The organism is Kitasatospora sp. NPDC091276 (assembly GCF_040684355.1).
GTDB lineage: Bacteria > Actinomycetota > Actinomycetes > Streptomycetales > Streptomycetaceae > Kitasatospora.
Window position 1 is genome coordinate 57,118 of the sequence record NZ_JBFBFU010000026.1, and the last position, 57,037, is coordinate 114,154.

Consider the following 57,037-nt stretch of genomic DNA (forward strand, 5'->3'; position numbering starts at 1 on the left):
TCCGGGAGCTGAGCCGGGACGGCCTCGGCGTCGACGTCGCGATCGAGGCGGTCGGCGTCCCCGAGACCTTCGAACTGTGCACCCGCCTGGTGCGCCCCGGCGGCCGGGTCGCCAACGTGGGCGTGCACGGCCGGCCGGCGGTGCTCCACCTGGAGGACCTCTGGATCCGCGACGTCACCATCACCACCGGCCTGGTCGACACGTACAGCACCCCGATGCTGCTCGGCATGCTGGCCGTCGGACGCCTGGATGTCGCGGGGCTGGTCACCCACCGTTTCGGCCTCGACGAGATGCAGGACGCCTACGACGTCTTCGCCGACGCGGCCGACACCGGGGCCCTCAAGGTCGCGCTCTTCCGGACGTGACCCCTGCCCTACGGAGGCGCCGCCACCATGACCGACCGTCCTGACACCACCGACACCACCGACATCGCCCGCCGGATCGTCGAGCGCCGCGACCAACTCGGCTTGAGCGAGCAGATGCTGGCCCACGAAGCGGCCATGGCGCCGACCTATCTGCGGTACCTGCTGAAGGCCGGCCCGGAGTTCGACCCGCCCGGGTTCGTCCGGATCGCCGCCGCGCTCGGGCTGACCTGGCCGGAGCTGCTGGAGGGCCATCGCGTGGACGCCCCGCCGGGGTGGTCGAGGCCCGCCGCGCGCCCGCTGCCGCTGCACCTCACCGAACCGCAGTGCTGGGAGCTCGTCGGCACCCACGGTATCGGCCGGATCGGACTGCCCGGCCCGTCCGCACCGGCCGTTTTCCCGGTCAACTTCGCGGTGGACGCCGCAACGATCGTCTACCGTACGGCTCCCGGTGGCGCCGCCGCCCCGCCCGACGGTTCACCGGTCTCCTTCCAGGTGGACCACATCGACGACCGCCGGAGCCGGGGCTGGAGCGTCCTCGTCCTCGGCGAGGCCCGGCACGTCCACGAACCGGACGAGGAGCGACGGCTCTCGGCCCTGCCCGGCGCCACCCCGTGGGCCGGCGGTTCCCGGCCACTGTGGGTACGCGTCCGCCCGGACAAGATCACCGGCCGCCGGATCGGTAGCTGGTGAGCATTGACGCCAGATGGCCTGGAGGAGCTTCTTGCGCCGGCCGTCAGCGGCCGGGGCGCTCGACCGCCCTCGCCTTCGAAATCAGACCGTCAACGCTACCGGCATCCGGGCAGCAGTAGTGAGGTGGCCGTCGGGGTCTGCTTGACGGGCTTTCAGGTCCGTTCGTTCGGCTGTCTCCTGCTCGGCGTGGTGCTCGTCCCCGAAGTGCTGCTCGTCCCCGAACTCGACGGGGCCGAGGAGGTCGAGGCGTTCGTGGCTGCGCCGGGTGTTCCGGACCGCGCCGACGCCCTCCTCGGGGTGGCCGGGAGGATCGTGGCCAGGGTGAGGGCGGCAGCCAGCCAGGTGGTGGAGTGGAAGGCGTCGGTGAAGGCCCGGGCGGTTTCCGGGGAGGCGCCCGCGTCCAGCGGGGACGATGACGTGCCCGGGGGGAGGAGCAGTCGGTAGGCCACCGTGGTGACCGTGCCGAAGACGGCGATCCCCAGGCCGGCGCCGGCCTCGTAGGCGACGGACTCGATGCCCGCCGCCGCGCCTGCCAGGGAGGACGGCGCGGTGGTCATGATCAGGTTCGAGGCGACCATCTGGACCAGGCCGTGGCCGAACCCGATCAGGGCCAGCCCGAGCGGGGCCACCGTGCCGGAGGCGACCAGGACGTATCCGGTCGCCGCGAGCAGCAGGCCGGCGGGCACGCCCGCGCGCGGTTGTCCCAGGCGGGAGAGGAGCAGTCCGCCCACCGGCCCCGCCACCGTCGCGGCCAACGGCATCGGGATCAGGTACAGCGCGGCGGCCTCCGCCGACAGTCCCTCGGCGATCTGCAGGTACTGCACCAGTTGGAGTTCGAAGCCGACCATCACCAGCACCGGCAGTACCGAGGCCACCACTCCGGCGCGCAGCCCGGGCAGCCGGAACAGGGACAGGTCCAGCATCGGGTGCGGCATCCGCTGCTGCCGTCGCACGAACAGCACCAGCGCGGTCAGGCCCGCCGCCGCCGGCAGCACCACCTCCGGGATGCCGACGCCGTCGTGGGTGAAGGCGATGATGGCGTAGGCGCAGCCCAGGAACCCCACCATCGAGAGCAGGGGCGAGGTGGCCTCCCACGGTTGCCGCTCGGACTCGACCTCGTTGCGCAGCAGCAGTGCCACGGCGGGCACGGCCAGTGCCACGATCGGCAGGTTGACCAGGAAGATCGAGCCCCACCAGAAGTGCTGGAGCAGGAAGCCGCCAGCCACCGGTCCCAGCGCCGAGGCGCCGGCGGCGACCGCGCTCCACGCCCCGATGGCCACCGCGTGGTCGCGGCCGTCGCCGAAGGTCTGCCGGATCAGCGCCAGCGTGGCCGGGATGATCATCGACGCGCCGATCGCCAGCAGTGCCCGGGCGCCGATCAGGGCCGGCGGGTTCGGTGCCGCCGCGCACAGCGCCGAGGCCGCGCTGAAGACGGCCAGTCCGGCCAGCAGCAGCCGTTTGTGCCCGATCCGGTCGCCCAACGGCCCGCTGACCAGCACCAGTCCGACCATCAGGAGCGAGTACACGTCGACCGCCCACAGGAGTTCGGTCGGGGACGCCCGCAGTTCGTGGGCGAGGGTCGGGACGGTGATGGTGAGGATGGTGACGTCCACGGCGGCGGGCAGGAAGCACAGCAGCACCACGGTCAGCACCAGCCAGCGCCGGGCCGTCCCGACCACGGGCAGCGGGCTGCTCACCGGCCGAGGTCCAGAGCCGTCCTGGCTCGGTCGATCAGGTCGTGCAGCTCGGCGAGGCTGGGGGCGTAGAACATGCAGCTCAGTCTGCCAGTTTGAAGGTCCGTCAGCTCGGTCGGGACCACACCCCGGTCGGCGTGTCGGGGCGAGGCCACGAGCGGTCCGAGCAGGCGCAGCACTTCCGGCAGGTACAGCCCGGTCGGAAGGCCGTAGAAGTCGTAGTTGCCGACCGCGTGGGTGTCGAGGTAGCCGGGGCCGATGAGGTGCTCGCCGAATTCGTGCACGTGGCTCGACCCGGTGCGGCGGGCGTTGAGGTCGTGCAGGTAGACGACGCCGTCGCGGGCGATCGCGTCGATGCCGAAGCGCCCGCGGTAGCCGCGCCGTTGCATCTCCTCGGCCAGCCGGAGCCCGCCCTCGGTCAGCGGGCGGTACCACCAGGCGCGGCGCAGCTCGCGCGCGGTGACGTTGCCGCGCAGGTGCGTGGCGCCCTCGAACAGCATGTCGGTCGTGTAGCAGAGGTGGGGCGGGGCGTCCGCGGGCACCATGTACTCCACTGACGGGAAGGTGATGTCGCCGTCGAGGAACTCCTCGACGACCACCGGGTCCTCGTCGTAGAAGGTGCTCCCGGCCAGGCGTTCGGCGATGTCGTCGTCGCCGGGCCGGAAGATCAGCAGGCCGAGGCTCGCCTCGCCGCGGTCCGCCTTGACGATGCACGGTGTGCCGGTCGCGAGCATGTCCCGGACCGCGGCCGGCACGTCCTGTTTCCCGGCGCAGTGCGTACCGGGCGGGATGCGGCAGGGTCCGTCGGTCATGCCGAGGTCGGCGGCCAGGTCGCGCAGGCCGGTCTTGGTGTCCAGCAGGTCCCGGAGGGCCTGCTGCGGCGGGCTCTCCGGCAGTTCGGTCAGCACGTCGTACCGGGTGCGCAGGGCCTCGGTGAACAGCCACAGGTCGGCGGTGGTGGTGTGCGGGATCAGCCGGAGTCTGCGGCCCGGTCCGGCGTGGGCGGCCACGTCGGCCATCAGCTCGGGATCGGCGAGCATGTCGGCGAACAGCGAGCCGGTGCGGCCCGCCGGGCTGAGGTTCACCACACCGTCGATCTCCAGGAACTTCCGCTGCCAGTCCAGGTCTCCGATCGGCTCGTAGGTGATGAGCATCTTGTCCAGCGGCCCCCAGAACAGCGCCTGGTCCTGCTGGGCGTAGCACTCCGAGAGCAGCTCGTCGACGTCGTCGGCGCGGACGGCGAAGTCGCGCAGGGTGTCGACGGCGTTGCTCACGCAGAGGGTGGGTACGGTCAAGGCTTCTCCTCGTGCAGATCGTGCAGAAGTCCGTCGCCCCGGGACACCAGGTCGACCGCGGCCGCGACCACGTGCCAGAAGAGTTCCTTGCCCAGGGCGACGGTGGCGCCCGAAGTACTGGACAGGACGCCTTGGTTGGTCGTGCGGTTCACGTCGGCGGGGTGCAGGTAGATCCCCGGGCGGGGTGGGTCGGCGTGGTCGGGCCGGGCGGCCGAGACCAGGTCCGGGCGGAGGTAGAGCATCAGGCTGGTCTCGGTGATCCCCGCGTGCTCGGCGTGCCACCCCGGAAAGAGCGGCACCCGCCCGGCCAGCCAGTCCTGGTCGACCAGGCTCCACCAGCTCAGCGCGATGAACTCCTTGCCCGCGGCCGCCGGCCGTCGGCCCACCTCGTCGAGGGCCTCGAAGAGGAACGGCTCGTTCTCGAAGTGGCCGTTGACGACCAGCAGTCGGCGCCAGGGCAGGGCGCACAACGACTCCAGCACGTCCTCCAGGAAGGCCAGCAGGGACCGACCGCGCACGTAGACGGTGCCGGGGAAGGCCAGGCCGCCGCCGCTCTGCGGCAGCGACCGCGCCGCGATGGACTGCGCCGGCAGGGTCAGGGCGTTCAGCTCGTAGGCGATCTGCCGGGCGAACGCGTCGGCGAGCACGGTGTCCACGGACAGCGGCAGGTGCGGACCGTGCTGTTCGGTGGCCCCCACCGGCCACACCACGGTCCGCCCGGCGGTGGCCGCCAGGACGTCGGCGCTGCTCAGGTCGCACAGTTGCGGCCCGGAGCTGCGGGGGGTCACGGCTGCACCTGCTCGGACCGGTCCGCTCCGGTGACGGGTGTGAGGCCGTGGCCGGTGTTCCCCGTTCCGGTGTTCCCCGTCCCGGTGGTCTCGGTCACGATCCGGGCGAGCGTGTGGTACATGTCGGTGTGCAGCGCGGTGTACACCTGGGCCGCCACCGCGCCGACCGCCAGGTAGTCGTGCACGTCCCGGCCCGACTGCACGCCGCCGGAGGCCAGCACGGGAAGGGTGAACCCGGCTCGGCGCAGCTTCCACAGGGAGGCCAGTACGAGCGGCTTGATGCCCGGTCCGGAGTAGCCGAAGACGCCGCCGAGTTGGAGGTCGCCGGTCTCCGGGTGCACGGCGGCGGCGGGCAGGGTGTCGCTGATGGTCACCGCGTCGGCGCCGGCGCGGGCGGCGGCGAACGCCCGGGCGTGCAGGCCTTCGCCGCTGGCCAGCTTGACGGAGAAGGGCACCCGCGTCGCGGCGCGGGTGGCCGCGGTGTAGGCGTGCACCCGCTCGGGAGTGTCGTCGAGGCCGTCCTCCTCGTTGAGGCAGGAGATGCCCAGTTCCAGCGCCCGGCAGCCCGTCGCCTCCACCCGGGCCGCCAACTCGGCGAGTTCCGCCGGGCTGTCGGCGTGCAGCGACGCGATGACCGGCAGCCCGTCCCGGGTCAGGTCGCGCAGGATGCGCACCCAGTGATCGACGGACCGTTTGGAGTAGGTGGTGCTGTTGATCATTCCGGTGGGCAGTCTGACGAGGCGTTCGTCCAGGCCGATCGGCGGGTTGGGGTGGATGGTCTTGGTGACCACCGCGCCCGCGCCGGCGTCCAGCAGCCTGCGGATGTTGCGCTCCTGGTCGGTGAGCAGGCCGGAGCCGACCACGACAGGGTTGGCCAGGTGCATTCCCAGCAGGTGGGTCGGGGCCGCCATGTCAGGCCGCCGCCCTGGTCCGGCCCAGCGCCGCGAGCACGCCGTCGACCAGCAGCGCCGGGTCCTTGGCGATCTCCTTGGCGGACAGGAACGTCGCGGACGCGACCTGGGCGAGCCCCTTGAGCAGGTGGCTGGCCGACTCGGCGAAGGGCTGGTCGGTGATGCCCACGATGGGGCGGCCCAGCGCGCTGGCCCACCCCAGTTCGATGTGCGTGCCGTCCGTGCGCAGCAAGGTGCCGTCGAGCACCGGCAGTACCGGCACGAACACATCGCATTCGCGCATCCACGCGTAGTCGCGCACGGACACCTCCTCGGGGGTGAACGAAGCGGTGTCGGCACCGAATCGTTCGGCCACGTGCGCGGACAGCACGGTGGCGCCGGCCTGCTGCGACTGGTCGATGGTCAGTCTCAGGAAATCGTGGATCGGCGCCGCCATCCCGCCGGGCACCAAGGCGTGCTGGATCGGGCCGCCAACGAACACGGTGACGCCGCGCAGGGCGTCCGGGGTGACACTCATGACTTTCGAAGCTCCTTCGAAGGAGTCTGCCGACGGCCGTGCAAGGGGGTGGACTTCGGTCGGCAGGAAGCAGAAGTAGTCAGCGTCATCAGATGGTGCGCTTGCAGTGAACTGGGAGGGAGCCGGGTGCGAGGCCTGACGCCGCCGCCGGGGGCCCGATGGCGTACCCGTTCCCGCGCTGTGCGTCCATCCAGACAAATGGACGACCTCAGGCTAGTTCGGGACGATTCACCAGGACAAGAAGCATATGCGCCAGGCGGAGATGTGTCTCAAATAGTGTAAAAGGTGCATAACTGTCGCCTGCCCATCGATCCCGGCCCGCCCGGGAGGCGCGCTGCGGGCTGGTTTTCGCAGGTAAAGGGACCGTGTGCTCGTGAATGGCCGAATCGCCGTCGAACTAACGTGCAAAAGAATCGTCGATTCCGGCGTTCCAAGTCGCATGGCGGGTAAATCGGGGACCATTGACAGGCGATAAAGCCTCGGCTAGCTTCGATAAAGCGTGAATGGCTGACACCGCCTTAATTTCGATCAGCGTCGGCCCACTTTCGGCCCGACCGTTTCCGCGATCTCGCTCGCCTTTCCGCACGCCGGACGTCCGGTCGCAGCCTGTTCGAATGAACCCACCCAGAGGGGAAGTTCTGGTGAATCCTTTGCAGACCATCAAGCGAATTCTGCACTCCGAGGTGTTGGTGGAGGTGCCGATCGACCGGATGCGACTCGACGACAGGCTGCGCGAGAATTACGGCATGGACTCGCTCGGTTTCGTGGAACTGCGCGTGCAGTGTGAAGAGGCGTTCGACATCAGCATCCCCGACGAGGCCATCGCGGCGGGGGAGTTGTCCACCCTCGGTGATGTGCTGACGCTGGTCGAGCGGCTGTCGGGGGCCGACCGCCCCTCGGCCACCGCGTGAGCACGGCCCCGGTCGGCGCCGACGACCACGCCGGGGACCGGACCGGTGTGCTGTCGCGCGGCACGGACCTGCACCTCAACCACTACGGGGCGGCCCGGCTCCCGTTCGCCTGCGTGGGCGGCAGCGGTCTGCACCTCGACGTGGTCGATCTGAGCCCGGAACGCCGGGGCAGGCGGCTGCGGTTGCTGGACGCCAGCGGCGGCTACGCCAGCGCCACCCTGGGCGGCGACCACCCCGTCGTACGAGCGGCGCTGGCGCGCGGCACCGGAGTCGGCAACGTCACCGACGAACTGGGCTCGCTGGAACGGGCGGAGCTCCTCGACCGGCTCCTCGGCCCCGGCGGGTTGTGGACCGACCACTTCCCCGCGGGGCGGTACCACGTCAGCGGACGCAACTCCGGCTCGGAGGGCAACGAGTTGGCGCTGCGGCTCGTGCTGGAATCCCGCTTCGACGGCCGGCGGCTGTGCCACCGCCCGGGCAAGGAGCGGCGCGACACCATCCTCGCCTTCCACGGCGCCTGGCACGGCTGGACCGGCGGGCTGGTGCAACTGCTCAACCGCAGGTACTACCGGGCCGGGCTGCCCGGCACGGACACCGCCGGCCCGTACGGAGTCCGGGTCCACCACATCCCGTTCGGCGACCTCGACGCCCTGACGGAGTACTTCGCCGAGTCCGCCGACCGGCTGCTGGCCGTCGTCGTCGAACCGATCCAGGGCGACGCGGGCATCCTCCCGCCTCCGCCCGGATACCTGCGCGAACTCGCGCGGCGGTGCGCGGCCGACGACGTGCTGCTGGTGGCCGACGAGGTGCTGACGTTCGCCAAGACCGGCGGCTGGTTCGCCATGCGCGACGCGGACGGACCGGTGCCCACCGACATCACCGTCATCGGCAAGTTCCTGGGCATGGGCGCGGTGTCCACCTCGATGGTGATCGCCCGCAAGGAGCTGGCCGTCCGCTCCTCCGGCGCCGTGACCACCTCCGACCTGCGACCACCGAACTGCGCGGTGATCCGCGACGGCATCGAGCACATCGAGACCGAAGGGCTGCTGCGAGGCTCGGCCGACGTCGGCGTGAACCTGGCCAAGCATCTCGACGACGCCCTGGTGGGCCGCCACCCGGACGTGTTCACCGAGGTCCGCGGGAGCGGGGTCATGTTCGGCGTGGAACTGACCGCGGCGGCGGCCGACCGGATCGGCGCGCTGCGCCGGGAGTTGATCGAAGCGGGCGTGTACGCGGAGTTCATGGCGGGCGCGGGCAAACGCCCCGGCGGCCGGCGCTACGTCCACCCCACCCTGCGGATCGTGCTGCCGCTGATCACCACCGGGACGCAGGCCGACGAGATCGTGGACCGGGTGGCGGCGGGCGCCCGGGCCCTGTGGTGAGCGAGGGGTTCCGCACCCGGGTCGAGCACGTCGACACCGACGCGACCGGGATCGTGCACTTCTCCCGCTACACCTCGTTGATGGAGACTGCGGGCACCGAACACCTCGAAGCGCACGACGCGGGTCTGACCGCCTTCAGCGCGGCGAACGTCGACCTGGTGGTCGCCGACCTGCGGGTGGCCTACCTCAACAGCGCCGTGTACCGCGACGTGATCATCGGGGACACCCGGGTCGACCACGTCGGCGCGGCCTGGTTCGCCCTCGCGGTACGTCTGCTGCGGGAGGAGGAGGACGGCACCCGCACCCCGCTGGTGACCGGCGACCTCGTCTTCGCCGCCGTCGCCCCCGACACCCGGCGCGCGGTGCCCCTGCCGGCACCGCTGCGACAGGCCCTGAGAGGAATCGTCCCGGATGCGACACCCGAACGAATCGGCACCCCCTCCCGTCACGGTCCGCGAGGCACGTCCGCTGGGCACCTCGGCCATCGCGGCCCTGGTGCGCGGACGCCACCCCCGCCTGTTCATCGACCGGGTTCTGGACCATGAGCCCGGCGTGTTCCTGCGCAGCATGTTCGCCGTCTCGGCGGAGATGGGCGCGCTGTCCGGGCACCTGCCCGAGCGCGGCCTGACCCCGGGGCTGATCCTGCCCGGCAGCCACACCATGCAGGCCTTCGCCCAGTCCGGCGTCCTGCTCTACCAGTTGAGCAGCGATCCGCTCGCCGACGACGAGGTCACCCTGGTCGGCACGGTCAAGTCCCGGTTCCTCGCCCCGGTCGTGCCCGGCGACCAGGTCGTGCTCGACGTCCGCGCGGACCGGCTGTCCGGCCCCACCTTCGCCTTCTCCGCCGTGGTGACCGTGGAGGGCCGGTCGGTCGCCGGGTTCCGCGGCGCGATGAGCCGGACGAAGGTCGATCCCGCGGCGGCCCGGCCGTGGTGACCCCGGTGATCACCGGACTGGCCTGGGACACTCCGCTGGGCCGGGACCAGGAGGCGGTGTGGGAACGGCTGTGCGCGGGCGATTCGGCGCTGGCGCCCGTCCACTCGCCGCACTCCTTGCGCAACACCGCCGCCGCCGTCATCGCGTCGGTGCCGTACGGGACCCGGGCGGGCGAGCGCCAGCGCGCGCTCGCCGGGCGGACGCTGTCCGCCGCGTTCGCGGACGCGCGGCTGTCCACCACCGACCCCGAGGTCGGCCTCGTCCTGGGCACCAGCTTCGGCGCCTGCCTGGACGAGGCGGAGCCGACGCTGCACGCCTGGGCCGACGACGCGGCGGCGGGCATCGGGCACCCGGGTACGCCGGTCTGCGTCATGACCGCCTGTTCCGCGGGGTCGGACGCGATCGCCGTCGCGCACGCCCTGGTGCGCTCGGGCGAGCGGCGGGTCTGCGTGGCGGGCGGGGTGGACGTGGTCACCGAGGCCAAGCGGCTCGGGCACTCCGCGCTGGGCACGATGAGCCCCACCGGACTGCGGGCCTTCGACCGGACGCGCGACGGGATGCTGCTCGGCGAGGGCGCGGCCTTCGTGGTGGTCGAACACCCCGACTCCGCCCGGGAACGCGGCGCCCGGGTGCACGCCCGGCTGCGCGGGGCCGGCGCGGCCAACGACGCCGCCGGGCTCACCGCACCGGACCCGTCCGGACGCGCGGTGCTGCGCGCCGTCGAACGCTGCCTGGCCTCCGCGGGCCTGGCACCCGCGGACATCGCGGTGGTCAACGCCCACGGCACCGGCACACCGTTCAACGACGAGGTCGAGGCACGCAGCCTGCTGGAACTGTTCGGAGCCGACGGCCCGTTGGTGTTCGCCACCAAAGGGGCGCTCGGGCACAGCCTGGGCGCGACCGGGGCCATCGAGGCCGTGGCGACGGTCCTGGCACTGCGCCACCGACAGGCTCCACCGGTCCTCGGGCTGCGCGATCCGGCGGCCCCGCTGCGGCTGGCCGCGGAATCGGCGCAACCCGTCGGCCCCGGCGCCGGACTGAGCCTGACGCTGGGGTTCGGCGGGTTCAACACGTGCCTGCTGTTCGAAGGGGTGAGGGCGTGACACACGTGCCGACGGGCACCCGGATGCTGGGTTCGGCGACGGTCGTCGCCGACGACCCGGACGAGTACGCGGTGAACAAACCGTCCTTCTACGCCGACCCGGCGGCCTGGCTGGTCGCCGAGACCGTGGACCGGGCACTGGCGGACTGCGCCGAACCCGTGCTCGACGACGCCGCCGACACCGGGATCCTGGTCATGAGCGCGACCGGGAGCGAGCGGACGATGCGCCGCATCGCCGACTCGGTGCCGAGGTCCCGGGTGTCGCCACTGCGCTTCGCCGGAGCGAACCCGGGCGTCCTGGCCGGGCTGCCCGCCCTGCGCCACGGGTTGCGCGGGCCGTCCCTGCTGCTGGCGGCGCACCCCGACCGGGCCACCCCCGTCGCGTTCACGGTGCTCGGCGGCTGGCTCGCGGACGGCCACGCCCGGCACGTGCTCCTGGTCGGCCTGCAACCCGCGGCGGGAGAGGGGCAGTTGTGTCGCTGCCTGGTCCTGACCAGCGCCCGGGACGACCGGTGAACAGCCTCACCCGGTCCGAGGTGGCCGACTTCCTGACCCGGGTCGAGGCAACCCCGGCCAGTACGGGCGGCGGCGCCCCGGCCGGGGTGGACGACGTGCTGGCGGACCTGGCCGGGCTGGGCCTGGCACCGGGCGACGCGGTCGTGCTCTGCCTCACCAACGGAGTCGAACTGCTGCGCGTGCTGCTCTCGTCGCTGCTGCTGGGCCTGGTGCCGCTGGCCGTGCCGCCGAGCACGCCGTGGCAGCGGGTGCGCGCGCTGGCCGGGCACGTCGGGGCCGGCGTCGTGGTGACCACCCGGCTGGCCGGCGCGGGGCCGCAGCTGCCGGTGGGCGGCGCGTTGGCCGTGCCGACCGGGCACCCCACCACCCCGTACCGGCCGGGCGAGATCCTGCTGTCCACCTCCGGCACCTCCGGGATGTTCAGCGCGTGCGTGCACCGGGTGGCCTCGCTCCTGCACAACGCCCGCCTGCACGCCGGGGCCACGGGCATCACCCCGGCCGACACCCTGCTGGTGAACCTGCCGCTGTACTACTCCTACGCCCTCGTGGCGCAGGCGTTCGCCGCGTACGTGACCAAGGCGCGGCTGGTGCTCGACGGGCCGCCGTTCTCGCCGGCCGCGTACCGCGACGCGGTCACCGCGCGCGGGGTCACCCACTCGGCGGTGACCCCGACGATCGCCCGCCAACTCCTGGCCGACCCCGGGTTCGTGCCACGGGGCCTGCGGGCACTGGCGGTCGGCGGGGACCGGCTCGCACCCGCGGAGGTGGCCCGCCTGCTGGCCGCGCGGCCCTCCGCGGAGCTGTACCTGACCTACGGGCTCACCGAGGCCGGACCACGCGTGTCGACCCTGGCCGCGCACGCCGAGCCCGCGCACCGGTACGGCTCGGTCGGCCGCCCGCTGCCGGGAGTGCGCGCGTCACTGCGCGGGGTGCAGGACGACGTCGGCGAACTGCTGGTCGAATCCGGCACCGTCCTGCTGCGACGGGTCGGGCAGCACAGCGGCAGAGTCCTGCTGGGGCCGCGGACCATCGCCACCGGGGACGCCTTCTCGATCGACGACGGCTATCTGACCTTCCACGGACGGCTGTCGGACTTCGTGGTGCTGCGCGGCGAGAAGGTCTCACTGAACACCGTCCGGCAGGCCGCGCACGCCATCCCGGGGGTCGTGCACTGCGTGCCCGAGGTGGTGAACGAGGACGGCACGCAGGTCCTCCACGTCCACCTGTCGGTCACCGGCACCCTCCCCGGCGGCGAGAAAGCGCTACGCCACCTCCTCAACTCCCAGCTGCTGCCCGCCGAACGCCCGCGCGCGGTGTTCGTCTCCACCGCCGACCCGGAGGCCTTCCGCAAATGACCCTCCGCCTCGGCTGGACCGTCCCGACGACCCTCTCGCCCGCCGGACTCCGCGCGTTCGCGGCGACCGCGGAGAGCCTCGGGTACGACCACCTGTCCGTCCCCGAACACCTGGTGTCCGGCGTTCCCGCCTACGAGAGCCTGACGCTGGTGGCGTTCCTGGCAGCCGTCACCACCCGGATCGAGCTGGCCACCGCGATGACGATCCTGCCGCACCGCCCGGTGGTGCTCGCCGCCAAGCAGGCCGCGCAACTGGCCCACCTCAGCGGCGACCGGCTGCGGCTGGGCGTCGCCATCGGATCCGACCCCGCCGAGTCCGCCGCCCTCGGCGTCGCCCCGGGAGCCCGTGCGGCGCTGTTCGAGGAACAGGTCCAGGCGCTGCGCCTGCTGTGGACGCGGCCGGACGCGGACTTCGCCGGCGAGCACGTCGCGTTCTCCGGCGTCACCCTCACCCCCCGGCCGGGTGCCGTACCCCTCTGGATGGGCGGCGGCACCCTGCGCACCGGAGGAAGACCGGGCTCACTGCGCCGGATCGCCACCCTCGCCGACGGCTTCACCATGTCCGGCCTGCTCGCCAACCGGGTCGACCGCGGTGCCGCACTCATCGCCGAACTGCGGACGGCGGTGACCGAAGCCGGCCGCGACTGGAGCGCCTTCGGCGTCGAGGCCCGCCTGCGCCCCGCCCCCGGCCGGCCGGACACCTGGCGCTCCCTCGCCGACGCCTGGCGGTCCGCCGGCGCCACCCACCTCACCGTCACCACCGACGACCTCTCCCTGCTGGGCCCCCTGCACGCGGCGCTGACCGGGTAGCACACCGGCTCAGGACACGGAACCGCCGATCAGGCCATCGCGCGACCTCCAGAGGCCCGCGTACGGCCCGGCGGCCGTTGCCGGCGGGGACATGCGCTCAGTCGCCGAGGATCCGCTCCGCCTGGCCCTCCGGGGTGAAGAACCGCTCGTGCGGTGCTTCACCCGGGTTCGGGGGATGTCCCGGCCTTCAGCCCGGGGAGGAATCCGGTTTTCCGCGTGGCGGGTCAGGGGCGGCCGTTCTGCCGCCAGGTGGACCGGTGTCCACCAACTCGATCGCGAACACTTTTCGTCAGACCGTCAGGCTATGGTGCCGGGCACGGCGATCACAGCGCAGAACAACGGCCCGGTATCCGGCCGGCGTACCGCGACCGACAGCCGCCTGCCGTACTCTGCGCAGTGATCGACAAGTACTCACACGCGAGATCTAGGGGCGAGAACATGTCACGGACCGAATTCCACCGACGACGTGTCGTCATCGGGCTCATAACCGGTGCGACGCTGATATCCCTCGCCGGATGCGGATCGTCGAGCACGGCGAAGAGCGCCACCGCATCTGGGGCCGCGGTCTCGACGTCCGCGGGTGCGGCGGCGGCTGACGCGGCGGCGCCCCCGGCGGCGGGCGCCCCCACCGGCGCGCCGGGGAAGGCCGGCAAGGGCAGCGCCGACGTGACCTTCAGCGGCGTGGAGTCGGGCTCCATCAAGGCCGCCGACAGCACCTGCACCGTCATCAAGGGCGAGCTGGAGTCCTTCCAGGCGCCGTCGGACCAGAACGCCGGCGGCCCGAGCGTCGCCGGCGTCCAGTCGGGCACCGGCTGGATGATGCCGGTCAGCACCGCCGCCCACGTCGGCGGCTACGTGAAGAACAACGCGACCGGCATCAAGGCGACGAAGACCGGCGACAGTTGGACGGTCACGCTGACGAACACGGAGGTGGCCGCCACCTACGACCTCGGTCAAACGGTCACGCTCAACGGAACGATCGTCTGCGGCCAGGTCGTCAGCGCCGGCTGACCGGCCGGAGAACGGGGCCTTGTGCCGACGCCGGTGGGAGCCACCAGACCAGAGGCTCCCCCCGGCCACAACTCACCGGGCGTGCGGGCGCATCCCCGGATGCGACCGCCGGACGACCCCTCGCGTACCTCTCTGGTGTCCTAAGGTGTCGATTTCGTAAGCCTGTTGAAGGATGGACGGGTCCTCATCCGGAGTGATGCTCCCTCGGTGGCGGCGCTGACAGGCTGACTCGTGGCGAACTCCTGTTCGCCCGAGTGAAGGGAAGCCCCATGTCTCGTCGTCTGACCAGTGCCCTGATCGCAGCCTTCTGTCTGGCGGTGTCCGCGTCACCCGCCTCCGCTGCTGTGGCGGGAGCCGAGGACTCCGCAGCTTCGTCGGCCCGCCTGCGTGGCGGTCCGCTGCAACTCGCCCTCAACGGGCTGACCGACGCCAAGGCGGTGTCCGCGATCGCCGAGGTGCGTGACGGTGACCAGCGGTGGCGCGGCACCACGGGGGTGACCGACCTGGTCGGTCAGGCGCCCGTCCGTGGTGACGGCCGGTTCCGGATCGGCAGCGTCACCAAGACGTTCGTCGCCACCACGGTGCTGCAACTGGTCGGCGAGCACCGGCTCGGCCTGGAGGACTCGGTGTCGAGCCACCTGCCGGGGCTGGTCCCCAACGGGCAGAACATCACCGTCCGCCAGCTGCTCAACCAGCGTACGGGCCTGTTCGACGCCACCAACGACGGCACCGACGTCTTTCCCGACCTCAACGACCCGGCCGTCTTCCGGACATGGCTGGCCCAGGGCGGTTTGAACCGTACGTTCACCGCGCGCCAGTTGGTGACCTCATCCGTCTCCCACGCGCCGTACTTCGCGCCCGGCACCCAATGGGGCTACTCCAACACCAACTTCGACGTCCTCGGCCTGATCATCGAGCAGGTCACCGGGCACCCCTACGGACAGGAGGTCGCTCAGCGCATCCTGCGCCCGCTCGGGATGACGAAGACCACGGTCCCCGGCCGCTCCACCACGATCCCCGGCCCGCACGCCCACAGTTACTGGACCACCGTGGACGGCGCCGGTACCGGAAACGTCAAGAAGACCGACATCGACGTCACCGACCAGAACCCCTCCTGGGCGGGCGCCGCCGGAGAGATCATCTCCACCACCGATGACCTGACCCGGTTCCAGCAGGCCCTGTTGAACGGGAAGTTGCTGCGTCCGGCGGAGCAGCGCGAGATGACCACGATGCTCGAGACCGTGCCGGGCTCGCACGAGATCGACTACGGGATGGGGCTGGCGCGGGCGCAGCTCTCCTGCACCACCGTGCTGGGCCACAACGGCGGCACCTTCGGCTTCGCCACCCAGCTGTGGGGCACCGCCGACCGCCAGGTCGCCGTCTCCTACACCCCGCGGGGCGATGACGCCGAGCAGACGGCGCAGAACGAGGCGGGCATCAAGTTCCTCGACGCCGTCTTCTGCGGCGCCCGCTGAACGTCCGCCGGGGGCGGGCTGGGCGTGTCGACGATCAGTGTTGCTGATTCTACGTCAATTGTCGTTACAGTAAGCATATTTGGATGCCATAAGCGCCGGTAGCATGCGCTGACGGATGGTCGTGGTGAACGGAGGAAGAGATGGACTGGTCGGCGGACGAACGGCTGGGGCGTCGCCACCTGCTCGCTCGGGCCGGTGCGGTGGCGGTCGGCGGTGCGGTCGCCGGCCTGGCCGTCGGGCCCGCCGAGGCGGCGGGCCGCCAAGGCCCGGGGCCGGCGGGAGCGGGAGGTGGTCCGGCGGGAGGTGGGGGCGGGCCGGAGGGTCGGCCGTTCGGGCCGGTGACGGTCCGCCCCGATGACTCCCGCTACGACAGCCTGCTGCGGGGCGACAACTACCGTTTCGTCGGCCGGCCGGAGGAGATCCGCCTGGCCGGCTCCACCGAGCAGGTGGTGCGGGCCGTCGCCGACGCCGTCCGCTCCGGGCGTCGGATCGCCGTGCGCAGCGGCGGCCACTGTTTCGAGAACTTCACCGGCGACCCGGCGGTGCAGCTCCTGCTGGACCTCTCTCCCATGGACGCCGTCGGCTTCGACCCCGCGATGGGCGCCTTCGCGGTGCAGCCGGGAGCGACCCTCGGGCGCGTGTACCGGGTCTTGTTCAAGGGCTGGGGCGTGACGATCCCGGCCGGCGGCTGCCCCGAGGTGGGCGTGGGCGGGCATCTGGCCGGCGGCGGGTACGGTCCGCTGTCCCGCGCCTACGGCTCGGTCGTGGACTACCTGCACGCCGTGGAGGTGGTGGTGGCCGACCGGGACGGGACCGTCCGGGCGGTGGTCGCCACCCGGGACCCGGACGATCCGAACCACGACCTGTGGTGGGCCCACACCGGTGGCGGTGGTGGCAACTTCGGCGTCGTGACCCGCTACTGGCTCCGCTCCCACGACACCCCCGACGCCCCCGACCCCGACACTCCCGACCCCGACGCCTCCGGCACCCGCTCCCACGGCGACCCCGCGGCACTCCTGCCGCGCGCCCCGGGCGAGCTGCGGAGGTGCCTGGTCGCCTGGACCTGGGACGAGAAGATGACGGAACGGGCGTTCACCACCCTGCTGCGCAACTACGGCGCCTGGCACGAGCGCAACAGCGAACCGGGCACCCCCGCGGCGAACCTGTACGCGGTCCTCATCGCCGGACACCGCAAGTCCGGCACCCTTGAGCTGGTCGTGCAGATCGACGCGGGCGTTCCGGGTTCCGACGCGGTGCTCACCGACTTCGTGCGCGCGGTGACCGCCGACGTCGGTGCCACCGAACCCGCCACCCTCCGGGGCACCATGCCCTGGCTGCCCACCAGCACCTGGCCGGGGACCGGCGAGGCCGGCAACTCGATCACCCGGCGCTACAAGGACAAGGCCGGCTACCTGCGCCGCTCCCTCACCGACACCCAACTCGCCACCGCCTACCGGCACCTGACGGACGGCACGGGCGGTGCGGAGTGCGGCCTGCTCCTCGTCGGCTACGGCGGCCAGGTCAACGCGGTGCCCCCGTACGCGACCGCCGTCGCCCAGCGCGACTCGGTCATGAAGGCCGTCTACTACACCGTCTGGGCCGACGAGTCGGACGACGCCGCCCACCTGGCCTGGGTCCGCGACTTCTACCGCGATGTGTACCGCGACACCGGAGGCGTCCCCGTCCCCGGCGAGGTCAGTGACGGCTCCTACATCAACTACGCGGACACCGACCTCGCCGACCCGGAGTGGAACACCTCCGGCACCCCGTGGCACGCCCTGTACTACAAGGACAACTACCCCCGCCTGCAACAGGTCAAGGCCCGCTGGGACCCGTGCAACATCTTCCGGCACGCCCTCGCCATCGAACCGCCCGACCGGAGGCCGTAGAAAAGCCCCGGGGGAGGCGCGCCGGAGGTTCACTCGCACGAGTGATTGTTGCACTGTGTGCATTACTGGACACTCTAAGTATCGGGGGGCTCATGGGGGCTCTCCCGGCGCGAGGGGAGCCGTCATGGCCGCAGCCGAATCTTCCTCCATCGAGGTGCCGCGGATCGCGAGCAGTTCGCAGCCCGCCGACCGGGACCAGGGCCTCGCGGCGATCGGCGGCAACGTCGGCGCCGTGTGGCGGGGGTGGTGGACGTGGACCCCGGGGAACGGGACGTTCAACCTCCAGATCGCCTGGAACGTCATCGGGATCGACTCGACGGTCGTCATCACGGCCTCCGAGATCGACGGCAACGGGAACCGGTTCGTCGGCGCGGCGCCCTTCCAGGTGTCGAGCATCGCCCCCGGCAACGGACTGGTGACGTTCAAGATCAACATCGGCTGGGGCAGCGCGCTGCCGATGCGCACCGACGTCCTGGTCTTCAACTGAGCACGCCTCTCCTGAGCACACCTCTCCGGCCGCCCGGGTCGCCCCGGGCGCGTAGGCCGGGGACCGTGCCGGTCCGGTGACGACCGGCACGGCCCGCCCCGTGGCGGTTCCGGGTTCGCCCGGACCGCCGCGGGGCGCCCGTTTTCCCGGGAGGGGCCTGTTCCATCGCAGCCGCACCGGGTTTCGACGTCCCCGCCGGTAGCGCAGGCGCTGTGCACTGTGAATCACCGTGAACTCATATGAACGGTCGGATAATTCGCCACCCGCCGCGTTGACGGCCCCCATGTCGCGGATAGCACACTGAGCACATAGGTGATTCCGCACATAGGGGGCTCGATGCAGTTCGAGTACGTCCTGCTCGCCCTGCTGGCCGGCCGGCCGTTCAGTGGGTACGACCTGCGCAAGTGGGTCGAGACGGAGGGCCAGTTCCTCCGTTCGCGGGCCCACCACAGCCAGATCTACCGCCTGTTGGGGCGGATGGTGGCGGACGGCTGGGTGGCGTTCGAGGTCGATCCGCGCGAGGGGCGTCCCGACGCGAAGGTGTACCGGCTCACGCCGGTGGGGCGGGAAGCGCTGATGGAGTGGGTGCGCTCCCCGTACGAGCCGCCCAGCCGGTTCCAGGACGCGGACTTCCTCTCCCGCTTCGCCTTCGCCGCGGTCCTGGACCGCGAGGCGGCGATCCGGCTGATCCGCACCGAACTGGACCACCGGCGCGAGCAGATCGCCCGCAACCGGCCCCGCGACCGCACGGTCCGCTTCGAGGACCCGCTGCCCGAGCTGGACCAGGAACTGGCACGCGAGGTCTACGAGGAACTGCACCAGTACGGCGCCGGCGCGATGGACGCGTGGGTGGCCTGGCTGGAGCGCATGCTCCGGCGTCTCGAACAGTGGCAGCCGGGGCGCAAGACGCCGCCGGCCGGAGAGGGGAGCGCCGCATGAAGGCGATCATGGTGATGTTCGACAGCCTCAACCGGCACATGCTGCCGCCCTACGGCGGGGACTGGACGCACGCGCCGAACTTCGCGCGGCTGGCCGAGCGGTCGGTCACCTTCGACAGCGCCTACGCGGGGTCGATGCCGTGCATGCCGGCCCGCCGCGAGATCCACACCGGCCGGTACAACTTCCTGCACCGCAGCTGGGGCCCGCTGGAGCCGTTCGACGACTCCATGCCCGAACTGCTCAAGCAGAACGGGGTGTACACCCACCTGGTCAGCGACCACCCGCACTACTGGGAGGACGGTGGCGCCACCTACCACGGCCGGTACAACACCTGGGAGTTCTTCCGCGGCCAGGAGGGCGACCCGTGGAAGGGCCAGGTGGCCGACCCGGAGATCCCCGAGGACCTGAAGAAGCTCCGGTTCGAGTCCTACCGGCAGGACTGGGTGAACCGCCCGCACCTGGCGACCGAGGACCGCCACCCGCAGACGCTGACCTTCGACGCGGGCCTGGAGTTCGTCCGCACCAACCGGGAGGCGGACCGGTGGTTCGTGCAGATCGAGACCTTCGACCCGCACGAGCCGTTCTTCAGCCACCAGCGGTTCAAGGACCTCTACCCGCACGACTACGAAGGCCCGCACTTCGACTGGCCCGACTACAAGCGCGTGGTGGAGACCCCCGGCCAGGTCGAGCACGCCCGCCTGGAGTACGCGGCGCTGCTGTCGATGTGCGACCACTCCCTCGGGCGGGTGCTGGACCTGATGGACGAGCAGAACCTCTGGGACGACACCCTGCTGATCGTCAACACCGACCACGGCCTGCTGCTGGGAGAGAAGGGCTGGTGGGGCAAGACCGTCCAGCCCTGGTACAACGAACTGGTCCACCTGCCGCTGTTCGTGTGGGACCCGCGGTCCGGCAAGGCCGGGGAACGGCGCCGGGCCCTGGTGCAGACGATCGACCTCGCACCGACGCTGCTGGAGTACTTCGGCATCGAGCGCCCCGCGGACGTGCAAGGCCGCCCGCTGCCGGTGGCCGAGGACACCCCGGTGCGGGAGGCGGCCCTGTTCGGAATCCACGGCGGCCACGTCAACGTCACCGACGGCCGGTACGTCTACATGCGCGCCCCCGCCACGGCGCAGAACGCGCCGCTGCTGGAACACACGCTGATGCCCACCCACATGCGCGGGCGGTTCTCCCCGGCCGAGCTGGCGAACCTCCAACTGGCGGAGCCGTTCACCTTCACCAAGGGCGTGCGCACCCTGCGCGTCCCCGGCCGCACCTTCGTCAACCCCTACCAGCACGGCACCCTGCTGTTCGACCTGGAGGGCGACCCAGACCAGCGCACCCCCCTCGTCGACGACGCGGCCGAGCTGCGGATGGCGACCCTGCTGGTGGAGCTGATGCGCGCGGGCGACGCACCACCGAGCCAGTACGAGCGCCTCGGCCTGCCGGCCGAGGGACCGGTCGGCGCGGAGCACCTGCTGGTCCGGGCCCAGCGCGAGCAGGCCGACCGGGCCGCCGAGCCGCTGCCCCACCCGGAGGACTACCCCCCAGGACGCTTCTCGCTGCGGACCCCCGTGTTCGCCCTGATCTCCGACCCGGTCGCCGTGGAGGTGATGCGCAGGCACCTGCCCGGCATCGTCGACTCCGAATTCCTGCAGTTCCTCGGCCCGACGCCGCTGATCGACGTCGCCGCCCTGGCCGGCGGCCTCACCGACGTGTCGGCCCTGCGCCGGGTGGCCGAGGAACTCGCCGCTCTCTGACCAGCCGGCGCACGACGTACCGGTGACGGGGTTGCAGCCCCGTCACCGGTGAGCACGCCGCCTTTCCCCCGCACTGCCCCTGTGACGAACGATGCGAAGAGCGGAGTCGCGCATGTCCGACCTTATCGAGGGCACTCCCGGGCCCGCCACGAGGACCGGCCCGCCCCCGGTCAAAGGCCGATGGGCCCAGCTCTCGGTCCTCGGCGGCGCCATGCTGGTCGACGGCACCGAGGCCGGCCTGGTCACCGGCCTGTTCCCGGTCATCAGGAACGCCCTCGGACTGACCCTCGGCTCGCTCGGCGTCCTGACCGCTGCCGGCAAGCTGATCGGCGTGCTCGCGGCCCCCCTGTGGGTGTGGGCGGCACGCCGCTGGTCGCGCAAGAGCGTCCTGGTCCTGTCCACCGGCCTGTGGGGGGTGTGGGGCGTGGCCGCCGGCTTCTCCAGGGACTTCACCGAGCTGCTGGTCTTCGTCACGGTCCTCGCGGCCGGCTACGCGGCCGCCCAGCCGCTGGTCTCCGAGATCATCGGCGACCTGTTCGACCCGGCGTCGCGCGGTCGCGCCGTCGGTGCCCTCTACGGTGCGCTGTCGCTGGTCGGCTCGGTGCTCGGCCCGCTCATCGGGCAACTGGCGGGAGTCCACGACGGCTGGCGCTGGGGCTTGTGGGGCGTCGGCGTCCTGAACATCCTCTTCGGCGGGGTGCTGCTGCTCTGCTTCCGCGACCCCGGCCGCGGCGCGGCCGAGCGGCAACTCGCGGACCTCGACCGGGCCGCCCGCGAGCCCCGGACGAAGATCGACCTGGCCGCCGTCGTCTCGCTGTTCAAGATCCCCAGCTTCGCGATCCTCCTGGTGTCGCGGCTGCTCTCGGGACACCTGCTGCTCTCCTCGTTCGCCGTCGTCTACCTGGTGGACGTGTTCGGCTTCACCACCCAGCGAGCCGCCGTCGTCCTGATGCCGCTGGGCATCGGATACCTGCTGGGCACCCTGCTGGGCGGCTTCCTCGCCGACTGGGCCACCCGCCGCAGCCCCCGCCACGGGCTTCCCGGCGCGCTCCAGGGCGCCCAGGTCGCCTTCGCCGTCCTCGCCTTCCTGGGCACCCAGGTCCACTACCGCGGCATCGGCGCCTACGCCCTGCTCTTCTGCCTGATGGGTGTCGCCCAGGGCGTCAACCCCAGCCTCAACCGCCCGATGGTCATGGCGGTCACCCCGCCCGAGCTGCGGGCCACCGCCTTCACGATCTACGTCTCGGTCTTCGAAGCCCTCGCGTGGGCCGCCTTCGGCCTGGGCGCCGGCTTCCTCGGCCAGGCGGTCGGACTCCGCCCGGTGTTCCTGGCGGTCCTGGTGGTCCTCATGCTCGTCAACGGCGCCTTCCTGACGCTGCTCCACCTGCCCTACGCCAACGACGTTCAGCGGGTGCAGCGGGAGCTCGACCTCAGGCGCCGGGCAGCCCTGGCCTGACCCGGCCCGCCTTGCACGGCCCGCCTTGCGCGGCCGGCCTCACACGGCCGGCTGAACCCACTCCCGGAGGAACCCGTGAACCTGCCCTCGGCGCCCTGCTGCACGCCCTCGCGAGGCCCCGGCGCGCTCCGCCCGCTCCACCTCGCGGCCCCGCGTCCCGCCGGCCCGACGGACGGCATGGTCCTCCTGCCCGGCGGCGGGTTCCTGATGGGCACCGACGACTCCGAAGGCTTCCCCGACGACGGCGAAGGCCCCGTGCGGCAGGTCCGGCTGGACCCGTTCCTCATCGACGCCCGCGCGGTCACCAACGAGCAGTTCACCGCGTTCGCCGCCGACACCGGCTACCGCACCGACGCCGAGCGCCTGGGCTGGTCCTACGTCTTCGCCGGCTTCCTCCCGGCCGCCGTGCGGCGCACCGCCGTGCGGGTGGAGCGAACCCCCTGGTGGTGCGCGGTCACCGGAGCCGCCTGGGACCGTCCCGAGGGCGCGGGCAGCACGGTCGCCGACCGCGGCGACCACCCCGTCGTCCACGTCTCCTGGAACGACGCGCACGCCTACGCCTCCTGGGCCGGCAAGCGCCTGCCCACCGAAGCGGAGTGGGAGTACGCGGCCCGCGGCGGACTCGAACAGGCCCGGTACCCGTGGGGCGACGAACTCGATCCCGACGGCACCCACCGCTGCAACATCTGGCGCGGCACCTTCCCGGCGAAGAACACGGCCGCGGACGGCCACCGCGCCACCGCCCCCGCCGGCTCCTTCGCACCGAACGGCTTCGGCCTGTACAACATGTCCGGCAACGTGTGGGAGTGGTGCGCCGACTGGTGGACCACCGACCACCCCGCATCCCCCACCCCGGCCAACCCCACCGGCCCCGCCACCGGAACCGCCAAGGTCATCCGCGGCGGCTCCCACCTGTGCCACGAGTCCTACTGCAACCGCTACCGCGTCGCCGCCCGCAGCTCCAACACCCCCGACAGCTCCAGCGGCCACGCCGGCTTCCGCTGCGCCCGCAACGCCGAACAGCCCGACTGACGCGCCGACCCGTCCGCGACGGGCCACGCCGTTCAGCCGGGCTCGCAGATCACCGACCCGCTGTCCTGACCTCGTCCCGACCTCCGGGCGGGCCGTCAGCCCTCCGGTGCGGGTGGCAGGTGGAAGCCGACCTCGGCGCCGCCGGAGGGGGCGGCGGTGGCGAAGACGGTGCCGTGGTCGGCGGCGACGAGGTCGTGGACGATGGCCAGGCCCAGCCCCGAGCCCGGGGTCGACTGGGTGCCGGCGGCGCGGTAGAAGCGCTCGAAGACGGCCTGCCGGTCGCCGGGGGCGATGCCGGGCCCGTGGTCGCGCACGGCCAGCCGGGTGCCGGTGACGTGGACCTCCACCGGGGTGCCGTCCGGGCTGAACTTGACGGCGTTGCCGACCAGGTTGTCCACGCAGCGCTGCAGCGCGCGCGGGCGGGCCCGCACCGGAACGGGCCGTTCGGCGGTGACGGTGATCTCGCGGCCGGTGCGGCGCCGGAAGCGCCGGGCGCAGTCCTCGGCGGCGGCCGTCAGGTCCACCGGCTCCGGGTCCTCCACGGTCTGCTGGTCGGTGGCCAACTCGACCAGTTCGCGCACGAGTTCGTCGAGGGCGACGGTTTCGGTGACCAGGGTGGCGAGGATCTGCTCCTCGTCCGCGGGGGCGAGCCGGCCGCGGGCGCGCTGGAGGAGCTCGGCGCAGCCGCGTACCGAGGTCAGCGGGGTGCGCAGCTCGTGGCTGGCGTCCTGGACCAGGCGCTGCTGCTGGTCGCGGGAGCGGCGCAGGGCGCCGACCATCGCCTCGAAGGCGCGGGTGAGGCGGCCGACTTCGTCGCGTCCGGCGGCGGGCAGCGGGGTGGCCAGGTCGCGGGTGGTGGTGATGTGTTCGGCGGCGCGGGCCAGGCGTCGCACCGGGCGCAGGATCCGGCCGAGGACGAGCCAGCTGAGCAGCGCGGAGGCGGCCGCGGCCGCGGCGCTGGTCCAGGTGATGCGGCGCAGGAACGCGTCGTCGACGGTCTGCGCCCCGGCGTAGGTCTGGCCGACCATCACCGCGCCCTGCCCGTCGGGGCGGGCCTTGGTGAGGATGCCGTAGGGGGTGCCGTCGACGGTGGCGTCCTCCTGGTGGGCGCCCTGTGCGGTACGGGCCACCTCCCGGGCCCGGGCCGAGACGGGCAGCGCCGGGCCGCCCGGGGCCCCCAGCGGCCGGGTGGTGCCGTCGGGGAGCAGCAGCTGTTCGACGGTGTCGGGCCGTGCGGGCGGGGAGCGGTCGAGGTCCAGGGCGGCGAGCACGGTGTGGGCCCGGTCCTCCAGGCTCCGGTCGAGCTGGTCGGCGACCAGGGTGCTGACGCCGCGGTAGGCGGCGGTGACGGGCACGGCGATGGCCAGCAGGACGGAGGCGAGGACCACGAGGCCGATCCTGGTGCGCAGCATCAGGCGGTCCTGGCGGTGTAGCCGACGTTGCGCACGGTGTGGATCAGCCGGGGCGCGCCGCCGTCTTCGGTCTTGCGGCGCAGGTAGCCGACGTAGACGTCGAGCGAGCGCGAGTCGGTGTCGAAGTCGTAGCCCCAGATGCGTTCGTAGATCTGGTGGCGGGTCAGGACGGTGCCCTGGTTGCGCAGGAGCAGTTCCAGCAGGTCGAACTCGGTCTTGGTCAGGTCGAGCCGGCGCCCGCCGCGGTGGGCCTGGCGGGCGCCGGGGTCCAGGGCGAGGTCGTCGAGGCCGAGTTCGGCGCTCTCGCCGCCGAGCGGCTCGGTGCGGCGCAGCAGGGCGCGTATGCGGGCCAGGAGTTCCTCGGTGGCGAAGGGCTTGGCCAGGTAGTCGTCGGCGCCGGCGTCGAGCCCGGCGACCCGGTCGCCGAGCTGGTGGCGGGCGGTGAGGACCAGGACGGGCAGGCGGTCGCCGCGCCGGCGCAGCATCCGGCACAGCGCGAGGCCGTCGAGGCGGGGCATGACCACGTCCACCACGGCGAGGTCGGGGCGCCGGTGCTCCAGGAGCTCCAGGGCCTCCTGTCCGTCGGCGGTGGTGAGCACCCGGTAGCCCTCGAAGCGCAGCAGGTGGTCGAGGGTGTTGCGGACGCCGGGGTCGTCCTCGACGACCAGGACGGTGCGCCGGGCGGCGGTGGGATCTGTCATGGTGTCATCTTCGCTGGTGGCGGGCGTGGTCATGCCGGTCGGGGTGGTCGGTCCGCGGGTCAGGCGGCCGGTCAGGGGGGCAGCGGGTCAGCGGGGGACCGGGACGACGGGGACCGGGGGGATGTGCGCGAGGCAGGAGGTGTCGCCGACCGCGCCGGTGCGGATGAAGTGGGTGGAGATGTCCACCGCGCAGCCGGTGGACTCCATCTCCGGGACGTGCCCGCTGTTGGGCACGGAGACGAAGGCGCTGCGGCGGAACTGGGCGGCGGAGAGGCGGGAGTTGGCCTCGGGGGTGTTGGTGTCGAGGTCCCCGGAGAGCACCAGGACGGGCACGTCGGGCACGTTCTCCAGGTCGGTCGGCTGCGGGTCGGCGGTGCCGCGGCGCGGCCAGGACAGGCAGTTGTCGCCGCCGTCGGTCTGCCCCTCGGTCCAGCCCTTGACGCTGAACGCCCCGAAGTCGGCCGGGTCGGCGGCGGCCAGCGCGGCCCGGTACTGGCGGCGGCGCTCGGCGGGCGGGGCGTCCGGGTCCCAGGCGCGGGCGTAGTCGTTGCAGGTGACGGCCAGGAAGGAGGCCTGGTCCTCGGTGCCGGTGTGCTCGACCTCGGCGCGCACCAGGGCGGCCAGCGGCCCCTCGTCGCCCGCGGCGAGGGCGTGCAGGGCGGCCGGCAGCGCGCCGAGCAGGCCGGGCTCCTCGGGGTGCAGGCCGATGCCTCGGGTGGCGGGCTCGTACATCAGGTCGGCGAGCTTGTCCTCGCTGAAGACCACGGTGCGCGGCCTGCCGCCGAGGGAGGCGGTCAGCACCAGCGGGCGGGTGCGCAGCCGCTCGGTGGTGGCGGCGAGGTCGCGGACGGCGCCTTCCGGGTCGCAGGCCCCGCTGCGCTCGCAGATCCGGCGCAGTGTCAGGGAGACCTGCTGGGCGCCGGGCCGGGCCAGGGAGTCGAAGGCGAGCGGGTAGGCGCCGGACAGCACCATCGACTCGACCCGCTGGGGGTGGCGGTCGGCGTAGACCGGCATCAGGTAGGTGCCGTACGACAGGCCGTACAGGACCAGCTTCGGGGCGCCCAGGCGCGCGCGGGCGGCATCGAGGTCGTCGGCGGTGGCGGCGCTGGTGTAGCCGCGGGCGCGCGGGCCGAGTTCCTCGGCGCAGTCGGCGACGAGCTCGCGCTGGGCGGGGCGCGGGGCGAAGCGGTAGTCGGCCTCGGTGACGTCGCAGGGGAGCCGGCCGGAGCGGCCGGTGCCGCGCGGGTCCAGCAGGAGCAGGTCGTAGTCGTCCAGCACCCCCTGCAGTGCCCCGGCCACCTGGTCGGCGCGGTCGATGAGGGTCTCGCCGGGGCCGCCGGGGTTGAACGCGATGGTGCCCCGGGCCGGGCCGGGGCGGCTGTGGCGCACCACCGCGTAGCTCACGCCGATGCCGCCCAGGCGCGGCTCGTCCGCCACCAGCGGGCGGCGCATGGTCGTGCAGTCGACCTGGTGCCCGGGGACGGTCGGGCACCACGCGGGCCGGCCCGCCGCCCCGGCGGGGGCGGCCTGCGCGGGCGAGGCGGTGGTGACCGGCAGCACTGCGGCCAGCACCGCCAGCGCGGCGGCGGCCAGCCCGCCCCGGCGGGCCGGCTCCTTCGCCCGGCTCGCGGTCGCGTCCGTCGCCGTGCCGGTCGTCCCTGCCGCCGTGCTCGCCGCCGTGCTCGCCGCCGTGTTCGTCGCCGTGTTCGTCGTCATCGTGGTGCCCTCCGTACGTCCTGCGGTCGGTGTGGGCACGACCCTGCCGGGCGCCGGTCAGCGGTTCGGCAGAGCGACGGCAAAGGCGTGTAAGAACTCCGGCCGGTCCCGGTGCGAGAACCACGCGCGTCCTCAAGATCCTTTCCTTGATGGAAACTTGACGAACACGAGTCGTCCCCAAGGCTTCTCTCTGTTCGAAAAATCGGTCTAACTGGTAGCACCGGACGGGGCAGGGCCAGCACGCGGCAAGCGGCTGAAGCCCACGGACGCCGGTGCCTTCCCGCCGTCGGGAAAGCCGCTCACCTTGCCCGGCCACGGCACCGCCATGCCCGCGTCGGCGAACCGTCAGGTCGCGCAAGGAAAGAACTCGTGGTGTTCACGTGGGGGAGAGGGGCAAGTCAAGGATGACGAAGTCCGCAGGAGCGCGCAGATTCGCGCAGGTGGTGGCGCTGGTCACGGTCGTGGCAACCGCCGCGGCCTGCAGTGGCGGCGGTGGGGGCGGCGGCAGCGGCAACCCGGGGCCGGCCGGAGCGGCGGTGCAGGGGGGTGTGGTGCGGGTCGCCGAGGCGCCCTCCACCTTCCCGGACGCCATCTGGCCGTTCGACTCCCCGGCCCAGGTCACCACGGTGAACACCAGCCAGTTCCAGGAGCTGTTCTACCGCCCCCTGTACTACTGGGGCCTGAACGACAAGGTCGCCCTCGACCCGGAGGTGTCCCTCGGCGAGGCGCCCACCTGGAGCGCGGACGGCAGGACCGTCACCCTCCAGGTCAAGCCGTGGAAGTGGTCCAACGGTGAGGACGTCAACGCCCAGGACGTGCTGTTCTGGATCAACATGGCCAAGGCCGAGTCGTCCAACAGCGGCTACTACACCCCGCCGAACCCGGCGATCGGCGCCAAGTACTTCCCGGACAACGTGGCTTCGGCGACCGCCTCGGGACAGACCCTGACGCTGACCCTCAACACCCCGGTCAACCAGACCTGGTTCACCGACGACGAGCTCAGCCAGATCACCCCGATGCCGCTCGCCTGGGACCTCACCGGCCAGGGGCAGAAGGGCAGTTGCGCGAGCGACGCGTTCGGTTCGGACGCCGCCGCGAAGGACTGCGCGGCCGACTACGCCTACCTCAGCGCGCAGTCGACCAAGGGCGGCGACTTCGCGGGCAGCCCGCTGTGGTCGGTGGTCGACGGCCCGTGGAAGCTCAAGAACTACAACGGCACCTCCGGTGCGTACGGGATCGTGCCGAACCCCGCCTACTCGGGCCCGCAGAAAGCGCACCTCGACGAGGTGGACTTCGTCCCGTACACCTCGGCCACCACGGAGTACGCGGACCTGAAGGCCGGCAGCGGCGGCGCCAACGCCATCGACGTCGGCTACCTTCCGGCCGAGAACTCCCCGACCTTCAACGCCAAGAACCCGGACGCGGGCAACCCGTTGAGCGGCGCGGGCTACTACATCCCGGCCCCGACCTACCTGGACGAGATCTCGTACTACCAGATCAACTTCGCCAACCCGGCCGTAGGGCCGCTGTTCAAGCAGCCCTACTTCACCAAGGCCGTCCAGGACACCGTGGACCAGCAGGGCATCATCAACGGCATCTGGAAGGGCTGGGGCTACCCGAGCACCGGCGCCGTGCCCAGCCTCCCGGCCGGCAACCCGCTCTCCCCCAAGAGCCAGTCCGAGCGCGCCACCTACGACCCGGCGGCCGCCAAACAACTGCTGAGCAGCCACGGCTGGAACACCGACAGCGTCCCGGCCACCTGCACCGACCCGGGCACCGGCCCGAACCAGTGCGGCGCCGGTATCGCGGCGGGCACCAAGGCCGCGTTCACGCTCGACTACCCCTCCGGCCAGGCCGCGCTGGACACCATGGCGGCGGACATGCGCTCGGACGCGGCCAAGGCGGGCATCGGCATCACCATGGTCAGCCAGACCCAGAACACCATCGGCAACGAGGGCGTGGCCTGCAGCGCCGCCCAGCCGGCCGGCTGCCAGTGGCAGGGCCTGCTCTACGGCGGCTGGGTCTACGCCCCCGACTACTACCCGACCGGCGACGCGCTGTTCGCCACCGGAGCCGGGCCGAACGTCTGGAGCTTCTCCGACCCGAAGCTGGACCAGCTGATCGTCAAGACCACCACCGGCAGCGACGTCAACGACCTGTACGCCTACGAGGACTACATCGCGGGCGACCAGCCGGTCATCTACACCCCCAACACGCTCGCGATCAGCGAGGTCACCAAGAAGCTGCACCTCGACGCCGGTGACCCCTTCCAGGGCTACGAGCCGGAGTACTGGTACTACACGAAATGACGGCCATCCGCAACGGCGTCACCGCTGCCCCCCTCGGGGGGCGGCGGTGACGGCCTACCTGATCCGTCGGCTGTTCCAGGCCCTCCTGACGGTGCTGATGGTCACCGTCATCTCCTTCGGCCTGATGCAGCTCATGCCGGGCGGCCCGGTCCGGGCGATCCTCGGCTCCCACGCCACCCCGGCCAACATCGCCCACCTGACCCAGCAGATGGGTCTGGACCGCCCCGTCTACGTGCAGTACTGGACCTGGCTGGACGGCCTGCTGCACGGCAACCTGGGCTTCGACTACATCCAGCAGCGCCCGATCTCCGACCTGCTGTTCAACGCCCTCGGCGCCTCCGCCTACATCGTCGGCGCCTCGCTGCTGCTCGCGCTGCTGATCGCGGTGCCGGCGGGCCTGCTCCAGGCCACCCGCCGCAACAGCGTGCTGGACCACGCCTTCACGGTGTTCTCCTTCGTCGCCTACGGCGTGCCGACGTTCTTCATCGGCTTCCTGATCCAGCAGTGGTTCGAGGACGACCTGCACTGGGTCTCGGTGCAGGACCAGGTGGCCACCTTCGGCGACGCGCTCACCCACCCCGGGGCCGTCTGCCTGCCCGTCCTGACCCTGACCGTCACCACCGTGGCCGGCTACAGCCGCTACATGCGCTCCGGGGTGCTGGACCAGATCACCCAGGACTACGTGCGGTCCGCCCAGGCCAAGGGCGCCTCCCGGCGCCGCACCCTGTACGGCCACGTGCTGCGCAACGCCCTGATCCCGATGGTCACCCTGGTCGGTCTCTCGCTGCCCGCGCTGGTCGGCGGCGCGCTGATCGTCGAGTACGTCTTCAACATCCAGGGCATCGGCCTGCTGACCACCCGTGCCGCGCTGCAGAACGACTACGGCATCACCCTGGCGGCCACCCTGCTCACCGCGGTGACCACCGTGGTCGGCTCGCTGCTGGCCGACCTCGGCTACGCCGTGCTGGACCCACGAGTGAGGCTCACCTGATGGCCCTGACACCCGATACCACGGAAGGTCGGCCCGCCTCCGCCCCGGGCGGGGAGCCGGCCGGGCGGCCCCGTTCGATGCTCCGGCGCGGCGCGGAGGTCTTCGCCGAGAACAGGCTGGCCCTGGTCGCCGTCGCCGTCCTGGTCTCGATCATCGCCTTCTGCTTCCTCGGCCCGCTGTTCTACCACGCCGACACCTCGGTGGTGAACCTCTCCGCCGTCACCCTGCCGCCGGGCGCCGGGCACCCGCTCGGCACGGACAACGACGGCATCGACGAGCTCGGCAAGGTGATGGTCGGCGGGCAGACCAGCCTGGAGATCGGCCTCGCCGCCGGTCTGATCGCCGCCGTCCTCGGCGCGCTGTACGGCGCGGTCGCGGGCTATCTCGGCGGCTGGATCGACGCGTTGATGATGCGGGTGATCGACTCCTTCATGTCCTTCCCGCTGATCTTCCTGCTGATCTACCTCAGCAGCGTCTACGGGAAGAGCAAGGCCATGCTGATCCTGGAGGTCGGCCTGACCTCCTGGTTCGGCATCACCCGCCTGGTCCGCGGCGAGGCCCTGGCCATCAAGGTCCGCGAGTACGTGTCCGCGTCCCGGATGATGGGCGCGGGCGGCCGGCGGATCGTGCTGAAGCACATCCTGCCCAACACCATCGGGACGACGATCGTCAACACCACGTTCTCGATCGCCGACGCGGTCTTCGCCCTGTCCACGCTCAGCTACATCGGCCTGGGCCTCCAGGCCCCCAACAACGACCTGGGCGGCATGCTCGACGTCGGCACCACCTTCGCCGGCCAGGGCTGCTGGTGGATGATCTATCCGCCCGCCGCCGTGATCATCCTGATCATCCTGTGCTTCAACGTGATCGGCGACGCCCTGCGCGACGCCTTCGAAACCCGGCTGCAGAAGCGGTGAACCCGACGGAGGATCAGCAGTGGCGCTCCTCGAAGTGACCGGCCTGCGCACCGAGATCCGGCTGAAGCGCTCGGTGGTGCACGCCCTGGACGGCGTCGACCTCGCGGTGGACGTCGGCGAGACCCTCGGCATCGTCGGGGAGTCGGGCTGCGGCAAGACCATGACCGCCATGTCGATCATGCAGCTGCTGCCGAACGGCGGCAGCGTCATCGACGGCCGGGTCCTGCTCGACGGCCGCGACCTGCTCGCGCTCGGCCCCGAGAAGATGGACCGGGTGCGCGGCAACGACATCGGGATGATCTTCCAGGACCCGACCACCTCGCTCAACCCGACGATGACCATCGGCCGGCAGATCTCCGAGTCCGTGCGCATCCACCGCCGGGCCTCCCGGAAGGAGGCGCACGAGCGCGCCGTCGAGGTGCTGTCCCTGGTGGGGATGCCCAGCCCGGCCCAGCGGGCCCTGGTCTACCCGCACGAACTGTCCGGCGGGATGCGCCAACGCGCCATGATCGCCATGGCCCTGGCCAACGAGCCCAAACTGCTCATCGCCGACGAGCCGACCACGGCCCTCGACGTCACCGTTCAGAAGCAGATCCTCGAACTCATCGACCACCTCAAGCAGCAGCTCGGCATGGCCGTCATCCTGGTCACCCACGACCTCGGCGTCATCGCCGGACGGGCCGACCGGATCGCCGTCATGTACGCCGGGAAGGTCGTCGAGACCACCGGCACCGAGGAGCTCTACACCAACCCCCGCCACCCGTACACCGAGGCACTGTTCGAATCGCTGCCGGAACGTTTCGCCGAGTCCGGCGGCCGGCTCTACTCGATCCCCGGCCTGCCGCCGGACCTGACCACCCCGCCGCCCGGCTGCCGGTTCGCCGCACGCTGCCGCTACGCCACCGAGCGTTGCCACGCGCAGGAGCCGCCGCTGTCCGGGGAGGCCCCGGAACACCGCTACGCCTGCTACTTCCCGGTCGGCGAGGCCGAGCCGGGCGGCCGCCCCGCTGCCGTGGCACCGCCCCCGGCGACGCCGGTACGGGCCCCGGCGGTACGGGCCCCCGCGGTGCCCGACGACGCGCCGGCCGAACCGCTGCTGCGCATCGACAACCTGGTCAAGCAGTACGCGGTGACCAGCGGCCTGATCCTGCGCCGGGCCGTCGGCGCGGTCAGCGCCGTGGCCGACATCTCCCTGACGGTCCGCCGGGGAGAGACGCTCGGCCTGGTCGGCGAGTCCGGCTGCGGCAAGACCACCGTCGGCAAGCTCATCGTCGGCCTGGAGCGGCCCACCAGCGGCAGCCTGGTGTTCGAGGGCCGGGACCTGGCCCTGGTGCCACGGGCCGAGCGGCGCCGACTGCGCCGGGACGTCCAGCTCATGTTCCAGGACTCCTACGCGGCGATGAACCCCCGGATGCCCGTCCAATCGATCATGCGCGAGCCGCTGGACATCCACCGGGTCGACGGCCAGGCCGAGCGCGACCGGCGGATCAGGCAGATCTTCGACCTGGTCGGCCTGCCGCTCACCGCCCTGGACCGCTACCCGCACGAGTTCTCCGGCGGCCAGCGCCAGCGCATCGGACTGGCCCGCGCGCTGGCCCTGCGCCCCAAGCTCATCGTCGCGGACGAGCCCGTCTCGGCCCTGGACGTGTCGATCCAGTCGCAGGTGCTCAACCTGATGAGCGACCTTCAGGGCGAACTCGGACTGTCGTACCTGTTCATCTCGCACGACCTGTCCGTGGTCCGGTACCTGTCCGACCGGATCGGCGTGATGTACCTGGGCAAACTGGTGGAGATCGGCCCCGCGCCGTCGGTGTACGCCCGGCCGGTGCACCACTACACCCGCGGCCTGCTGGACACCATCCCGGTGGCCGACCCGGTGGTGGAGAAGGCCAAGAGCAGCCGGGGCGTCGCCGGGGAACTCCCGTCCGCGATCGACCCGCCGTCCGGCTGCCGCTTCCGCACCCGCTGCGCGGCGGCGCAGCAGATCTGCGCGGAGGTCGAGCCACCGCTGACCGCCTTCGGCCCCGACGACCACCTGGCCGCCTGCCACTTCCCCCTGCGGGCCGCCCCGATCCGCTGAACCGCGCCTCCGGCCACGCCCCCTCCGGGAGCGGGCCGGCGAGGCCGTCGGCGGTGGGCACGCGGCGGTGGGCACACGGCGGTGGGCACACGGCGGTGGCCTCCACCCCGAGAGCGGGGTGGAGGCCACCGGGCCGGCTTCCGAGAGGCCGGCGCGTCCGGACACACCCGGCGGGTGCCGGGCGCCCGCGGGCCGCCCGCGGGCGGAAGGTCAGGTGCAGGGGATGACCCGGCCTCCTGTCACGACGCACTTGGGCGGCACCAGGCGCGGGTGTCCGGTGTTCGTCTGCCACTGCACCTTCGGGACGCCCTTGATGATCGCCTGGAGCGCGTAGATGAAGGCCTCCAGGAAGTCGCCCTTTCCTGCGGCGGCCACCGCGCGGGCCCCGTCGATGGCGGCGCCGGTGGCGTCGCCGGCCTGCAGGATCTGGACGTCGCCCAGGGGGCTGACCATCAGCCAGGCGCCATTGCGGCCATTGGTTCCCGAGGCCCAGCAGACCCGCCCGTCGGCGGCGGTGACGACGAGGTTCCCGTCGTCCTGCATGACGGCCTTGGCCCCGCAGCCCACGGTCTTCGACTCCCATACGGGCCAGGTGTGGTCGCCGATGGCGTCGCCCTGCGTGTAGTAGGCGACGAGGTTGCCGTCCTGCTGCATGACGAGCCGGGTGGATTGCTCCGCCGCCGAGGACTCCAGGCTCTGCCCTGGGCACAGGGTGTCCCCGTGCCACATCCACGAGTCGGAGGACTGCCGCCCGTTGCAGACCGGGGGGAGCTGGATGCTGTCCGGGAAGCGCGGGTCCCTTCCTCCGCCGCCGGTGTTCCCGCCGCCGCCTCCGCCGGTACCACCGCCGCCGCCGGTGTTCCCACCGCCGGGGTTCCCCCCGCCACCTCCGGTGACCGCTGAGTCGTCGAGCTTCCACCACTGGGCGGTGGAGGAGGTACAGGCCCAGACGGCGAGGTCCTCGTTGCTGTTGACGGCGATGAGGCAGCCGTTGTCGGCCGCGGAGATGATCCGGTACCAGCCGGGCAAGTCCTGGCTCTCCTGGAAGCGCCAGAGCTGGTTGGCGTTGCCCTCCTGGGCGCTGGTGAGGTGGGTGCGGTGGGTGCTGGGGTTGTGGTCCATCACCATCGCCCCGGCGAACTTCGTCTCGATCAGCCACTGGTTGTCGGGCTTCTGCCACAGCATCCACTGCTGTGCGGCGCTGCCGTTGCCGCCCAGGGCCTTGATCCGGGTACCGCCGGCGGTGTTGGCGCCGTCGAGGTCCGCGACCAGGCCGCTGTTGCCGGAGCGCAGGACGGTGGTGACGCCGTGGCGCACCCCGCTGCCCCCGGGCGCCTGCGGGATTCCCCCGCTGCCGGCGTTCCCGCCGCCGGTCGAACCTCCGCCCGTCGAGCCGCCGTTGTTCCCGCCGGTGTTCCCACCGCCGCCGCCGGACGAGCCGCCGGTGTTCCCACCGCCGCCGCTGTTGCCACCGGTGCCACCGCCGGTCGACGGGTTGTCGACGGCCTCGGTCAGGCGCCACTTCTGGGCGTTGGTGCCGTCACAGCCGAGGATCGCCAGCTCCGCACCGTCGGCCGCCGCCGTGAGGCAGCCGTTGCCGGCGGCGCTGACGACCGTGAACCAGCCGCCCCCGGCGTCGGCGAACCGCCACAGCTGGTTGGCGTTGCCCTCCTGCGCACCGATGAGATGGGTGCGGTGGGTGGTGGGGTTGTGGTCCATCACCATGCCGCCGCCGAGCTTCGTCTCGATCAGCCACCGGCTGTCCGGCTTCTGCCACAGCGTCCACTTCTGCGCGTCGTTGCCGTTGCGGCCCTGCGCCTTGATGCGGGTCCCGGCGGCGGTGTTGGCACCGTCGAGGTCCGCGAGCAGGCCGCCGTTGCCCGACTGCAGCACCACCGTCCGGTTGTGCGCGGGCTGCGCACCACCGGCGCCCAGCGGCGGCTGGCCGCCAGTGCCGCCACCGCCCGTGCTGCCGCCGCTGCCGCCGTTGCCGCCCCCGGTCGTCGGCACGGTGCCGGAGAGCTTCCACTTCTGCTGCGCGCTGCCGTCGCAGTCGCGGACGGCCAGTACCTCGTGCGCGCCGCGCTGGGTCAGGCAGCCGCCGGCCGCGCTGACGACGTTCGTCCAGCCGCCCCCGGCGTCCTTGAACCGCCACAGCTGGCCGGGCTGCCCGTCCGCGGCGGCCGGTGCGAGCACGCTCTCGTGCCGGCCGGTGTCGTGGGCCAGCAGCATGCGCTCGGCGGCGGAGGCGCGGTTGTAGGTGAGCCGGGTCTCGATCGCCCAGTTCCCGCTGCCGCGGTCCCAGAACACCCACTTCTGCACGTCCGTGCCGTTCGGCTCGTAGGCCTGGACGGCGTTGCCCGCCACGGTGCTGGAGCCGCGGACGTCGGGCACGAGGGTGTCCCCGGTGCCCGGCTGGAGGTATGCGCCGGTCCCGGCGTCGTTGCCAGTGCCGCCGTCGGGGCCAGTGGCGCCGTCGGGGCCACTGGGAGTCGACGGGCCGCCGAAGATCGGCGGAAACATGGGCAGTACGGGGAACCCGGGCAGCGAGATCCCCGGAGGCGCGGGCACCGGCGGACGGCCGCCGGTGGAACCGTTGTCACCGCCAGGGGTGTTGCCGTCCGGCTGGTCCTTCCGCTTGCACTTGGGAGGCTCCTCCGGCGACTTGGGCGGGTTCGACCAGGCGGCGGGGTCGTTCGGGAAGCCGGTGGTCGCGGGCCACGGGACGTCCGGCAGCCCCGGCAGGGAGGGCCACGGGACGGTGGGGAACCCGGGGACGGACGGCCAGCGCCAGAGCGGGATGCTCGGGAGCGTCGGCCAGGTGACGTCCGGAAGCGAGGGCCCGTCCGTCCCCGGCGCGTCCGGCAGGTCGGGGTGGCCCGGCCACGGCACGTTCGGGGAGCCGGGCACCGAGGGCCACTTCACCTGCGGGAATCCCGGCACGGTGGGCCAGGCCAGGTCCGGGTGCCCCGGGATCGCCGGGTCGGCGGCGCTCGGCAGCCCGGGGATCAGGGCCTTGCCGTCGTCGTTGCCGTTGCCGGGCAGCGGCAGCACCGGCCACGGGACGCCGGGGTGGCCCGGCATGGCGGGCCACGGGACGGTCGGGGAGCCGGGGACGGCCGGCCAGGTCGCCTCGGGGTGGCCGGAGACGGCGGGCCACGCCGTGGTGGGCAGAGTGGGGAAGCCGGGCCAGCGCAGCTCGGGCAGGTCGGGGTGGCCGGGCATCGGGACGCCCGGGAAGCCCGGGACGGACGGCCACGGGATCGCCGGGTGCCCTGGCAGCGACGGCCAGGTCACCTCGGGGCGGTCCGCGACGGTCGGCCACGGCAGGTCGGGGAAGCCGGGGACGGTGTGGCCGGCGCCGGAGCACGGCACGGACAGGTGCCAGCCCTGCCGGTCGGAGCCGTCGCACGGCGCCACCGTCAGCGCGGTGCCGTCCAGGGTGAGGCAACGGCCGTCGGTGGCCGTGGTGATGCGGTAGCCGCCCGCGCCGTCGGCGACGAAGCGCCAGCGCTGGCCGGGGCTGCCGTCGGGCTTGCCGTTCGTCGCGTCGTTCTCGATCGGCCGCACGGCCAGCCGGTCACCGTACGCGGGGACGCTGAGCACGCTGCCCTGTCCGGCCGGGGTGGTGCCGTTGGTCCGGCCGGTCTCGATCACCCAGGTGTCGTCCGCCTTCTGCCAGGTCGCCCAGCTCTGCCCGGCGGAGCAGTCGGGGGCGGCGGCCCGTACCGGGCTGCCCGGAGCGGGCGAGGCGTCCGGCACGTCGGCGACCAGGCCGGCGGCTCCGGAGGTCAGGACGGAGACCTTCCCGTGCTGCGGCTCCCGGGCTGTGGCGGTGGAAGCGGAGGCCGTCGGCGGCGCGCTGTCGGCCGGGACGTCGACCGGGACGTCAGCGGGGACGCCGGCCGCCGCGAGGGAGATCATGGACGCGGCCGCTGCTCGGGGCGGGGACGGGACGTTCGGCCGACAGGTCTCGTCCTTGCGACGCAGCGGGTCCTTGCTGAACATCACCGGGAAGTGGTCCGATTCCTCCACGTAGCCGAGGCGACGTGCCGTGTACTGGTGGTCGGCCGGCAGCCCCCGGGCGATCATGTAGTCGTATTCGGAGGTCGGGCGGTTCCTGGAGTAGGTCATCATGCCGGAGCTGACGAGCCGACGGCCGTCGCCGAACACCTGCGCCATCGACAGCGACCCGGGCTCGCGGTTGAAGTCGCCCATCAGGGCCCAGTTCGCGTCGCCCGTCGCCGTGACCGCCTGGATGGCGGCCGGCACGTTGTTCCGCTCATGGAAGCCTGCTGCCCTGTTGGTGGCGTGCATGGAGTAGTACCACGTGCCGTCCGCGAGCTTGACGCCCAGGATGGGCTTGGCATCGTTAGCCACCTGGCCGTTGTTCTCCGGCTGAGGCGGGATGACCCTCACCACGGGCGCCGCAGCGTTGTCGATGCTCCGGGGCACCACGAGGGCCAGCGAGCGTTCTTCACGGGTGGCTGTCCTGACCCGGTAGATGGTGCGAGTGCCGCCTGTCCAGGCGGGAAACACCTCCCATCGGTACCTCTGGACCTCGAAACCGTTCGTGCTGATCGACGCTTCGGGCACGATGTCCGGATCGTCCGGTTCCGCGTCCCGGATTTCCTGCAGCGCGAGAATGTCAACACGTTGGGCGAGATCGAAGATCTCCCCCCCCTCCATCTGGTGCCGTACCGATTGTTGTAGGTCGCGGCCGAGTGTTCCTGAACGGTCGCCGGTACGGCCTGCGGCGGAGCGACGGGGCCCACCGCGTGCGCGGGTATCGGGAACGCGCCGATGAGCCCCGCCAGCAGGGCGAACAGCGGTACGACCGCCGTGTACGCCCATTGTGGTCGCCACGGTATTCGCCGTTCGGTCGGTGAGGCGGCCGTACCCGGGTGTGCCATTGAGAAACTCCTTGAAACTTCACAGCTGTACCGGGGCACGTTGACAGTGGGTGGTAGACAAACGATGAACGGATGGCCCTGGCGCGTATATCTCGCTGCGGTACCAGCTGTGAACCCACGACAGGTCCGATGCCCCGCCAGTGGCCGAGGCCGACCAGCAGCCCCAGATGATCCTGATCCCCGTGCGGGACCTGTAGACGGGCCGCACCGGCGGCAAGCCCCCCCCGGCAGGCCCCCTGCTCGACGCCCCCGCCCAGGCCTGCCCCTCACCGCTTCCTGCTGCCGCGTCAGCGTCTCGCAGCCGGCCCGGGCTGCTCATCCGTTCGGGTGAGGCGAGGTTGGAGGGGGGCCGGGGGTGGCAGAACGGCGGGCATGACGACTTCCTCCACCAGGCGCCGCCGGGGCCGCCCTGGCAAGCCGGCCTTCGCGCCCGTGCCCGTCCGCCAGGCCGTCGGTCCCGCGGTGCCGTCCGGGCCGCGTCGACCTGCCGCCGGGTGCTGCCGGACCTGGAACAGCGAGCACAGGCTGCCCGGCGGCCAGGTGGTCCGGACGACCTGGCACCAGCCCGCCTGCTCGGCCTGGGCCGTCCGGTGACCACGCACCAGATGCCGGACGGACACTGCGCGCGCCGGCTGCCGTGCCCTCCGGCGCCCGGTCCCCCGGTGGCTTCGGTGAGGACGGCGGCGCCGCTGACGACGGTGATCGTGGCGTTGGCGGTGCCGTCCGGCAGGGGGCGGGTGTCCTCCCGCGGGCCGGGTAGGGCGTTTGTCCTGGCCCCGTCCGGTTTCGGACGGGCGGCTGCCCCGGGGCGGGGTGCTCCCGGGGCAGCCGTGGCGCGGGTGCGGGTGGGGTCAGCCCTGCCCGCCGGTGCTGATGCCGGTCTCGGTGGCGCTGCCCGCGACGCCGCCAGGGCCGACCACGACGGCGCCGGTGAGGAAGGAGGAGCCACAGGGGCCGAACTGCGCGTCGGTGACCTGAAGGGCGCTGCCGTTCGGGCCGACGGCGAACGCGCCGCTGTCGAAGTTGACTGTGGGGATGTTGTCGGTCTCGGCGGCGGAGGCGGTGGTCGCCGCGCCGATGACGAGCGGGAGGCTGAGGACGGAGACGGCCAGGATGCGGTGCGCGGTACGCATGGGTGGAACCCTTCGAGGTGCGAATGGTGAGGGTGGATCGGACGGCCGTGGTGTGGCGGCCCGTCACCATCCACACACGGCCGTGTGCGCATCGCTACCGGGGGGAGGCTGTTCGTACCATCGGTGCACTCGGCCCTCGGCCCGGCTCCGCTCGCCGGGCCCGGCCTGCCGGCCGTGGACCCACCGGCGCCCGTCCCGCCCGCAGGGCCTGACTCCGTCAGGCGAGGTTCTGTTCCAGGGCCGCGAGGTAGCGCTTCATCGCGTGGTCGCGCACACCGGCCGTGGCCGGAGCGAATACGTCGGCGGTCAGGCCCTTGGCGCGGTCGGCGAGCCCGGCGACCAGGCCCATGGAGTCGTGGAGCCGGCCCGAGGAGTCGATGTACTTCAGTGCCTCGACGTGGGTGTAGGCCGGCTCCGGCGGCAGCTGGGGCACGATGTCGTTGTTGTTGACGAACCGGTACAGGCGCCCCTTGAAGCCCTCGTTGCAGGCGGCGGCGAGCAGCCGGTCACAGGTGCGGGGCTGCCCGAACGTGATGATGCCGTCGGCCTGGAGGCGCGGGTCCTCCAGGTACGACCGGGCGCCGGCCAGCATCGCCAGGGCTCCGCCGAGGCTGTGGCCGGTGAACCACACGGTCTGGCCGTTGGTGCGCAGCTGGGCGTGGGCGTCCAGGACGTCCGGGAAGACCGACTCCAGCGCTTCGGCGAAGCCGTAGTGGACGTAGCCGGTGCGGGCGGGGCCGGGCCAGGGCGGCGTGGAGGAGTCGGAGAGCCAGTCGCGGATCTCGGCCGGTTGGGTGCCGCGGAACGCCGTGACGACCATGTGGTCGCTGGCCATGGTGTAGCCCTGGGTGTCCTCCAGCGGGAAGGGCGGAGTGAACCGGGTCCGGTGGTGACGCACCCGGTCGAAGCCCCAGTCGCGGGCCTGCTGTTCGATGGTGGCCTCGTCCTGGTAGGCGAGTTCGGACGCCTTCGCCAGCCAGTAGGCGTGCGGGACGCTGTAGTTCTTCGCCTGGTGGTCGAAGGTGGTGGGCACGGGCACGGCGATCTCTCCTCCGGGACGGCCGGCGGACGGGGGACGCACCGCCGGCACGGACATCAGCCCCGTCGTACCAGAGCGCGGACCGCCGCTCCGGGTGGGCCGCGCCCGGATGTCACCCCGACGGCCGAGCCGGCGCACGGGGGCGGCTACGGGTGGTGGAGGGCGCGGGCGTACGCCAGGTCGGCAGGCCCGTTCCGGCCGATGTGGAGGAAGTGGTTCACCTGCCAGGCCTGCGTGCTGCGCGCTTGCCGGTTGGTCGTGGTCACCCATGGCGGGTAGACGCGGAACGCTCGTTTCCCGCCGGAGCCGTTGCGGGAGACGATGTCGCGCTCGCACAGAACCTCGGACGGGAAGACGAACTGCCCGAAGCCGTTGTCGTCGCGGCAGCTGATGACGAAGAGGTCCACCCCGTCGTCGGTGTCGAAGGGCCGGATCGGTCCCTCTTCGGATCGCAACCACACGGTGACGAACTGGCCCGCCTTCGTCGGGGTGGTTCTGGCCGCGCGGAACCGGACCGAGCGGCCGTCGATCGTGAACCGGCAAGCCGCGTATTCGGTGCTCTCCGGTTCGGCCACCGGGGGCGAACAGGCCAAACCGCTCGGGTCGTACACCAAGGCCTTCGCCGCCAGCAGGTCAGCATGAAGCCCTGCCCACGGCTGATTCGTCACCATTCCGTCATTCTGCCATCGAGGCTGCCACCCCTTGAGGCGCTCTACCAGGGGCTCCTGCCATCGGACCCGATCACGGACAGGCGGGTGGAAGCAGGCGCCGTCGCCGTCCGGTCGGCAGCCGTTCCCGGCCGCGCCGCTCCTGGTCGGGTGGTCGAGCGCGTCGTTCTACGCGGAGCCGTGTCGACCTGCCGGTGGCCGATCCGATGCCGCAGACCGCGGCTTTCGCCTCCGCTCCAAACCAGCTCCCGCAGGCGGAAAGCGGGCCCTGCCCCGGTAGATTGCCATCCTTGATCGAGCGCGGTGCGCACTCCCGTCTCGACGATGGACGGCACGACGGGGAACGCTGACGTGGCTGCCAGAAGCACCGGGCCCATCTGGTCGACCCGCTGGACCGCGAAACCGGACCGGCCCCATGCGCACGCGATGCAGCAGCGGACACCACCGTGTACCCGCCACCGGTACACCACCTCGTCGATGGTGATCAGGCGTGACCCTTTCTTCCTCAGCGTCAACTATGCCTCCTCGTACGGAACATCGGTGATGGGTCGACCACTCGACTCGACCTCGCCACGCCGAGCGTGCCAGAGTCCGAGGACGAAAGGCACCCGACTTCCGGCGAGTCGCGTTGCCCCTCGGGGGCTCGCGTCGGCCGGGCCTGGCACGGATCCGACGGTCAGTGCGCGGCATGTCACCGCGTGACAGCGCCGCTGTCGCTGTCGGGCGACACCGGCGGCGGGCGACCCGCCGGCGGGCGGTCGAAAGCGCGGGCATCCGCGAGTGAGGAGCCACCTCCTGGCGGAAGGCCTGGACCTTCGGGTGAACACCACCGGGTCGACGCCCTGTCAACGCACCCGTTGACGGGAGCGTTGACGCCGCGTCTACCGGGGCCCGGTGGCATGACCGCAGGCCGGTTCCAGGGGGGAACCGCCCGAGAGGAGAGCCCCGAGATGATCACCCGTCGTACGGCCGCCGCCGCCGTCGTCCTGTCCGCCGCGACCGTCGTGTCCGGGATGGCCTTCGGTGCCGGGACCGCCAGTGCGGCCGAGTCGCTCCCGTCCAGCGGCGCCGACTACCGCATCTCCAGCTACGCGGGCGGCGCCCTCCAGTGGGACAGCCGCAACAACGCCTCCAACGTGGTGGTCCGCGACTGGAACGAGTCCTCCGCCCAGCAGGTCTGGACGGTCAGGGACGAGGGCAACGGCACCTGGTCGGTCAAGGTGCCCGGCACCAACAACGCCGTCGACCGGGACCGGGGCAAGAACACCGTCGGAGCCTGGAACTACGTCGGCGCGGACAACCAGAGGTGGTGGCTGGAGAACACCTCGATGGGCAACGGCCGGGCCTGGCTGCTGCACAGCGTCTCGGACAGCAACCTCTGCCTGGCCCGTGGCGCGGACCTGAACGCCAAGGTGGCCGCCTGCAACGCGGGGGACCCGGCGCAGTCCTGGAACCTCGACCGCAACGGCGCCACCACCCCGCCGACCGCCGGCCGCCCGACCATCGACCTCGACTACTCGCAGGCCCCGGACCTCGGGCCGTGGCTGGAGCAGCAGAAGAGGACCGTCGCGGACTACTACCCGACGATCTCCAACCTGATCACCAAGGGAGCCTTCGCCGCCCCCGGCTACTTCAAGATCATCTTTGACCCGAAGCTGACCGACTACCCCGCGTTCACCACGGTGAACCCCAGCAGCGGCGTCAAGGAGGTCCACGTCAACATCGGCTACACCCGCGGCAACCAGGGTGACACCGGCTTCCTGGTGCACGAGGCCGTGCACGTCGCGGTCTGGGACAGCCCGTTCTCCGGCAAGTGGTGGCTGGGCGAGGGCCTGGCGGACTGGGTGCGCGACTACAACTTCCAGCCGGGCACCGGCGCCCAGCACTTCGGCCCGGACTCCAACTACGACAGCGGCTACCAGGCCACCGCCCGGTTCATCGACTACGTCTCGAAGGCCTACCACAAGCCCGACCTGGCACACCTGCTGAACACCACGAACTACAACGAGCAGATCTGGGTCCAGCTCACCGGCAAGAGCGCCCAGCAGCTCTGGAACGAGATGCCCAAGTAACCCGCGCCCCCACACCCCACCCGACGGCCCGGCACCCACGAGGTGCCGGGCCGTCGGGTCGATGCCAGGAGCGCCGCCAAGGGGCGGGTGTGTGCGGTGCGAGACGGCCCGGCGCGCCTGGAAACACCGGAAGGTCACCTTTTCGAGTGAAGATCGAGATTGAGCCCCGAGTTCTGATCGCTCGTCACCGATGATGCGTTCGAGAGCTTGCGGAGAGTGCCGGGCAGGAGCGGTCTGTCGGGAGGCGACATCGCCGCGTCCTCGTGGCGGCCTCGGCGGCCGCGCCCGGCGCGGCCGCGTTCCCGAGTGACAGCACACCCGATGAGGAGATGAAGTGCAGGAGAAGCGACTCAAGTCCTGGGGCAACAACCGCGCGGGTCAGCTCGGCGACGGCACCTGGACGGACATCCGTACGACGGCCACCACCGTGCTGGGGCTGACGAGCGCCGAGGTGGTGAAGATCGCCGCCGGGGGAAGCGGCCCCACCGCAGGTTTCGGGCTGGCCCTGCTGACCGACCGCACGGTGCAGACGTGGGGCGCCAACGGGTCCGGGCAACTCGGCGACGGCTCGGTGTTCAGCCACAACGCGCCCGGCCAGGTCGTCAACCTTTCCGATGCCACCGACGTCGCCGCGGGCGGAATGCACAGCCTGGCACTGCTCGCCGACCGGACCGTGGTCGCCTGGGGGCGCAACAACTACGGCCAGCTCGGCAACGGCACCAACGCCGACAGCAGCGTCCCGGTCCGGGTCGAGGGACTCAACAAGGTGATCGCGATCGCCGCCGGACTCAACCACAGCCTGGCGCTGCGCGAGGACGGCACCGTGTGGGCCTGGGGCTACAACATCAACGGCCAGCTCGGCGACGGCACTTCGGCGAGCCGCAACGTACCGTCGCCGGTGAACAACCTGACCGGTGTGACCCGGATCGCCGCCGGCGCCGACCACAACCTGGCCCTGGTCGGCCCGCCGAGCAGTTCCACCAAGCCCACCAGCGGCAACGCGGTGAAGGCGTGGGGCTACAACGCCACCGGCCAGCTCGGCGACAACACCACCATCAGCCGCTTCACCCCGGTCGACACCCAGGGCAGCTGGCTCGGAGGGGTCTCCGGGATCGCGGCCGGAGCCCACCACAGCCTGGCCGTCACCGACAGCGACAACAAGCTCAAGGCCTGGGGCCGGAACACCTCCGGCCAGATCGGCGACGGCACCACCGACTACCGGATCACCCCCGTCCAGATCCCCGGCCTCACCGGCATCCAACTGATCGCCGGCGGCCGTGAACACACCATCGCCCTGCTCGGCGACAACACCGTCCGCTCCTGGGGCAACAACGGCTCCGGCCAACTCGGCAACGGCACCACCACCGACAGCAGCACCCCCGTCACCTCGCTCACCGCGCTGACCGGCGTCGACAAGATCGCCGCACCCCTCGGCGGCGACTTCAGCCTGGCCAACTGAACCCGGCGCGCGGCCTCGGCTCCCCGCCGAGGCCGCGCACGGCAGCACGCTCCGGCTGACACACGTGTGGGCGGGGCGGGACCGGATCGGCCCGTTCTCCTCCGCTGCGTACCGCGCCCCGGAACCGCTCGTGCCGGGGCGCGGCGGCGTGTCCACCCAGGCATGTTCGCCCGCCCGCGTTCACCCTGGCGCCTTCACGCGGGCAGGGTCCACCCGAGCTCCGCGCCGCCTCCATGGACGACGCACACCCTGTTCGTCAACACGCTGCTGATCGATCGTCAATCCAGTCCTGGTGTCCTGACCGCGTTCCGCAGTCGCATCCGCACGCGGTCCACCGACAACAGGAGATCCCCGTGTCCCACCCGTCCGCCCGGACCCTCCGCCCCCGCCCGAGCACCGGCACCCGCCGCCGCACCCGGCTGGCAGGCCTGGCGCTCGCCGTCTCCGCGATATCCGCGAGCAGCATCACGCTGCTCGCCGCGCCGGCGAACGCCGCCGTGGTCGAGCAGATGATCACGATCCAGGACCACCAGAACCACAACTCGCTGGCCAGCTCCGACGGCGAGGGTTCCCGGATCGTCGCCCGCAACTACCAGAACGCCTCCACCTCGTTCTGGATCTCCAACAAGCCCGGCGACCGGGTCGACTTCGCCCGCAACGTCAACGGCACCGAGCGCGTGCTGGAGATGGACACCAACGACGGCCGGTCCACCCAGTTCATCCACTGGTGGGCGGGCGCCAACCAGCAGTGGACCCTGGAGCCCGTCGCCGGCGGCGGAACCTACCTCCACAACGCCCGCGACAACCGCTGTCTGACCTACCACGGCCTCGACCGGGAGGTCACCGTCGAGAACTGCGACGGCAGCATGTCCCAGCGGTTCGACCTGATCGGGTCGGGCACCGGCCCGGGCCCGGGCCCGGGTACCTCCGTCGAGCAGCGCTTCCTCGACCGGCTCAACACCGTGCGCGCCCAGAACGGCAAGCCGGCGGTGCGCCTCAACCAGACGCTCTCCCAGGCCGCCAAGTGCAACGCCGACCAGATGGACCAGCGCCGCGTCTCCGGCCACTTCTGCGACTCGAACGGCATCGCGCGCAACCTCGGCTACACCGGGAGGGGATTCGGCGAGATCGCCTTCTACGGCCCCACCGACATCGACGCCGCCGTCGACGGCTGGATCAGGTCGCCCCTTCACCTGGGGATCATGCTCGGCGACTACAACGAGGTCGGCCTGGCCCGCACCGGCAACGCCTCCTGGAACGCGGACTTCAGCACCCGCTGACCCCCGCCGCGACCGCTCCGCCGCGACCGTTCCGACCGGGGCCGCTCCACCCGGCGGAGCGGCCCCGGTCGGAGCCTCCGCCAGCGACGGCACTTCCGGGAGGCCGGCCGGCACACCGAGGTGTGCGACCAGACCGCGCGCGGACCGCGGCATCGCGACAGAGCGCTCCAGTGGATCGGAACGGTGGTCGGCTCTGCCGGGGGTCGTTGCCAACAGGTCGATCCGACGGGTCGGACAGCCTTCGCCCGCACCGCCTCCGCAGGCATCGTCGCCGGCGCGGGTGCCGCCGACGCCTCGGTGAAGCCAGGCGGGGCCGCGCTGCCGCACCCGGTTTCCGACCTCTGTTGCTGCCCTCGCAGACCTCCGAGAGGCGGAGGCCGGAAACCGGGATGACCCGGACGGGGAGTGCTGTGAGACTGGGCGGCGTGACGCGACCTGAGCTTTCTGAGCTGGAGTACTTGAGGGAGATCGAGCGGCTTGCCCGTGCGGTGACGGGCGTCGCGTCGGCGGAGGGGTGGCTGTCGTACGGCCCCGAGGCGGAAGACGCGACGCGCCTGCAACGGGCGGTGAACGCGCTGGCCCGGGAGATCCGGCACTACCACTTCCCGGGGGACGGCTGCCTCGGCGAGGAGGCGGACCGGTCCGAGGTGAAGCTGGCCGGGGTGGCGATCCTGCGGCCCGGGGCGATGCCGGAGAGCATGGGGGAGAGCTACGAGGAGGTGTGCTCGCGCCTCGGGGTCGAGGCCAGGCCCGAAGGATGGGCCCTGTGGAACACCTGGGGTGACGGGGACCTCCAGGTGACGATGCTGGTTTCGGCGGTCGACACCACGGAGGGCCTGCTCGCGAACTGGTCGCGGGGCAGGGAGCTGTACCCGGTGATGCCGATGCCCTCGCAGATCGCGCTGATTCACCGCGGTTGGGCCGCGCACATGGTCTTCTCCCCCTTCGGGGTCAGGAAGTTGGGGCTCGGCGGGCAGCCGTGACACCACATGCCGGCGCCGGCCAGCCCGTGGAGGGCATGGCCGGCGCCGGTGGACCGGAATTGAGCGAATTCACGTCACAGAAAATTCGACGGCGATCAAAGCACTGCGGGGACTTGCGGTGATGCGGCCGGGCGAATTTCCGTTCGGGTCCCGCTCCGCCGGTTCGTCAGAGGATTTGGATGGAGTTGACCTTCGGCGGGCGGTTCGGGTATGTGATGTCGGTCCAGCGGTTGACCCTCACCGAGTCGCCGTTGGCGTCGGAGTAGACCAGGTCGTTGTTCCCCGTGGAGATCCGGTCGATCCACCACCCGCCGAAGCCGATCGTCCCCCCGTTCGCGTAGCAGTCGACGCTGTCACGGCCGTCGAGGTGCGACCAGATCTTCAGGAAGTCATTGCGGCTCCCGTCGCACTGGACGTGGTCGATGGCGAAGGCGTTGCCGGACGGCACGGCCACGGTGAGCGTGGCCGCCGCGGCGAAGGCCATCGCCATCGAGCTCACGACCTTCTTCGCTTTCGAGATCATGGATTCTCCTCAGTCGGATAAAATGTCGAATCGGAGTCCGCTTCGCAACGAGTTTCGGTTGCGTCGTGCTCGATCAGTATCCAGACCGCCTTTGTGAGGGTCAATCGAACGAACCTCGACCTTACGTGTTCTCGGTCATTTCCATCCGGACTTTCGGCGAGGCGTGGGGTGTGTGGTTCTGGTGTGTCGCGAGTGGTTCCGGGGCCGGGCGGATGGGCCGTCGACCGAGATCGCCTACCGGCTGCTCTGACGTGGGGTGATGGTCCGACCGCCGACCGCGCGCGACAGGTGTTGGGGGCACCTGGCTGGGAGAGGGGGGTGGGGCTGGCGAGTTCGCGCATGACGTGTCGGGTGTTGCCGGGTGTTGCCGGTACCGCGTCACCGGGCAGGTCAACCAGACCACCAAGGACTACTCGCCCCTCAAGCACCGCAAAGAGGGTGAGTACCGCGACGTCCCGCTGCCCGCCCGAGTGAAGCAGACGATCGAGTGGTACGCGGACAAGTACGGAACCGTGGACGGCTACCCCCTCCGTCACCCCCGGGACGTCCGCAAGCCGTTCCCGTACTACTACATCCAGAACCAGTGGCAGCGGATGAAGCAGGCCGGGCTGGTTCACATCCCCGATGACATGACGATGTACGGCCACCGCCACTTCTTCGCCTCGAACTGCCTCACCCACAGCATCCCGATCACCGACGTCGCCGAGTGGATGGGCCACAAGAGCATCGACGTCACCTTCAAGGTCTACCGCCACCTCATGCCCGGCTCCATCGGCCGCGCTGCCCAGGTCCTCGACCTCGGACTCGCTGCCTGACCAAACGGGGTGGGCCTGCCGCAGTCGGGCAGGCCCACCCTGCGTCCCGGCGGCAGCGGCGTCAAGCGGCCGACATGCGCTGCTGCTTCACCCACGCATGAATGTCGGACACCTTGAACTGCAGCTTCGCGTTCTTCCCGCTCCCGAACCTGTACGGCGCGAGACCCACGCGGGGAGCCTCCCGATACACCCACGGGACCGACATTTTCAGATACTCCGCAGTCTCCCTTACGCTCATGAACTGTCGAGCCATGGGACCTCCTCTGCAACGGTTACCAATCACCGGAGAGGTTCACACCCGAATAGCAGTTTGGCCGAGCCGAGATCATCTGCTAAACGCTGACTCGGCCATCCTTGGAAGCCGTTGCTGTTCCGATTTCGGCGTACATGAGTTCAGTTGTAGCGGCTCGAACAGGTGATCCTTCGTCCCTGCAAACCCATGACATGCGGGTTCGACCGGGAGGGCGAAACCCACAATTCAGTGATTGGGAGCGACTGCCTGGCCTGGTGGGTCTGTGAGGAGTCGAAAGTATGGGCGCCCGCCACGTGGCCGGTTCGGCGTGACCCAAACGAGCGACAGAGCAGCGTACGGGCTCTGAGGGCTCGTCGAACAGGGCACCTTGCCGGAATCCCCACTCCCAACTCCAAGGACGCCTCCATGCGTTTTCGTACTTCCCTCGCCGTTGTCCTGGGCGCGCTCACGCCCGCCGTCAGCCTGCCGACCTCGGCTCACGCCGCGACCGGCCAGTTCGTGTTCACGTACGACCGCGACGACAAGACCCTCGAAGGCTACCTGCGCGACCCGAGGGCGCGTTATTGCATCACCCTGGAACAGGTCGCCAAACCGGACACGACGCCCGCACACTCCCCCCGCAACCGGACCAACTCGATCGCGACGGTGTACACCGACGTCGACTGCGAGGGCGAGTCCTTCGCCCTGAAGTCGGGCGGCGGATGCGGCGGCGAAAATGTGAAGTTCCGCTCCGTCGTCTTCAACCAGTAGGCGGCGCCTGACCGCGTGTGCTCGCAGCACGGTCCACCACACGCCAATTCTTATCGAAGGGGTAGCGCGGGCCGGACGGGAGTCTCGATCGGGTGAGTGTGGCGACAACCGTGCATGAGAGCAGGGCCTCTTGGTAGCTCGAATGGTGTCCAAACCAACGAGCCCTCCAGGAGGCCCTGTTGTCGCACTCGTACAGCCCCACGACAGACGGCATCCCCGACCTCCACCGAAGCGACGACCCGACACGTCACCACTTCCGCAGGACCGCCAACCCTATGCCTGACCAGCAAAAACGAAGCCCTCAAGCCAGGAAGGACAACAGCCACTTACCTTGTCGTTTTACCTTCGGTGATCGACTCGAGGTTGTTCGAGCTGGTCACCCACATGGGGATCTGCCGGACAAGGCGACGACCTCCGTCTCACGCTGTGTGATGTCGAGTCGCACAACAGAGTCGGAGGTCGTCGGTGTCGATTGTGGTCCCTGAAGCCTTTCGCCAGCAGGCAATCGCGGAACTGTCCTCCTTTCGAATGGACTTGTACGCCGCGATGCCCCGCCGCGCGGACGCACTGTTCGAGTTGGCCGACGCCTTGCTGTGCGCCGACGGTCCGGTCCGCGCCCTGGTCGAGCTGGCCCTGGCGCCCGAGCACCGGCGCTCGCATGCCTCCCTGTACGCCGCCTTGAACCGGGGAGACCTTGACGCTGACCGCCTGCGGTGCGCGATCGCGGCCCGAAGCGTGCCGCGTGGCCCGGGCGGGCGGATCGTGCTCGCCGTCGACGTGTCCGCCTGGCTGCGGCCGGACGCCAATACCAGCGACGGCCGTTCCTTCTGCCACACCTACGGCCGGCGCGAGAACACGCACGAGATGGTGCCCGGCTGGCCCTACTCCTTCGTCGCCGCCTTGGAGTCGGGCTCGACCTCGTGGACGGCCCTGCTGGACGCCACACGTCTGGAACCCGGCGCGGACACGGCGGCCGTCACCGCCGCCCAACTGCGTGAGGTCCTGCGCGGCATCTTCAACGCCGGGCACTGGAAGATCGGCGACCCGCCGGTGCTGGTCGTGGCGGACGCCGGCTACGACGGCCCGCGCCTGGCCCACCTCCTGCGGGACCTGCCCGTCCAGATCGTGGTGCGGATGCGCTCCGACAGGGTCTTCTTCAACCCCGTGCCCGACGACTACCGGGTGGGTCCCAAGGGCGGCCAACCCCGCAGTCACGGAGTCCGGTTCGCTCTGGCCGATCCTACGACCTGGCGCGATCCCGACAGCGACACCGAGCACACCACCCGCCGTTACGGCACCGCCCGCATCCGGGCCTGGCACCGCCTGCATCCACGCATCTGGCGACGCTCCGCCTGGAGCGACCACCAAGGCCAACTCCCCATCGTCGAAGGCACCCTGATCCGCCTCGACGTCGACCACCTGCCCTCCGGCGGCACCCCGAAACCGGTCTGGCTGTGGTACTCCCACCCCACACCCTCCGCCGACGACACCGACATCGCTTGGCACGCGTTCCTACGGCGCTTCGACCTGGAACACACCTTCCGCTTCCTGAAGCAGGACCTCGGCTGGACCCGCCCGAAGCTGCGCGAGCCCTCAGCGGCCGACCGCTGGACCGCCCTGGTCCTGGCCGTCCACACCCAACTCCGCCTCGCCAGGCCACTGTCCGCCGACCTCCGGCGGCCCTGGGAGAGACCGCAGCCCGTCGAACGCCTCAGCCCCGCTCGGGTCCGACGCGGGTTCCGCAACATCCACACGCGCCTGCCCTGCCCAGCTGCCGTTGCGAGACCTTCCCGCCCCGGTGCCGGGCGCCCACCCGGCCGGCCCAACCGCCGTCGAGCCCCCATCTATGACGTCGGACTCGCCCTGGTCAGCAACCAATAGCGAACAGACAGGCGAGAACCCGAACGCCGGAGAAGATGATCAATGGAGGTAAAATGACAAGCTTACTCTCTGAAGCCGCCTTCCCGGCACTCATCGCCCGGCCGATTCCGCGAAAGCAACCTCTTGACCCCCAATCAAGGGGTTCAATTATTGTCGGCAGCCGAGGCCTCAGGGATTCGGCTTTTTTCTCACTCAACTACCATGGGACACAAGCGAGTTGATCCTTTTCGACAGAATCGAGGGGGGAGAGGGCTGACGATTGCTCAGTGTTCACTTCGTGCAGAATTGTCCGTTTCTGGCCACGGGCGCCCGTAGGCGATCATCAGGTGTGGTCCCAAAATGGTCCCAAGGCCGAGCGCCCCACCAGGGATAACCACAAGGCACTTACACGAGATCGCTTACACGCCCTATTCCTCCGTCGATCTTGCGGATGACAGCGCGGAAAATCAGGCTTGCGGGTGGGTGGGCCGATCGCTGTGCTCGGTGGCTCGGGCGTCTTCGGTCGCTTCCCAGCTGGCGAGGAGGCTGAGGGTGTCGTGGTCGGGGCTTCCGGGTGCAGCGCTGTAGGCGGTCAGGGTCAGGCCGGGTTGTGCGGGCAGTTCCATGGCGTCGAAGTCGAGGGTGATGTCGCCGACGGCGGGATGGCGGAAGGACTTACGGCCGGTGTGGTGCAGGCGCACGTTGTGCTTGGCCCAGGCTGTACGGAACTCCTCGCTGCGGGTGACGAGTTCGCCGATGAGTCCGGTGAGGTCACTGTCGTGCGGGGTGCGTCCGGCCTCGGTGCGCAGGAGCGAGACGGTGGTGTCCAGGGATTCCTCCCAGTGGGGGAAGAAATCGTGGCCGTGCGGGTCCAGGAACTGGAAGCGGGCAATGTTGACCGGTTCCTTGGTGGAGCCGGCGTAGAGGGGGGAGTACAGGGCGCGGCCCAGGCGGTTGGTGGCGAGGATGTCGAGGCGGCCGTTGCGGATGAAGGCCGGGGAGTCGGTCATCGAGTGCAGGACGCGTAGGACGCTGTCGGGGATCGGCCCGCGGCTGCGCTTGGTGCGGCGTGGGGGCCGGTGGGCGACGGCGCGGGCCAGGTCGTACAGGTGGGCGCGTTCGGCGTCGTCGAGCTGGAGGGCTCCGGCGATGGCGTCGAGGACTTCCTCGGAGGCTCCGGCGAGGTGGCCGCGTTCCAGGCGGACGTAGTAGTCGATGCTGACGCCGGCGAGCAGGGCGACTTCCTCGCGGCGCAGGCCGGGCACGCGTCGGTTGCCCCCGTAGGCGGGCAGGCCGGCCTGCTGCGGGGTGATCTTGGCGCGGCGGGTGGCCAGGAACTCGCGGATGTCGCTCTCGGTGCTCACGCTTCCAGGCTAGGCGGGGAATCACGCAGGTGGGGGGTCCTGTCAGTGCCTGTCACCCCAGACCCTCCCTCACCTCTTTGATCTGCGGTTTCGTGGATATCGACAGCAGTTGCGGCGTGCAGCACCGATCCGTTGCGCGGCACGGAAGCCGCCCGGAGGACCGGCTCTACAGCAGACCGACCCGCCCCCATTTATCTAGTTTTGATCTAAGAGGAAGTTCCATGCCGAAGCAGTCCGCCCCCCAGGAGCTCGCCCAGATCGCGCCCAAGCTGGTCGAGGTCACCAACGAGGTCCTGTTCGCCGACGTCTGGGAGCGCCCCGAGCTGTCGCCGCGCGACCGCAGCCTGGTCACCGTGAGCGTGCTGGCGGCGCTCTACCGCTCCGAGCAGCTCGGCTACCACTTGGGCGTGGCCTTGGACAACGGCCTGAGCGTGGAGGAGCTGTCCGAGGCAATCACCCACCTGGCCTTCTACGCGGGCTGGCCCAACGGCATGACCGCCGTCAACCAGCTGAAGAAGATCGCCGACGAGCGCAGCAGCGGCTGAATCCCCTCTTCCCGTCGTCATCCGAACGGAGCATCCCCTCATGAGCAAGGTCTTCCTGATCACCGGTGCCGGTCGCGGTCTGGGCGCGGACATCGCCCGCCAGGCCCTCGCGGCCGACCACCAGGTCGTGGCCACCGGCCGCCGCCCCGAGCGTGTCCTGGAGGCACTCGGCGGCGAGCAGGACAACCTGCTGGCCACCGCCCTGGACATCACCGACCCGACTGCCGCGCAGCGAGCCGTCCGGGCCGCCGTCGAACGCTTCGGCCGGATCGACGTGCTGGTCAACAACGCCGCCAACTTCTACGCGGGCTACTTCGAGGAGATCTCCGACGCGCAGATGCGCCAACAGGTCGAGACGAACCTGTTCGGACCGATGAACGTCACCCGCGCGGTGCTGCCGGTCATGCGCGCCCAGCGCGACGGGCACGTCATCACGATCTCCTCCCTCGCGGGCCTGACCGGCCTGGAGTTCTGCGTCGCCTACGCCGCCGCGAGATCGTCGCCACCGTCGTACAGCTCTCGTCCGAACAGCGCGGTCTCCATGGCGCTCCCCGCCCCTTCACTCGCACGCGATCCGGATGGACCCACCGGAGGAACCGAAGGGGCGTCAGGCAGTTGGGGTTGCCCCTTCAGCCCCAGTGAAGTGTCTCGGCCACTCGGGCTCCACCGGATGCATCCAGCGTCAAACCCCTCGAACGAGTGAGTTCTTCCCGATCATGAGTGTCATGGCCCGCACCGGCCGCCGAGGCTCCCCAGTCGGCGCCGTCGTCAATGCTAAGGGCCCGGTGATCACCGTCGACGGGCCGACCCGGCTCGTCGACGCTGACGTGGAGGGCGAGGACATCCGGGCCGTGACCGCGCTCGTGCTCGCCGGCCTCGCCGCCCGGGTGGCATCCGCGACCGGAATCACGCTTCAACCCGAACCGACGCGCGTCGGCCGATGGACCATCAGCCCCTGACGGCGTCGCGATCGGAGCCGCCCTGTGAGCCCGGCCTCCCTGCCGTACCCGCACGACCTCGGCTGGGACGACCTGCCCGCCGCGGGCCAGGCCTCCCGCGTCGCCTTCGGCGACCTCACCCACGACAACTGGGCGCCGCTCGTCGACCGCCGACCCGGCGTCCACCGCAGATCCGCACCCAGCGCGCCGACGACTGGTACGTCCTCTACCACACCGCGGTCCACTCCGTCGCCGCCGAGGCCGGAACCTCCCCTCGTCCTGCGCGGCCCTCAAGCTTCGCGGCACGAAAGATCCGACGCACCGTCAGAAAGGTCAGCAAAAAGTCAGCATCGATCCGACCAGGCCCTGCCACAGGCAGTCACACCTGAGATTCGCCAAGCCCTGAATGCCGGTCCGTCGGGCCACCCCGCCGAGCGGCCGGCCTCAGCTCGCGAGGAGCCCGGGTCACTCCGGACGCGTCCACCGCCAGGAAGGCTCCGCAGACCACAGCGAGGGGAATCGCCTCAGGTCAGCGCGCCCGACCGCGCGATTTCAGCGGGACGTTGGGCAGCTCTGGAGCGGGCAGCCGGGCGCCGTCGTAGCAGAGCGCTTCGCCGAACCGTGAGCCCTTCTCCCAGTCGTTTCGTGCCTGTACGATCTCCTCACCGGATCGGCCGATGAAGTTCCACGACAAGGCGATCCTGCGCCTGGCCGGCGGGGAAGTGCACGTGAGCACCATGCGCGAACGCACCGTCCCCAACCCTGGAAAGCAGTTCCCGGCGGCGATCGTCGGCGGCACCGGCGCCTACCGGACCATCGCCGGCGACGGCACCCCGGAGTACACCACTGCCGACGACCCCACCATCATCCTGAACTACAGCGTTCGATAGGGCGCCGGGAGTTGAACCGCGAGCCGAGCTCGTTGCGTGAGCTCGCAGGTCACCGGACCTGTTGATCTGCTGACGGGCCGTCGCCCCTCCCGGCCGCCATCGCGCGCAGGGCGTCGACGGCGAGGCGGGCGGTGGTGCCGATGGCGGCGTCGGCGGCGGGGAGGGTGATGGTGGTGGCGGCGGCGCGGGTGAAGACGGCGAGGGCGTAGCGGCCGCCGTCGGGGTATTCGACGACGCCGACCTCGTGGCGCAGCGTCGGGAGGGTGCCGGTCTTTCCGTGGACGCGGACGTCGTCGTAGGGGAAGCCGGAGGCGAGGCGGTGCGGCCAGACCTGGAGGCCGAGCAGGCGGCGGAGGGCGGCGCCGTGTTCGCCGGGGCAGGCGTCGCCGTGCCAGAGGGCGGCGAGCAGGGTGGTCATGTCGCGGGCGGTGCTGCGGTTGGTGAAGGCCGGGTCGAGGACTCTGAGGCGGGCGACGACGGCGGGGTCGACCGGGGAGTCGCGGCCGGTGTCCTCGGCGAGGGCGGCGATGAGGTCGCGGAGCTTGTGGACGGCGACGGTGCGGGTCAGGCCGAGGTCGGCCATGGTGCGGTTGACGGTGTCGAGGCCGATCTCGTCCCAGAGGACGTCCGCGGCGGCGTTGTCGCTGACGGCGACGGTCAGGTAGGCGAGGTCGCGCAGGGAGAGCCGGGCGGCGTCGAGCATGGCGGCCAGGCCGGTGCCCCCGGAGGTTCGGCCGGCGGCGGGGACGTCCACCTGGCGGGTCAGGTCGATCCGTCCGGCGGCGGCCTCGCGGAAGAGCGTGACCAGGAGGCAGAGCTTGTGAACGCTGGCGGTGCTGACCGGGGTGTCGGCGTCGAGGGCGATCTCGGTGCCGGTGTCGAGGTCGCGGGCGTGCAGCCGGCCGCTGACGCCGGCGTCGGCGAAGGCGGCGGCGATGCGGGCGCGTGCGGTGCGGGTGCCGGCGGGGCGGTAGCCGGATGCGCGGTTGCCGTGGGCGCGGTCGCTGGTCACAGCGGGAACTCCATTGCGGGCCGGGGGAAGAGCGGGGGGTTGGGCGGCTGGGGCAGGAGGCCGCCGTGTTCGGTCAGCGCCTCGTGGGCGGCCTCGGCGAACAGCCGGACGGCGGGGCCGCCGCTCCCGGTCGGCCAGGCCGTGGAGGTGCGCCAGGCCAGCGGGGTGCCGGTCAGCGGACGCCAGACTGTACCCGGTGGCGGCGCGGTGCGTGGCACCAGGGCGACGGCGCTGCCGGTGAGCACGAGTGCGCCCGCGACGTCCGGGCCGGGCGGGTCGACGACGGCCTCGGGAGTGCAGCCGTGCCGGGTCAGGGTGGTGAGCATCTCGTCGTACAGCGCGGGGGCGGTGGCGCGGGGGAAGAACACCAGGCGCCGGCCGGTCAGTTCGGCCACTGCCAGCTCCGGGCGGTCGGCGTCCGGGCTCCCGGCGGCGAGCAGGACGCCGAGCGGCTGGTGCAGGACCGGCCCGAACGCCAGCCCGGCGGCCGGGCACGGGTGGCGGACGACGGCGACGTCGACCGTGTGCTGGGCGAGTTCGCGCGCCATGACCGCGACCGGCAGTTCCCGCAGTTCGAGCCGGGTGCCGGGGGAGGCGCTCTCGAAGCCGGTGAGCAGCGCGGCCAGGACGGCCGGCCCCAGCTCGGGCGGCACGGCCGCGCGCAGGGTGCCCGCCCGGCCGGTGCGCAGGTCGGCGGCGGTGGCGAGGAGGCGGGCGGTGCTCTCCAGCACCTCCTTCGCCTCCGCGAGCAGCAGCAGGCCCGCCGGGGTGAGCTCGACTCCGCGCGGGCCGCGGTCGAACAGGGTCACGCCGAGCTCGCGCTCCAGGCGTTTGATCCGCTGGGAGAGCGAGGGCTGGGCGATCCGCAGGCGCTCGGCGGCGCGGCCGAAGTGCCGGTCCTCGGCGACAGCGCGGAAGTGGCGTAGGTGCCCCAACAGGTCCATGGCCAGCAATCATAGGCATTCTCATATCGATCTCTTCACCATAGTGGTCTTGGACTGATGGCCAGGCGGCCTGTTTAGCTGAGGGTGACGACACGAACCACCTGGGAGACCACCGATGACGCCTGCCCTTCGCCGCCCCCGTACCGCGCT

51 protein-coding genes and 2 pseudogenes (2 of these 53 running past the window's edge) are annotated in these 57,037 nt (G+C 71.5%); 35 read left to right on the plus strand and 18 right to left on the minus strand.

Annotated features, from left to right (window positions below; all coding sequences use genetic code 11):
* Positions 1–365, plus strand: partial view of an alcohol dehydrogenase catalytic domain-containing protein gene (locus AB0O19_RS28215; protein WP_363623484.1) — the 3' portion only. The gene continues 679 nt to the left of window position 1, outside the view; the window shows 365 of its 1,044 coding nt (coding positions 680–1,044); its start codon lies off the left edge, out of view; its stop codon occupies positions 363–365.
* Positions 366–392: 27 nt separating this feature from the next.
* Positions 393–1,055 (plus strand): pyridoxamine 5'-phosphate oxidase family protein, encoded by a 663-nt coding sequence (locus AB0O19_RS28220; RefSeq protein WP_363623486.1) that lies wholly within the window; start codon positions 393–395, stop codon positions 1,053–1,055.
* A 152-nt stretch (positions 1,056–1,207) separates the two neighbouring features.
* On the opposite strand, the gene AB0O19_RS28225 is transcribed toward AB0O19_RS28220, so the two are convergent.
* Genes AB0O19_RS28225 through AB0O19_RS28245 form a run of 5 tightly spaced genes read right to left on the minus strand, consistent with a single transcriptional unit; the run spans position 1,208 to position 6,260 of the window.
* A complete protein-coding gene (locus AB0O19_RS28225; RefSeq protein WP_363623488.1) occupies positions 1,208–2,752 on the minus strand; it encodes an MFS transporter in 1,545 nt (514 codons plus the stop codon).
* On the minus strand, positions 2,749–4,044 hold the full coding sequence (locus AB0O19_RS28230) for a hypothetical protein (RefSeq protein WP_363623490.1): 1,296 nt from the start codon (positions 4,042–4,044) through the stop codon (positions 2,749–2,751). The genes AB0O19_RS28225 and AB0O19_RS28230 overlap by 4 nt, the downstream gene beginning before the upstream one ends.
* Complete coding sequence (locus AB0O19_RS28235) at positions 4,041–4,832, minus strand: creatininase family protein (RefSeq protein ID WP_363581243.1); 792 nt, start codon at positions 4,830–4,832, stop codon at positions 4,041–4,043. Before AB0O19_RS28235 ends, AB0O19_RS28230 begins: the two co-directional genes overlap by 4 nt.
* Positions 4,829–5,743, minus strand: a complete 915-nt coding sequence (locus AB0O19_RS28240; RefSeq protein WP_363623491.1) for a dihydroorotate dehydrogenase — start codon at positions 5,741–5,743, stop codon at positions 4,829–4,831. Before AB0O19_RS28240 ends, AB0O19_RS28235 begins: the two co-directional genes overlap by 4 nt.
* A gap of 1 nt (position 5,744) precedes the next feature.
* Positions 5,745–6,260 carry a hypothetical protein gene (locus tag AB0O19_RS28245; protein ID WP_363581246.1) on the minus strand — a complete coding sequence of 172 codons (516 nt, stop codon included), beginning with the start codon at positions 6,258–6,260 and terminating at the stop codon, positions 5,745–5,747.
* A gap of 503 nt (positions 6,261–6,763) precedes the next feature.
* Here AB0O19_RS28245 and AB0O19_RS28250 point away from each other — a divergent pair.
* The 16 genes from AB0O19_RS28250 to AB0O19_RS28325 all read left to right on the plus strand — a co-directional run bounded on the left by AB0O19_RS28250 (position 6,764) and on the right by AB0O19_RS28325 (position 23,320).
* A complete protein-coding gene (locus AB0O19_RS28250; protein ID WP_363623492.1) occupies positions 6,764–7,171 on the plus strand; it encodes an acyl carrier protein in 408 nt (135 codons plus the stop codon).
* Positions 7,168–8,553: an aminotransferase class III-fold pyridoxal phosphate-dependent enzyme gene (locus tag AB0O19_RS28255; protein WP_363623493.1), complete on the plus strand. Its 1,386-nt coding sequence runs from the start codon at positions 7,168–7,170 to the stop codon at positions 8,551–8,553. Before AB0O19_RS28250 ends, AB0O19_RS28255 begins: the two co-directional genes overlap by 4 nt.
* Positions 8,550–9,098: a thioesterase family protein gene (locus AB0O19_RS28260; protein WP_363623495.1), complete on the plus strand. Its 549-nt coding sequence runs from the start codon at positions 8,550–8,552 to the stop codon at positions 9,096–9,098. The genes AB0O19_RS28255 and AB0O19_RS28260 overlap by 4 nt, the downstream gene beginning before the upstream one ends.
* A gap of 7 nt (positions 9,099–9,105) precedes the next feature.
* Positions 9,106–9,489 (plus strand): polyketide dehydratase, encoded by a 384-nt coding sequence (locus AB0O19_RS28265; protein WP_350876226.1) that lies wholly within the window; start codon positions 9,106–9,108, stop codon positions 9,487–9,489.
* Positions 9,490–9,494: 5 nt separating this feature from the next.
* Positions 9,495–10,592: a beta-ketoacyl synthase N-terminal-like domain-containing protein gene (locus AB0O19_RS28270; RefSeq protein WP_363623496.1), complete on the plus strand. Its 1,098-nt coding sequence runs from the start codon at positions 9,495–9,497 to the stop codon at positions 10,590–10,592.
* The gene (locus tag AB0O19_RS28275; protein ID WP_363623497.1) at positions 10,589–11,107 is read left to right on the plus strand and encodes a polyketide synthase; all 519 of its coding nucleotides are present in this window, start codon (positions 10,589–10,591) and stop codon (positions 11,105–11,107) included. The genes AB0O19_RS28270 and AB0O19_RS28275 overlap by 4 nt, the downstream gene beginning before the upstream one ends.
* Entirely contained in the window at positions 11,104–12,462 is a 1,359-nt protein-coding gene (locus AB0O19_RS28280) for a class I adenylate-forming enzyme family protein (RefSeq protein WP_363623499.1), read from the plus strand. The genes AB0O19_RS28275 and AB0O19_RS28280 overlap by 4 nt, the downstream gene beginning before the upstream one ends.
* The gene (locus AB0O19_RS28285) at positions 12,459–13,271 is read left to right on the plus strand and encodes a TIGR03619 family F420-dependent LLM class oxidoreductase (protein WP_363623500.1); all 813 of its coding nucleotides are present in this window, start codon (positions 12,459–12,461) and stop codon (positions 13,269–13,271) included. The genes AB0O19_RS28280 and AB0O19_RS28285 overlap by 4 nt, the downstream gene beginning before the upstream one ends.
* A 396-nt stretch (positions 13,272–13,667) precedes the next feature.
* Entirely contained in the window at positions 13,668–14,282 is a 615-nt protein-coding gene (locus tag AB0O19_RS28290) for a hypothetical protein (protein ID WP_363623501.1), read from the plus strand.
* Positions 14,283–14,551: 269 nt separating this feature from the next.
* Positions 14,552–15,757, plus strand: coding sequence for a serine hydrolase domain-containing protein (locus tag AB0O19_RS28295; RefSeq protein WP_363623502.1), 1,206 nt, complete (start codon positions 14,552–14,554; stop codon positions 15,755–15,757).
* A 140-nt stretch (positions 15,758–15,897) separates the two neighbouring features.
* Complete coding sequence (locus AB0O19_RS28300) at positions 15,898–17,646, plus strand: FAD-binding protein (RefSeq protein WP_363623504.1); 1,749 nt, start codon at positions 15,898–15,900, stop codon at positions 17,644–17,646.
* Between the two features lie 124 nt (positions 17,647–17,770).
* Entirely contained in the window at positions 17,771–18,133 is a 363-nt protein-coding gene (locus AB0O19_RS28305) for a hypothetical protein (protein WP_363581267.1), read from the plus strand.
* Between the two features lie 336 nt (positions 18,134–18,469).
* Positions 18,470–19,072, plus strand: a complete 603-nt coding sequence (locus AB0O19_RS28310; RefSeq protein WP_363623505.1) for a PadR family transcriptional regulator — start codon at positions 18,470–18,472, stop codon at positions 19,070–19,072.
* Entirely contained in the window at positions 19,069–20,832 is a 1,764-nt protein-coding gene (locus tag AB0O19_RS28315; protein WP_363623507.1) for a sulfatase, read from the plus strand. The genes AB0O19_RS28310 and AB0O19_RS28315 overlap by 4 nt, the downstream gene beginning before the upstream one ends.
* Positions 20,833–20,944: 112 nt before the next feature.
* The gene (locus tag AB0O19_RS28320; RefSeq protein WP_363623509.1) at positions 20,945–22,288 is read left to right on the plus strand and encodes an MFS transporter; all 1,344 of its coding nucleotides are present in this window, start codon (positions 20,945–20,947) and stop codon (positions 22,286–22,288) included.
* A 177-nt stretch (positions 22,289–22,465) separates the two neighbouring features.
* Complete coding sequence (locus AB0O19_RS28325; protein WP_363623576.1) at positions 22,466–23,320, plus strand: formylglycine-generating enzyme family protein; 855 nt, start codon at positions 22,466–22,468, stop codon at positions 23,318–23,320.
* Between the two features lie 95 nt (positions 23,321–23,415).
* Here AB0O19_RS28325 and AB0O19_RS28330 read toward each other — a convergent pair whose 3' ends face one another.
* The 3 genes from AB0O19_RS28330 to AB0O19_RS28340 form a co-directional block, all read right to left on the minus strand.
* Entirely contained in the window at positions 23,416–24,732 is a 1,317-nt protein-coding gene (locus AB0O19_RS28330; RefSeq protein WP_363623510.1) for a HAMP domain-containing sensor histidine kinase, read from the minus strand.
* On the minus strand, positions 24,732–25,433 hold the full coding sequence (locus tag AB0O19_RS28335) for a response regulator transcription factor (protein WP_363581277.1): 702 nt from the start codon (positions 25,431–25,433) through the stop codon (positions 24,732–24,734). Before AB0O19_RS28335 ends, AB0O19_RS28330 begins: the two co-directional genes overlap by 1 nt.
* Before the next feature lie 87 nt (positions 25,434–25,520).
* Positions 25,521–27,149: an alpha/beta hydrolase gene (locus AB0O19_RS28340; RefSeq protein ID WP_363623512.1), complete on the minus strand. Its 1,629-nt coding sequence runs from the start codon at positions 27,147–27,149 to the stop codon at positions 25,521–25,523.
* 404 nt (positions 27,150–27,553) lie between these two features.
* Between AB0O19_RS28340 and AB0O19_RS28345 the strand changes: the two genes are divergently transcribed.
* The 4 genes from AB0O19_RS28345 to AB0O19_RS28360 are packed head-to-tail and all read left to right on the plus strand — an operon-like array spanning position 27,554 to position 33,446.
* Positions 27,554–29,458, plus strand: a complete 1,905-nt coding sequence (locus AB0O19_RS28345; protein WP_363623513.1) for an ABC transporter substrate-binding protein — start codon at positions 27,554–27,556, stop codon at positions 29,456–29,458.
* Between the two features lie 46 nt (positions 29,459–29,504).
* The gene (locus AB0O19_RS28350) at positions 29,505–30,449 is read left to right on the plus strand and encodes an ABC transporter permease (protein ID WP_363581283.1); all 945 of its coding nucleotides are present in this window, start codon (positions 29,505–29,507) and stop codon (positions 30,447–30,449) included.
* Complete coding sequence (locus tag AB0O19_RS28355) at positions 30,449–31,366, plus strand: ABC transporter permease (protein ID WP_363623514.1); 918 nt, start codon at positions 30,449–30,451, stop codon at positions 31,364–31,366. Before AB0O19_RS28350 ends, AB0O19_RS28355 begins: the two co-directional genes overlap by 1 nt.
* 19 nt (positions 31,367–31,385) lie before the next feature.
* Positions 31,386–33,446, plus strand: a complete 2,061-nt coding sequence (locus AB0O19_RS28360; protein ID WP_363623516.1) for an ABC transporter ATP-binding protein — start codon at positions 31,386–31,388, stop codon at positions 33,444–33,446.
* A gap of 210 nt (positions 33,447–33,656) precedes the next feature.
* On the opposite strand, the gene AB0O19_RS28365 is transcribed toward AB0O19_RS28360, so the two are convergent.
* On the minus strand, positions 33,657–37,826 hold the full coding sequence (locus AB0O19_RS28365; protein WP_363623517.1) for an RICIN domain-containing protein: 4,170 nt from the start codon (positions 37,824–37,826) through the stop codon (positions 33,657–33,659).
* A 905-nt stretch (positions 37,827–38,731) separates the two neighbouring features.
* Between AB0O19_RS28365 and AB0O19_RS28370 the strand changes: the two genes are divergently transcribed.
* Positions 38,732–38,953: a hypothetical protein gene (locus AB0O19_RS28370; protein WP_363623519.1), complete on the plus strand. Its 222-nt coding sequence runs from the start codon at positions 38,732–38,734 to the stop codon at positions 38,951–38,953.
* A gap of 257 nt (positions 38,954–39,210) precedes the next feature.
* Here AB0O19_RS28370 and AB0O19_RS28375 read toward each other — a convergent pair whose 3' ends face one another.
* The 3 genes from AB0O19_RS28375 to AB0O19_RS28385 form a co-directional block, all read right to left on the minus strand.
* On the minus strand, positions 39,211–39,492 hold the full coding sequence (locus AB0O19_RS28375; RefSeq protein ID WP_363581293.1) for a hypothetical protein: 282 nt from the start codon (positions 39,490–39,492) through the stop codon (positions 39,211–39,213).
* 217 nt (positions 39,493–39,709) lie between these two features.
* Positions 39,710–40,531 (minus strand): lipase family protein, encoded by an 822-nt coding sequence (locus AB0O19_RS28380; RefSeq protein ID WP_363623521.1) that lies wholly within the window; start codon positions 40,529–40,531, stop codon positions 39,710–39,712.
* A gap of 146 nt (positions 40,532–40,677) precedes the next feature.
* Positions 40,678–41,202 (minus strand): MepB family protein, encoded by a 525-nt coding sequence (locus AB0O19_RS28385; protein WP_363623523.1) that lies wholly within the window; start codon positions 41,200–41,202, stop codon positions 40,678–40,680.
* A gap of 947 nt (positions 41,203–42,149) precedes the next feature.
* On the opposite strand from AB0O19_RS28385, the gene AB0O19_RS28390 reads away from it, so the two are divergent.
* The 4 genes from AB0O19_RS28390 (at position 42,150) to AB0O19_RS28405 (ending at position 46,993) form a co-directional block, all read left to right on the plus strand.
* Complete coding sequence (locus tag AB0O19_RS28390) at positions 42,150–43,271, plus strand: basic secretory protein-like protein (protein WP_363623525.1); 1,122 nt, start codon at positions 42,150–42,152, stop codon at positions 43,269–43,271.
* Positions 43,272–43,605: 334 nt separating this feature from the next.
* Complete coding sequence (locus AB0O19_RS28395) at positions 43,606–44,730, plus strand: hypothetical protein (protein WP_363623527.1); 1,125 nt, start codon at positions 43,606–43,608, stop codon at positions 44,728–44,730.
* A gap of 353 nt (positions 44,731–45,083) precedes the next feature.
* Positions 45,084–46,010: a CAP domain-containing protein gene (locus AB0O19_RS28400; RefSeq protein ID WP_363623529.1), complete on the plus strand. Its 927-nt coding sequence runs from the start codon at positions 45,084–45,086 to the stop codon at positions 46,008–46,010.
* A gap of 425 nt (positions 46,011–46,435) precedes the next feature.
* A complete protein-coding gene (locus tag AB0O19_RS28405; RefSeq protein ID WP_363623531.1) occupies positions 46,436–46,993 on the plus strand; it encodes a hypothetical protein in 558 nt (185 codons plus the stop codon).
* A 166-nt stretch (positions 46,994–47,159) separates the two neighbouring features.
* Here the strand turns inward: AB0O19_RS28405 and AB0O19_RS28410 are convergent, their stop codons facing one another.
* Positions 47,160–47,516, minus strand: a complete 357-nt coding sequence (locus tag AB0O19_RS28410; protein WP_331743564.1) for a beta/gamma crystallin domain-containing protein — start codon at positions 47,514–47,516, stop codon at positions 47,160–47,162.
* Positions 47,517–47,860: 344 nt separating this feature from the next.
* Here AB0O19_RS28410 and AB0O19_RS28415 point away from each other — a divergent pair, with 344 nt between their 5' ends.
* Positions 47,861–48,331, plus strand: a complete 471-nt coding sequence (locus tag AB0O19_RS28415) for a tyrosine-type recombinase/integrase (protein WP_363623534.1) — start codon at positions 47,861–47,863, stop codon at positions 48,329–48,331.
* Positions 48,332–48,392: 61 nt separating this feature from the next.
* Here AB0O19_RS28415 and AB0O19_RS28420 read toward each other — a convergent pair whose 3' ends face one another.
* Positions 48,393–48,584, minus strand: coding sequence for a helix-turn-helix domain-containing protein (locus AB0O19_RS28420; protein WP_363623536.1), 192 nt, complete (start codon positions 48,582–48,584; stop codon positions 48,393–48,395).
* 405 nt (positions 48,585–48,989) lie between these two features.
* Here AB0O19_RS28420 and AB0O19_RS28425 point away from each other — a divergent pair, with 405 nt between their 5' ends.
* A complete protein-coding gene (locus AB0O19_RS28425) occupies positions 48,990–49,334 on the plus strand; it encodes a hypothetical protein (RefSeq protein WP_363623538.1) in 345 nt (114 codons plus the stop codon).
* A gap of 465 nt (positions 49,335–49,799) precedes the next feature.
* Positions 49,800–51,215 carry an NF041680 family putative transposase gene (locus AB0O19_RS28430; protein ID WP_363623540.1) on the plus strand — a complete coding sequence of 472 codons (1,416 nt, stop codon included), beginning with the start codon at positions 49,800–49,802 and terminating at the stop codon, positions 51,213–51,215.
* Between the two features lie 446 nt (positions 51,216–51,661).
* Here AB0O19_RS28430 and AB0O19_RS28435 read toward each other — a convergent pair whose 3' ends face one another.
* Positions 51,662–52,558, minus strand: coding sequence for a helix-turn-helix transcriptional regulator (locus tag AB0O19_RS28435; RefSeq protein WP_363623542.1), 897 nt, complete (start codon positions 52,556–52,558; stop codon positions 51,662–51,664).
* Positions 52,559–52,779: 221 nt separating this feature from the next.
* Here AB0O19_RS28435 and AB0O19_RS28440 point away from each other — a divergent pair, with 221 nt between their 5' ends.
* From AB0O19_RS28440 to AB0O19_RS28450, 3 genes and pseudogenes are all read left to right on the plus strand, one after another.
* Positions 52,780–53,103 carry a carboxymuconolactone decarboxylase family protein gene (locus AB0O19_RS28440; protein ID WP_363623544.1) on the plus strand — a complete coding sequence of 108 codons (324 nt, stop codon included), beginning with the start codon at positions 52,780–52,782 and terminating at the stop codon, positions 53,101–53,103.
* Between the two features lie 40 nt (positions 53,104–53,143).
* Positions 53,144–53,599: pseudogene (locus AB0O19_RS28445) on the plus strand (SDR family NAD(P)-dependent oxidoreductase); the annotation flags it as partial.
* 229 nt (positions 53,600–53,828) lie between these two features.
* Positions 53,829–54,062, plus strand: coding sequence for a hypothetical protein (locus AB0O19_RS28450; RefSeq protein ID WP_363623546.1), 234 nt, complete (start codon positions 53,829–53,831; stop codon positions 54,060–54,062).
* A gap of 508 nt (positions 54,063–54,570) precedes the next feature.
* Here AB0O19_RS28450 and AB0O19_RS28455 read toward each other — a convergent pair.
* Positions 54,571–54,741 (minus strand): annotated as a pseudogene (locus AB0O19_RS28455) (pirin family protein); the annotation flags it as partial.
* On the opposite strand from AB0O19_RS28455, the gene AB0O19_RS28460 reads away from it, so the two are divergent.
* Positions 54,719–54,931, plus strand: coding sequence for a hypothetical protein (locus AB0O19_RS28460; RefSeq protein WP_363623580.1), 213 nt, complete (start codon positions 54,719–54,721; stop codon positions 54,929–54,931). The pseudogene AB0O19_RS28455 and the gene AB0O19_RS28460 sit on opposite strands and share 23 nt — an antisense overlap.
* A 49-nt stretch (positions 54,932–54,980) precedes the next feature.
* Here the strand turns inward: AB0O19_RS28460 and AB0O19_RS28465 are convergent, their stop codons facing one another.
* Together AB0O19_RS28465 and AB0O19_RS28470 are read right to left on the minus strand one after the other, a co-directional pair.
* Complete coding sequence (locus AB0O19_RS28465) at positions 54,981–55,868, minus strand: serine hydrolase (protein WP_363623578.1); 888 nt, start codon at positions 55,866–55,868, stop codon at positions 54,981–54,983.
* A gap of 71 nt (positions 55,869–55,939) precedes the next feature.
* Positions 55,940–56,887, minus strand: coding sequence for a LysR substrate-binding domain-containing protein (locus AB0O19_RS28470; protein ID WP_363367787.1), 948 nt, complete (start codon positions 56,885–56,887; stop codon positions 55,940–55,942).
* Positions 56,888–57,002: 115 nt separating this feature from the next.
* Here AB0O19_RS28470 and bla point away from each other — a divergent pair, with 115 nt between their 5' ends.
* Positions 57,003–57,037, plus strand: the 5' end (the start) of a protein-coding gene (gene bla / locus AB0O19_RS28475; protein WP_363623548.1) for a class A beta-lactamase. The gene runs 901 nt beyond the window's last position; 35 of the gene's 936 nt are visible here — the first part of the coding sequence; the start codon lies at positions 57,003–57,005; the stop codon falls past the right edge of the window.

What these genes read in the sequence shown, in the direction of transcription:
- AB0O19_RS28220 (WP_363623486.1), top strand. Translation starts at nt 393, where the DNA reads ATGACCGACCGTCCTGACACCACCGACACCACCGACATCGCCCGCCGG.
- AB0O19_RS28240 (WP_363623491.1), bottom strand. Translation starts at nt 5,743, where the DNA reads ATGGCGGCCCCGACCCACCTGCTGGGAATGCACCTGGCCAACCCTGTC.
- AB0O19_RS28245 (WP_363581246.1), bottom strand. Translation starts at nt 6,260, where the DNA reads ATGAGTGTCACCCCGGACGCCCTGCGCGGCGTCACCGTGTTCGTTGGC.
- AB0O19_RS28250 (WP_363623492.1), top strand. Translation starts at nt 6,764, where the DNA reads ATGGCTGACACCGCCTTAATTTCGATCAGCGTCGGCCCACTTTCGGCC.
- AB0O19_RS28285 (WP_363623500.1), top strand. Translation starts at nt 12,459, where the DNA reads ATGACCCTCCGCCTCGGCTGGACCGTCCCGACGACCCTCTCGCCCGCC.
- AB0O19_RS28295 (WP_363623502.1), top strand. Translation starts at nt 14,552, where the DNA reads ATGTCTCGTCGTCTGACCAGTGCCCTGATCGCAGCCTTCTGTCTGGCG.
- AB0O19_RS28300 (WP_363623504.1), top strand. Translation starts at nt 15,898, where the DNA reads ATGGACTGGTCGGCGGACGAACGGCTGGGGCGTCGCCACCTGCTCGCT.
- AB0O19_RS28305 (WP_363581267.1), top strand. Translation starts at nt 17,771, where the DNA reads ATGGCCGCAGCCGAATCTTCCTCCATCGAGGTGCCGCGGATCGCGAGC.
- AB0O19_RS28310 (WP_363623505.1), top strand. Translation starts at nt 18,470, where the DNA reads ATGCAGTTCGAGTACGTCCTGCTCGCCCTGCTGGCCGGCCGGCCGTTC.
- AB0O19_RS28315 (WP_363623507.1), top strand. Translation starts at nt 19,069, where the DNA reads ATGAAGGCGATCATGGTGATGTTCGACAGCCTCAACCGGCACATGCTG.
- AB0O19_RS28320 (WP_363623509.1), top strand. Translation starts at nt 20,945, where the DNA reads ATGTCCGACCTTATCGAGGGCACTCCCGGGCCCGCCACGAGGACCGGC.
- AB0O19_RS28325 (WP_363623576.1), top strand. Translation starts at nt 22,466, where the DNA reads ATGGTCCTCCTGCCCGGCGGCGGGTTCCTGATGGGCACCGACGACTCC.
- AB0O19_RS28330 (WP_363623510.1), bottom strand. Translation starts at nt 24,732, where the DNA reads ATGCTGCGCACCAGGATCGGCCTCGTGGTCCTCGCCTCCGTCCTGCTG.
- AB0O19_RS28335 (WP_363581277.1), bottom strand. Translation starts at nt 25,433, where the DNA reads ATGACAGATCCCACCGCCGCCCGGCGCACCGTCCTGGTCGTCGAGGAC.
- AB0O19_RS28340 (WP_363623512.1), bottom strand. Translation starts at nt 27,149, where the DNA reads ATGACGACGAACACGGCGACGAACACGGCGGCGAGCACGGCGGCGAGC.
- AB0O19_RS28345 (WP_363623513.1), top strand. Translation starts at nt 27,554, where the DNA reads ATGACGAAGTCCGCAGGAGCGCGCAGATTCGCGCAGGTGGTGGCGCTG.
- AB0O19_RS28355 (WP_363623514.1), top strand. Translation starts at nt 30,449, where the DNA reads ATGGCCCTGACACCCGATACCACGGAAGGTCGGCCCGCCTCCGCCCCG.
- AB0O19_RS28370 (WP_363623519.1), top strand. Translation starts at nt 38,732, where the DNA reads ATGACGACTTCCTCCACCAGGCGCCGCCGGGGCCGCCCTGGCAAGCCG.
- AB0O19_RS28375 (WP_363581293.1), bottom strand. Translation starts at nt 39,492, where the DNA reads ATGCGTACCGCGCACCGCATCCTGGCCGTCTCCGTCCTCAGCCTCCCG.
- AB0O19_RS28385 (WP_363623523.1), bottom strand. Translation starts at nt 41,202, where the DNA reads ATGGTGACGAATCAGCCGTGGGCAGGGCTTCATGCTGACCTGCTGGCG.
- AB0O19_RS28390 (WP_363623525.1), top strand. Translation starts at nt 42,150, where the DNA reads ATGATCACCCGTCGTACGGCCGCCGCCGCCGTCGTCCTGTCCGCCGCG.
- AB0O19_RS28410 (WP_331743564.1), bottom strand. Translation starts at nt 47,516, where the DNA reads ATGATCTCGAAAGCGAAGAAGGTCGTGAGCTCGATGGCGATGGCCTTC.
- AB0O19_RS28420 (WP_363623536.1), bottom strand. Translation starts at nt 48,584, where the DNA reads ATGGCTCGACAGTTCATGAGCGTAAGGGAGACTGCGGAGTATCTGAAA.
- AB0O19_RS28425 (WP_363623538.1), top strand. Translation starts at nt 48,990, where the DNA reads ATGCGTTTTCGTACTTCCCTCGCCGTTGTCCTGGGCGCGCTCACGCCC.
- AB0O19_RS28440 (WP_363623544.1), top strand. Translation starts at nt 52,780, where the DNA reads ATGCCGAAGCAGTCCGCCCCCCAGGAGCTCGCCCAGATCGCGCCCAAG.
- AB0O19_RS28450 (WP_363623546.1), top strand. Translation starts at nt 53,829, where the DNA reads ATGGCCCGCACCGGCCGCCGAGGCTCCCCAGTCGGCGCCGTCGTCAAT.
- AB0O19_RS28460 (WP_363623580.1), top strand. Translation starts at nt 54,719, where the DNA reads ATGAAGTTCCACGACAAGGCGATCCTGCGCCTGGCCGGCGGGGAAGTG.
- AB0O19_RS28470 (WP_363367787.1), bottom strand. Translation starts at nt 56,887, where the DNA reads ATGGACCTGTTGGGGCACCTACGCCACTTCCGCGCTGTCGCCGAGGAC.